The organism is Faecalibacterium sp. An122 (genome assembly GCF_002160895.1).
Lineage (GTDB): Bacteria > Bacillota > Clostridia > Oscillospirales > Ruminococcaceae > Faecalibacterium.
In genome coordinates this window covers 113405-171075 of sequence record NZ_NFLL01000002.1, presented here as the reverse complement: position 1 = coordinate 171075, position 57671 = coordinate 113405, and the positions used below count along the sequence as shown (strand labels likewise).

Annotated in this window: 42 protein-coding genes and 1 tRNA gene (2 of these 43 running past the window's edge); 9 read left to right on the top strand and 34 right to left on the bottom strand. The window is 63.4% G+C overall.

Annotated elements, in window-relative coordinates; all coding sequences use genetic code 11:
* Together tpiA and B5E67_RS02715 are read right to left on the bottom strand one after the other, a co-directional pair.
* Positions 1-297 carry the 5' portion of a triose-phosphate isomerase gene (tpiA, locus tag B5E67_RS02720; RefSeq protein ID WP_087245425.1) on the bottom strand. It extends 474 nt beyond the left edge of the window, so only the first 297 of its 771 coding nucleotides appear in the window; the start codon lies at positions 295-297; its stop codon lies beyond the left edge, outside the window.
* A 114-nt stretch (positions 298-411) separates the two neighbouring features.
* Positions 412-1620, bottom strand: coding sequence for a phosphoglycerate kinase (locus tag B5E67_RS02715; protein WP_087245423.1), 1209 nt, complete (start codon positions 1618-1620; stop codon positions 412-414).
* 411 nt (positions 1621-2031) lie between these two features.
* On the opposite strand from B5E67_RS02715, the gene B5E67_RS02710 reads away from it, so the two are divergent.
* Complete coding sequence (locus B5E67_RS02710; RefSeq protein ID WP_087382608.1) at positions 2032-2943, top strand: sugar phosphate nucleotidyltransferase; 912 nt, start codon at positions 2032-2034, stop codon at positions 2941-2943.
* A gap of 78 nt (positions 2944-3021) precedes the next feature.
* Here the strand turns inward: B5E67_RS02710 and B5E67_RS02705 are convergent, their stop codons facing one another.
* From B5E67_RS02705 to B5E67_RS02690, 4 genes are all read right to left on the bottom strand, one after another.
* Entirely contained in the window at positions 3022-4653 is a 1632-nt protein-coding gene (locus tag B5E67_RS02705; RefSeq protein WP_143405372.1) for a hypothetical protein, read from the bottom strand.
* A 229-nt stretch (positions 4654-4882) separates the two neighbouring features.
* Positions 4883-5914 carry a type I glyceraldehyde-3-phosphate dehydrogenase gene (gene gap / locus B5E67_RS02700; RefSeq protein ID WP_087245417.1) on the bottom strand — a complete coding sequence of 344 codons (1032 nt, stop codon included), beginning with the start codon at positions 5912-5914 and terminating at the stop codon, positions 4883-4885.
* A gap of 173 nt (positions 5915-6087) precedes the next feature.
* Positions 6088-6852 carry a hypothetical protein gene (locus B5E67_RS02695; RefSeq protein WP_087245415.1) on the bottom strand — a complete coding sequence of 255 codons (765 nt, stop codon included), beginning with the start codon at positions 6850-6852 and terminating at the stop codon, positions 6088-6090.
* A 6-nt stretch (positions 6853-6858) separates the two neighbouring features.
* Positions 6859-8223 (bottom strand): citrate synthase, encoded by a 1365-nt coding sequence (locus B5E67_RS02690; RefSeq protein ID WP_087382601.1) that lies wholly within the window; start codon positions 8221-8223, stop codon positions 6859-6861.
* A gap of 308 nt (positions 8224-8531) precedes the next feature.
* Here B5E67_RS02690 and B5E67_RS02685 point away from each other — a divergent pair, with 308 nt between their 5' ends.
* Positions 8532-9563, top strand: a complete 1032-nt coding sequence (locus B5E67_RS02685) for a SpoIID/LytB domain-containing protein (protein WP_087382599.1) — start codon at positions 8532-8534, stop codon at positions 9561-9563.
* A gap of 83 nt (positions 9564-9646) precedes the next feature.
* Here B5E67_RS02685 and B5E67_RS02680 read toward each other — a convergent pair whose 3' ends face one another.
* The 6 genes from B5E67_RS02680 to B5E67_RS02655 form a co-directional block, all read right to left on the bottom strand.
* Positions 9647-10690: a hypothetical protein gene (locus tag B5E67_RS02680; RefSeq protein ID WP_143405371.1), complete on the bottom strand. Its 1044-nt coding sequence runs from the start codon at positions 10688-10690 to the stop codon at positions 9647-9649.
* 186 nt (positions 10691-10876) lie between these two features.
* Positions 10877-11533 (bottom strand): nuclease-related domain-containing protein, encoded by a 657-nt coding sequence (locus B5E67_RS02675; RefSeq protein WP_087382593.1) that lies wholly within the window; start codon positions 11531-11533, stop codon positions 10877-10879.
* 77 nt (positions 11534-11610) lie between these two features.
* Positions 11611-11688 (bottom strand) — tRNA-Pro (locus B5E67_RS02670).
* 79 nt (positions 11689-11767) lie between these two features.
* Entirely contained in the window at positions 11768-14647 is a 2880-nt protein-coding gene (gene uvrA / locus B5E67_RS02665; protein WP_087382590.1) for an excinuclease ABC subunit UvrA, read from the bottom strand.
* The gene (gene uvrB, locus B5E67_RS02660) at positions 14634-16691 is read right to left on the bottom strand and encodes an excinuclease ABC subunit UvrB (protein WP_087382587.1); all 2058 of its coding nucleotides are present in this window, start codon (positions 16689-16691) and stop codon (positions 14634-14636) included. The genes uvrA and uvrB overlap by 14 nt, the downstream gene beginning before the upstream one ends.
* Positions 16692-16863: 172 nt before the next feature.
* On the bottom strand, positions 16864-17673 hold the full coding sequence (locus tag B5E67_RS02655) for a JAB domain-containing protein (protein ID WP_087382584.1): 810 nt from the start codon (positions 17671-17673) through the stop codon (positions 16864-16866).
* A gap of 164 nt (positions 17674-17837) precedes the next feature.
* On the opposite strand from B5E67_RS02655, the gene B5E67_RS02650 reads away from it, so the two are divergent.
* Both B5E67_RS02650 and B5E67_RS02645 read left to right on the top strand, forming a co-directional pair.
* Positions 17838-18833 carry an RluA family pseudouridine synthase gene (locus tag B5E67_RS02650; RefSeq protein ID WP_087382581.1) on the top strand — a complete coding sequence of 332 codons (996 nt, stop codon included), beginning with the start codon at positions 17838-17840 and terminating at the stop codon, positions 18831-18833.
* Positions 18834-18862: 29 nt separating this feature from the next.
* Positions 18863-20407 carry a YifB family Mg chelatase-like AAA ATPase gene (locus B5E67_RS02645; RefSeq protein WP_087382578.1) on the top strand — a complete coding sequence of 515 codons (1545 nt, stop codon included), beginning with the start codon at positions 18863-18865 and terminating at the stop codon, positions 20405-20407.
* Between the two features lie 72 nt (positions 20408-20479).
* Here the strand turns inward: B5E67_RS02645 and B5E67_RS02640 are convergent, their stop codons facing one another.
* The 4 genes from B5E67_RS02640 to B5E67_RS02625 all read right to left on the bottom strand — a co-directional run bounded on the left by B5E67_RS02640 (position 20480) and on the right by B5E67_RS02625 (position 25879).
* Entirely contained in the window at positions 20480-20902 is a 423-nt protein-coding gene (locus B5E67_RS02640; RefSeq protein ID WP_087245395.1) for a hypothetical protein, read from the bottom strand.
* 41 nt (positions 20903-20943) lie between these two features.
* The gene (locus B5E67_RS02635) at positions 20944-22245 is read right to left on the bottom strand and encodes a diaminopimelate decarboxylase (protein WP_087382887.1); all 1302 of its coding nucleotides are present in this window, start codon (positions 22243-22245) and stop codon (positions 20944-20946) included.
* A gap of 55 nt (positions 22246-22300) precedes the next feature.
* Positions 22301-24202 carry a nucleoside-diphosphate sugar epimerase/dehydratase gene (locus tag B5E67_RS02630; protein ID WP_242956733.1) on the bottom strand — a complete coding sequence of 634 codons (1902 nt, stop codon included), beginning with the start codon at positions 24200-24202 and terminating at the stop codon, positions 22301-22303.
* 108 nt (positions 24203-24310) lie between these two features.
* Positions 24311-25879 carry a polysaccharide biosynthesis C-terminal domain-containing protein gene (locus tag B5E67_RS02625; protein WP_087382575.1) on the bottom strand — a complete coding sequence of 523 codons (1569 nt, stop codon included), beginning with the start codon at positions 25877-25879 and terminating at the stop codon, positions 24311-24313.
* 530 nt (positions 25880-26409) lie between these two features.
* Between B5E67_RS02625 and B5E67_RS02620 the strand changes: the two genes are divergently transcribed.
* Together B5E67_RS02620 and gdhA are read left to right on the top strand one after the other, a co-directional pair.
* On the top strand, positions 26410-27237 hold the full coding sequence (locus tag B5E67_RS02620) for an Mrp/NBP35 family ATP-binding protein (RefSeq protein ID WP_087245391.1): 828 nt from the start codon (positions 26410-26412) through the stop codon (positions 27235-27237).
* Between the two features lie 380 nt (positions 27238-27617).
* Positions 27618-28970, top strand: a complete 1353-nt coding sequence (gdhA, locus tag B5E67_RS02615) for an NADP-specific glutamate dehydrogenase (RefSeq protein ID WP_087382572.1) — start codon at positions 27618-27620, stop codon at positions 28968-28970.
* 443 nt (positions 28971-29413) lie between these two features.
* Here gdhA and B5E67_RS02610 read toward each other — a convergent pair whose 3' ends face one another.
* Positions 29414-30832, bottom strand: a complete 1419-nt coding sequence (locus tag B5E67_RS02610; protein WP_087382569.1) for an AAA family ATPase — start codon at positions 30830-30832, stop codon at positions 29414-29416.
* A 504-nt stretch (positions 30833-31336) separates the two neighbouring features.
* On the opposite strand from B5E67_RS02610, the gene gltB reads away from it, so the two are divergent.
* Positions 31337-35866 carry a glutamate synthase large subunit gene (gene gltB, locus B5E67_RS02605; RefSeq protein ID WP_087382881.1) on the top strand — a complete coding sequence of 1510 codons (4530 nt, stop codon included), beginning with the start codon at positions 31337-31339 and terminating at the stop codon, positions 35864-35866.
* Between the two features lie 15 nt (positions 35867-35881).
* A complete protein-coding gene (locus B5E67_RS02600) occupies positions 35882-37366 on the top strand; it encodes a glutamate synthase subunit beta (protein WP_087382566.1) in 1485 nt (494 codons plus the stop codon).
* A 763-nt stretch (positions 37367-38129) separates the two neighbouring features.
* Here B5E67_RS02600 and B5E67_RS02595 read toward each other — a convergent pair.
* The 3 genes from B5E67_RS02595 to B5E67_RS02585 form a co-directional block, all read right to left on the bottom strand.
* Complete coding sequence (locus B5E67_RS02595; RefSeq protein WP_087382563.1) at positions 38130-39818, bottom strand: PASTA domain-containing protein; 1689 nt, start codon at positions 39816-39818, stop codon at positions 38130-38132.
* A gap of 401 nt (positions 39819-40219) precedes the next feature.
* A complete protein-coding gene (locus tag B5E67_RS02590) occupies positions 40220-40957 on the bottom strand; it encodes a YebC/PmpR family DNA-binding transcriptional regulator (RefSeq protein WP_087245379.1) in 738 nt (245 codons plus the stop codon).
* A 168-nt stretch (positions 40958-41125) separates the two neighbouring features.
* Positions 41126-42589 (bottom strand): RsmF rRNA methyltransferase first C-terminal domain-containing protein, encoded by a 1464-nt coding sequence (locus tag B5E67_RS02585; protein ID WP_087382560.1) that lies wholly within the window; start codon positions 42587-42589, stop codon positions 41126-41128.
* Positions 42590-42725: 136 nt separating this feature from the next.
* Here B5E67_RS02585 and B5E67_RS02580 point away from each other — a divergent pair, with 136 nt between their 5' ends.
* A complete protein-coding gene (locus B5E67_RS02580; protein ID WP_087382558.1) occupies positions 42726-42917 on the top strand; it encodes a hypothetical protein in 192 nt (63 codons plus the stop codon).
* Between the two features lie 161 nt (positions 42918-43078).
* Here B5E67_RS02580 and B5E67_RS02575 read toward each other — a convergent pair whose 3' ends face one another.
* The 14 genes from B5E67_RS02575 to B5E67_RS02505 form a co-directional block, all read right to left on the bottom strand.
* On the bottom strand, positions 43079-43495 hold the full coding sequence (locus B5E67_RS02575; RefSeq protein ID WP_087382554.1) for a ribonuclease III domain-containing protein: 417 nt from the start codon (positions 43493-43495) through the stop codon (positions 43079-43081).
* Positions 43496-43510: 15 nt separating this feature from the next.
* Positions 43511-44794, bottom strand: a complete 1284-nt coding sequence (gene obgE / locus B5E67_RS02570) for a GTPase ObgE (protein WP_087382551.1) — start codon at positions 44792-44794, stop codon at positions 43511-43513.
* Positions 44795-44964: 170 nt separating this feature from the next.
* The gene (gene rpmA / locus B5E67_RS02565) at positions 44965-45216 is read right to left on the bottom strand and encodes a 50S ribosomal protein L27 (protein WP_087245369.1); all 252 of its coding nucleotides are present in this window, start codon (positions 45214-45216) and stop codon (positions 44965-44967) included.
* Between the two features lie 14 nt (positions 45217-45230).
* The gene (gene rplU / locus B5E67_RS02560; protein WP_164488780.1) at positions 45231-45542 is read right to left on the bottom strand and encodes a 50S ribosomal protein L21; all 312 of its coding nucleotides are present in this window, start codon (positions 45540-45542) and stop codon (positions 45231-45233) included.
* Positions 45543-45818: 276 nt separating this feature from the next.
* Positions 45819-47228: a glycoside hydrolase family 1 protein gene (locus B5E67_RS02550; protein WP_087382545.1), complete on the bottom strand. Its 1410-nt coding sequence runs from the start codon at positions 47226-47228 to the stop codon at positions 45819-45821.
* 27 nt (positions 47229-47255) lie between these two features.
* Positions 47256-48653 (bottom strand): PTS transporter subunit EIIC, encoded by a 1398-nt coding sequence (locus tag B5E67_RS02545; protein WP_087382878.1) that lies wholly within the window; start codon positions 48651-48653, stop codon positions 47256-47258.
* 303 nt (positions 48654-48956) lie between these two features.
* Positions 48957-49784 carry a PRD domain-containing protein gene (locus B5E67_RS02540; protein ID WP_087245363.1) on the bottom strand — a complete coding sequence of 276 codons (828 nt, stop codon included), beginning with the start codon at positions 49782-49784 and terminating at the stop codon, positions 48957-48959.
* Positions 49785-50029: 245 nt separating this feature from the next.
* Complete coding sequence (lgt, locus tag B5E67_RS02535; RefSeq protein ID WP_087382543.1) at positions 50030-51130, bottom strand: prolipoprotein diacylglyceryl transferase; 1101 nt, start codon at positions 51128-51130, stop codon at positions 50030-50032.
* 22 nt (positions 51131-51152) lie between these two features.
* A complete protein-coding gene (locus B5E67_RS02530; protein WP_087382541.1) occupies positions 51153-52454 on the bottom strand; it encodes a pitrilysin family protein in 1302 nt (433 codons plus the stop codon).
* A complete protein-coding gene (locus B5E67_RS02525; protein WP_087382538.1) occupies positions 52447-53727 on the bottom strand; it encodes a pitrilysin family protein in 1281 nt (426 codons plus the stop codon). Before B5E67_RS02525 ends, B5E67_RS02530 begins: the two co-directional genes overlap by 8 nt.
* Positions 53728-53789: 62 nt before the next feature.
* Positions 53790-54623: a M15 family metallopeptidase gene (locus tag B5E67_RS02520; protein WP_087382537.1), complete on the bottom strand. Its 834-nt coding sequence runs from the start codon at positions 54621-54623 to the stop codon at positions 53790-53792.
* A gap of 307 nt (positions 54624-54930) precedes the next feature.
* Positions 54931-56130: an aspartate kinase gene (locus B5E67_RS02515; protein ID WP_087382534.1), complete on the bottom strand. Its 1200-nt coding sequence runs from the start codon at positions 56128-56130 to the stop codon at positions 54931-54933.
* 83 nt (positions 56131-56213) lie between these two features.
* Positions 56214-57119, bottom strand: a complete 906-nt coding sequence (gene thrB, locus B5E67_RS02510) for a homoserine kinase (protein WP_087245351.1) — start codon at positions 57117-57119, stop codon at positions 56214-56216.
* A gap of 18 nt (positions 57120-57137) precedes the next feature.
* Positions 57138-57671: the final stretch of a homoserine dehydrogenase gene (locus tag B5E67_RS02505; RefSeq protein WP_087366504.1), read on the bottom strand. 702 nt of this gene lie beyond the right edge of the window; only the last 534 of its 1236 coding nucleotides appear in the window; the start codon falls outside the window, past its right edge; it ends in the stop codon at positions 57138-57140.

Below are 57671 nucleotides of genomic sequence, written 5' to 3'. Positions count from 1 at the left end.
GCTGTGGCCCACGATAACGTACTCCACGCCCAGGTCCACCAGCATGTCGGCGCTGATCTCGCCGGTGAAGGCGCCCGACTTCTCAAAGTGGACGTTCTCGGCGCCCACGTGGATGTTGGTGCCCTTGGTCTTGGCCACGGCGGTCACCAGGTCGGTGAAGGGGGTGCAGATGACCACCTCGCAGGTGGCATCCTTGACGGCGGGGATCAGCTCGTCGATCAGCTGAGCAGCCTCGGTGGCGGTCTTGTTCATCTTCCAGTTGCCGGCGATGATAGCCTTGCGCTTTGCCTTATCCATAATCGTATTCTCCTTGTCTTTCCCAGGGTCGGCCTCCAAAAGCCGCCCAAAAATAAAAGGGCGCGGCGGCGTGTCGCCGCCGCACCCATCACATCTTTGTGAAAAGCGACTGCCTTATGCGTTCTGAATGACCGCGATGCCGGGCAGATCCTTGCCCTCCAGGTACTCCAGGGAGGCGCCGCCGCCGGTGGAGATGTGGGTCATCTTGTCGCCCAGGCCCATCTGCTGGACGGCTGCTGCGCTGTCGCCGCCGCCGATGACGGTGGTAGCCTCGCTCTCAGCCATAGCCTTGGCCACAGCCAGGGTGCCGGCTGCCAGGGTGGGGTTCTCGAACACGCCCATGGGGCCGTTCCAGACGACGGTCTTGGAGGACTTGACGGCGTCGGCGAAGAGCTTCATGGTCTCGGGGCCGATGTCGCAGCCTTCCATGTCGGAGGGCATGTTGGTGACCGGGAAGACAGCGGTCTCAACCGGTGCGTCGATGGGATCGGGGAAAGCCTTGACACAGACGGTGTCGATGGGCAGCAGCAGCTTGACGCCCTTGGCCTTGGCCTTCTCCATCATCTCCTTGCAGTAGTCGATCTTGGAGTCATCGCACAGGCTCTGGCCGATCTCGTAGCCCTGAGCCTTGATGAAGGTGTAAGCCATGCCGCCGCCGATGATCAGGGTATCCACCTTCTCCAGCAGGTTGGAGATGACGTTCAGCTTGTCGGCCACCTTGGCGCCGCCCAGAATGGCGGTGAAGGGACGGACAGGATCGTTCACGGCGTTGCCCAGGTAGCGGATCTCCTTCTCCATCAGGTAGCCAACAGCGGTATCCTTGATGTAGTCGGTGACGCCGGCGGTGGAGCAGTGTGCGCGATGGCAGCTGCCGAAGGCGTCGTCCACGTAAGCGTCAGCCAGGCTGGCCAGCTCCTCCGAGAAGGCGGCCACGTTCTTGGTCTCCTCCTTGCGGAAGCGGGTGTTCTGCAGCAGGACCACGTCGCCGTTGTTCATGGCAGCGACAGCGGCCTTGGCGTTCTCGCCCACGACGTTGTCGTCGTCAGCGAAGACAACTTCCTTGCCCAGCTTGGCGCTCAGAGCCTTGGCGACGGGGGCCAGGCTGAACTTGGCCTCGGGGCCGTTCTTGGGTTTGCCCAGGTGGCTGCACAGGATCACCTTTGCGCCATCGTTCACCAGCTTCTGGATGGTGGGCATGGCCGCATTGATGCGGTTCTCATTGGTGATGACGCCGTCCTTCATGGGGACGTTGAAGTCGCAGCGGACAAGAACCTTCTTGCCGCAGTAATTCTGATCGTCGATGGTCTTCTTACCTAAACCCATTGTTCTAAACTCCTCTCAAATCCTTTTATTTGCCTGAAGTGAGTTTTGTCATCGTCGGGTCTCCCCGTGGATAGTTCTATTATATACAATTCAGCGGCCCAAAGCAAGCAGTTCTTTGATAATTCATTGGCAAACATGCTCCAATGGAGCAAAAAAATGCATTCTGGGTGCTTTTGGGAAAAACAGACTTGTCAAGAACGGAGCTCCGGGTCTATAATAGGCTCAAGCAGCCGGCTCCACATCCAGCGTGTCGGACGAACGACACACGCACCGCAAAACCGCGCGCTCAGCCTTACGGCCCTACCTCCTGCCGGGAATGTCCTGTCGGTGGCCGGCCTGTATGTGGATGCTGACCGGGCCGGCGGCGAAACCGAATATTGACAGGCTGGCATACAAAGGAGGAACACTTGTATGGATAAACCCGTTCTGGTCGTACTGGCTGCCGGTATGGGCAGCCGCTACGGCGGCATGAAGCAGCTGGACCCGGTTGGTCCTTCCGGGCAGCTGATCATCGACTATTCGATTTTTGACGCCCGCCGGGCCGGCTTTGAGAAGGTCATCTTCATCATCCGGCAGGAATTCGAGGCGGATTTCCGCAAGGCCATCGGGGACCGTCTGTCCCGCCTGATGGAGGCGGAGTACGCCTATCAGTCCCTGGACGACCTGCCCGCCCCCTACACCGCCCCCGAGGGCCGCACCAAGCCCTTCGGCACCGGCCAGGCGGTGCTCAGCGCCCGGAATCTGATTCACGGACCCTTCGCCGTCATCAACTCGGACGACTACTACGGCCCCGAGGCCTTCCGCGTGATGTATGAGTACCTGTCCACCCACGCCGACACCCAGCAGTACCAGTACTGCATGGTGGGCTACCAGGTCAAGAACACCGTCACCGAGAACGGCAGCGTCTCCCGCGGCGTCTGCGTCGTGGGCAGCGATGGGATGCTGGAGAGCGTCACCGAGCGGACCAAGATCGTCCAGGACAAGGACGGCGTCATCCGCTACGCCGACGGGGACAGCTGGGTGGATCTGCCCGGCGACACCCTGGTGAGCATGGGCATCTGGGGCCTGACCGCCAGCTTCATGCAGGAGGCACAGGACCGGTTCTCCGGCTTCCTGGCCGAGAGCCTGCCCAAGGATCCCATGAAGTGCGAGTACTTCCTGCCCACCATCATCTCCGATCTGATCGGTGAGGGCAAGGCCCAGGTTCGGATGCTCCACAGCACCGACAAGTGGTACGGCGTCACCTATCGGGAGGATAAGCCCGGGGTCATGGCCGCTCTGGCCCGTCTGACCGAGGAGGGCCTCTACCCCGTTCAGTTCTAACCTTTTCACTCCATAAAAAATACCGCGCATCCCTCACCGTCCGGCGGCGGGAGATGCGCGGTTTTCTTTTTGTCTTGTTCAGCCCTGGCGGGAGGCCAGAATTTCCTCACAGCTGAGGCCGTATTTGCGGGCGATGTCCTTGGCGTAGCTGAGGCCGTCGGGGGTGGCGCGGATCACCCGATAGCTGCGGGTGCCGTCGGCGATGTTCTCCATCTGGGCCACCAGGTTGTCAATGCAGCCGGTGCGGCCGGGGGTAGCGTTGAAGCGGTCCACCTCCTGGGTCAGCTCGTGGATATGGGTCACATAGACCCCGCCGCAGCCCATCACCGCAATGGCCGACAGCACTTCCCCGGCGATATAACCGCCCTCCAGCAGGCTGGTGGAGCTGAAGCTCTCGTCCATCAGCAGCAGGTCCTCCCCCGTCAGCAGGTGGAGAATCTGGCTCATCCGGGCGCACTCGCTCTCCAGGCGGCCCTTGCCGTAGTTGTCCTCGTCCGAGGTGGGAAAGTGGGTGAAGATACACCGGACCGGGCTCATGACCGCCTCTTTGGCGGGGACCAGCAGGCCCAGCTGAAAGAGGGCCTGGGCCATCCCCACCGAGTAGCAGAAAATGGATTTGCCGCCGTGGTTGGGGCCGGTGACCAGGTAAAAGCGGCCTTTAGCGTCATAGCCAAAGTCATTGGCCACCACCGTCCCCTTGTCCTCGCTGCGGAGAACCAGCATGGGGTTGTAGACGTCTTTCAGGTGGAGGGCTTTTTCCTCCATGGGGCGGATAGTGGGGCGGCAGAGGGCGCAGCCCTGGCTTTTCAGTTCCAGCAAAAAGCTGACCGCCGCCGACAGGAACCGGAAATCATCCAGCAGCCCGATGAAAAAGGCGGTTTCGTCCCGGAAATACTGGTCGATGACCGGCTCCCAGCTGCGGATGGTGCGGGCAAAAGCGGTGTCCAGCGCCCGGCAGACCGCCTGGTCCAGGGCGTGTTTCTCCTCCTCCCGGGCGGTCTTGGCCAGGTTGGCAAAACCCGAGATACAGACCATGGGGTCCTTTTTATCCCGGCCCAGCAGCTTGTCCAGGACGCTGCCCTGACGGTATTTGTCGGTGTTCAAAGCCAGCAGGCCCACGTCGGTGACCCGCAGGGTGCCGTCCAGGTTGATGCCCAGGGCGATGCTCTTGATATGGCCGATCTGGTATTCGGTCTGTTCCAGCTGGCGGGTCAGGGCCTGGTAGGAATCGCTGGTGCGCCGTTTTTCCACCTCCTGCCGCAGGGCGCTAAAGCCCGCGCTCCGGATGGGGGCCGACGCCAGGCGGCTGTGGAACAGTTCCACCAGTTCTAGGTAAATCTCCAGGTACCGCACCGAGGCCAGGCTGCTCTCCACAGAGGAAGAGGAACTGTTCAGGACTTTGCGCATCTCGGCGGCGTCCCGCAGCATGGGCAGGGCGTCCCGGATCAAATCCCGCAGGTCCTGGCTGGCCACCAGGTCCGCCACCACGTCCAGCCGCCAGGCCAGGACGTCGGTGTCGGTGGTGTAAAACTGTTCCAGGCGCAGGTCGGGCAGGCCCCGCCAGCTCTCCCGCCGCACCGAGACCATCTGGTCAATCTGGAGGGTGTGGAAAAAGCTGGAATCGGGCAGCGCGGCCCCTCTGGCTGGCTTATGCGGCGGATACAACAGGCGGAAACTCTCCCGCCCGGCGACCTGCGGTCCCTCTGGCATACAATCGCCCCTTCCCTGGAAATGTGGAGATAATCTTATTAAACTCTTTTAACCAACAAATGTCCAGCCTGCGGGGAAAATAAAGTGCGGGGCGGCCCGGACGGATTGGCCGGATGGAGCCTGCGATTTTCCCCGGCGCCCGCCTAAAACAGCGGCACGGCAAGCAAAAAGGGGCCGCCAGCCCGAAAGCTGGCGGCCCCTGATAAGCCCTTTGGAGTACCCTCAGTACTTAGCAGTTCTCAGCGAAGTACTTGATGGTGCGGACCATCTGAGAGGTGTAGGAGTTCTCGTTGTCGTACCAAGACACGACCTGAACCTGATAGGTGTCGTCGTCGATCTTAGCGACCATGGTCTGGGTAGCGTCGAACAGAGAGCCGTAACGCATGCCGATGACGTCGGAAGAAACGATCTGGTCCTCGTTGTAGCCGAAGGACTCAGAAGCAGCAGCCTTCATAGCGGCGTTGATGGCTTCCTTGGTGACGTCCTTGCCCTTGACAACAGCCACCAGGATGGTGGTGGAGCCGGTGGGAACGGGCACACGCTGAGCAGAGCCGATCAGCTTGCCGTTCAGCTCGGGGATGACCAGGCCGATGGCCTTGGCAGCGCCGGTGCTGTTGGGAACGATGTTCTGAGCGCCAGCACGTGCACGGCGCAGATCGCCCTTGCGCTGGGGGCCGTCCAGGATCATCTGGTCGCCGGTGTAAGCATGAACGGTGGTCATGATGCCGGAGACAACGGGGAAGGCCTTGTTCAGGGTGTCGGCCATGGGAGCCAGGCAGTTGGTGGTGCAGGAAGCAGCGGAGATGACCTTGTCCTCAGCGGTCAGGGTCTTCTCGTTGACGGAGTAGACGATGGTCTTCAGGTCGTTGCCGGCGGGAGCAGAGATGACGACCTTCTTAGCGCCAGCCTCGATGTGAGCCATGCTCTTATCCTTGCTGGTGTAGAAGCCGGTGCACTCCAGAACGACATCGACGTTCAGCTCGCCCCAGGGGCAATCCTTAGCGTCCTTAATGGCGTAGATCTTGATCTCCTTGCCATCGACAACGATGGAGTCCTCGGTGGAAGAAACGGTGTGCTTGTTCTCGCCGATCTTGCCGCAGAAGGAGCCCTGAGCGGTGTCGTACTTCAGCAGGTGAGCCAGCATCTTGGGGCTGGTCAGATCGTTGATAGCGACAACCTCGTAACCCTCAGCGTCGAACATCTGACGGAAAGCCAGGCGGCCAATGCGGCCAAAACCATTGATAGCAACTCTTACAGCCATTTTATATACCTCCTAAAATTTTTACCCTTTGAAATAGGATAAATCTCACGGTGTCTTTATTATAGACCAAAAACGCCAAACCTTCAAGTGCCCGACAAAGAAATAACAAGCGGTTTTTCGTTTTTATAGATTTTATATCATTTCACTCAAACGTTTTTAGTACTTTTGGCAAATCAGCCCGCCGCGTGGGAGCCTTTGCTGTGGGGGGACGGCGCGGCGCACAGCACCGCGCAGACGCCGCCCAAAAGGCCGATGGCGGCCAGAGCCCAGTCCCCCGGGCCGGCGGTCCACAGGACGCACCGGGGCAGCTGCCAGCACAGGCACAGGCAGAAAGCCAGCAGCCCATAGCCCCCCAGCGCCCGGCCGTCGGCCGCATCGGGCAGGCAGAGCGCCCGCAGCAAAGCCGCCAGGAACAGCAGGGCGGCCAGCTGCTGCCAGACCGCCGAGGTGGGGACGGTGCGGTGCCAGCTGGAGCCGTTGGTCATAAAGCTCAGGAGAATCTCCCACACAAAGAGCAGGCTTCCCGCCACGCCGAACCAGGCCGGAGGCGGATTTTTGCGGGGCGCGGCCAGCCAGCCCACCCCCAGATACCCCAGCCAGGCCCCGCAGGCCAGAGCCAGGACGCTTTCCACTGCCGCGGCCACACCGGCGGCTCCCAGCAGGCCGGCGATCCCCTGCCACAGGCAGAGGACAGCCCCCGCCAGAGCGGGCAGGGCAGCCAGAGGCTGGCGGCGGTTCAGGGGCGCCGGGCTGCCGCCGGCAAGCCGTCCCACCAGAAGGGCGGCCGCCGCGAACACGGCCAGCACCAGATACCGCTGCCACACGGCCCCCGCGGTCACCAGGCCGGTCTCAGGGTCGGTCCAGAGGGCAAGGTCCGCCCAGCGGATGCCGCAGAACACCGCCCCCGCGGCCAGGTATGCCATTACCTTTGCTTTCATCTTCGGTTAACGCTCCTCGAGGGGCTTATAGCGCTGACGCACCCCCAGATATTTATAGGCCGGACGGATGATCCGGTTGGCAAAGACCACTTCTTCGATGCGGTGTGCGCACCAGCCCGGCAGACGGGCGATGGCGAACAGCGGGGTGTACAGGTCCTCCGAGATGCCCAGCATCTGGTAGATCAGGCCGCTGAACAGGTCCACGTTGGCGCAGACCGGCTTGGAGCTGCCCTTCTCCTCGGCGAAGATGGCCGGGGCCAGGCGCTCGATGCTGCACAGCATATTGTACTCGGCCTCAAAGCCCTTCTCGTAGGCCAGGTGGCGGGCGCGCTCCTTCAGGATCACCTCACGGGGATCGCTGATGGTGTAGACGGCGTGGCCCATGCCGTAGATCAGGCCGCTGCCGTCGCCGGCCTGCTTGCGCAGGATGCGGCGCAGGTACTCGCGGACCTCATCGTCATCGTCGTAGTTTTCCACGTGGGCCAGGATATCTTTCAGCTGGCGGTTGACGGCCAGGTTGGCGCCGCCGTGCTTGGGGCCCTTCAGGGCGCCGATGCCCGCCGCAATGGCCGAATAGGTGTCCGACCCGGAGGAGGACACCACGCGGGTGGCAAAGGTGGAGCAGTTGCCGCCGCCGTGGTCGGCATGGAGCAGCAGACAGGTGTCCAGCAGCTTGGCTTCCTCGTGGGTGAACTTCTGGTCCGGGCGGTAGGTGCTGAGGATATGCTCCGCCGTGCAGTGGCCCGGCTGGGGCAGGTGGAAGAACATGCTCTGCTTATCGTAGAAGCGGCGCTTCATCTGGTAGGCGTTCACCATCATGGTGGGCATGCCGCCGATGAGGGCGATGCTCTGGTGCAGCAGGTTCTCCAGGCTCAGGTCCTCGGGGTTCTCGTCGTAGGAGTACATGCCCAGGACACACCGCTGCATTTTGTTCATGATGTTGGGCGAGGGAGCGTTCATGGTGTCCATGAAGCCCTCCGGCAGGTCGCGGTGTTCGGCCAGAATGTCGCGGAAGTTCTCCAGCTGCTTTTTGGTGGGCAGGCTGCCGAACAGCAGAAGCCAGATGACCTCCTCAAACACAAAGTGGTCGTTGCGGTAGGCTTCCTCCACGATCTCGTTGATGTTGACGCCGCGGTAAATCAGCCGACCAGGAATCGGGATGATGTGCCCTTCCTGATCCTTTTTGTAGCCCACAACGTCACAGACGTTGGTCAGGCCTGCCAGAACACCGGTGCCATCCGGGTTGCGCAGGCCGCGCTTGACGCCCAGCCGCTCGCTGGTCTCGGGGTCGATGTAGTTATTGGCCAGATACTCCTCACAGAGGGTTTTCATGGCCTCGTGCTCTTTGGTTCCCGAATTTGTATTCATCATGACGAATCCCCTTCCCTTCTCCATACGGCCGCAGAGAGCACCCGCGGCCGGTATCGTTTGTTTTGCCTCTCTGGTGTGCAAAGATCCCCTTTCCACTAAAATGCGATGGATGTGCTTATGATATCGCTTTTGTTAAATAAATTCAAGTCAAAACTGTCCAAACCCGGCCCGAAATACGAAATATTTTAAGAATATTCGGATTTTATTCACATTTCGTCGCTGGGGCACGCACACATCCAGGCGCGTTTCGGCCTTTCCCGCGAGGGTTCAGTGGTATCCTGTACCCCAGAAAGGAGGCTTGTTCCGGCTTGAAAAAAGCGATTATCCTATTATGGGCCCTGCTGCTGGCGCTGGGCACGGCGCTGCCCCTGGCCAGCTATCTGGTGATGGAGCAGCTGCTGGGGGCTTCCGCCCCCGGGCTGGCGGACAGCGGGGCGGCCCCGGCGCCCCAGTCCCAGGAGCCGGGAGGCCTGGCGGGCCTGGCCGGCACCGGCACGGAGGGCGACAACACCACCGTCCTGCTGCAGGACGAGAACAGCGGCCAGACCCTCACCCTGTCCATGCGGGACTATCTCATTGGGGCGGTGGCGTCCGAAATGCCGGTCAGCTGGCCGGACGAGGCCCTCAAGGCCCAGGCGGTAGCCTGCCACAGTTACATTCTCTACTGCCGGGACCACTGCGACGATCCCGCCGGCCCCTGGCTGGCGGTGGACCCGGCCCGGCGTCAGGGCTGCCTGACCGACACGGTGCTGCGGAGCTACTGGGGCACCGCCTACGAGGCCAACTACGCCCGGCTGTCCGCCCTCATCGACCAGGTGGCGGGGCAGGTGCTGTACTACGACGGGGCCCCGGCAGGGGCCAGCTACTTCGCCATTTCCAACGGCATGACCGAGGCCAGTGAAAACGTCTGGGACACCGCCCTTCCCTATCTGACCGCGGTGGACAGCAGCACCGACCTGACCGCCCAGGACTATGAGGTGACGGTGACCCTGTCAGTCGAACAGGTCAGCGGGGCGCTGGGGTCGGCCCTGGGGATTTCCACCGCCGGCATCGACCCTTCGGCCTGGTTCGGCACCCCCAGCTACACCCCCTCGGGCTATGTGGACAGCCTGCCGGTCTGCGGCCAGACGGTGAAGGGCACCGCCCTGCGGTCGGCGCTGGGGCTGCGGAGCGCCTGTTTCACCATCCAGGCCCAGGGGGATGCATTTTCCATCACCACCCGGGGCTACGGCCATGGGGTGGGCCTGAGCCAATGGGGCGCCAAGGCCCTGGCCGAGCAGGGCAAGAGCTGGATCGAGATTCTGGCCCACTACTTTCCCGGCACCACCCTTGATCCTTAGACTTAGGATTCCCCTTTTTCAGGAACAAAACGGCCCCGGCGTTTCAAGACAGCGCCGGGGCCATGTCTTATTTCAGGAAAAACTCAGAACAGAGAGCCAAAAAGTCCGAACAGATCTTCCAGGCCCATCAGGCTGCCGCTGGAACTGTCGGCGGCGGGCTGTGCGGCGGGCTCCTCCTGGAGCATGGAGCCGTCAGGGTCCTGAACGGACCAATAGGACCCGCTGCTGGCGGCGGCATCCGACACCGTGAAGCTGCTGGTGAAGCAGAGGCTTGCGCCGGTGGTGTCCTCGGCAATCACCAGATAGGTGTAATTGCCGGCGGGCAGGATGCCGAAGGGAATCTGGCTGTCCACTTCCCGCACCGACCAGCTGCTCTCGGCGCCGGTCAGGTTGGCGGAGGCACTCAGGACGGTGTTGCCGGCGGCGTCCTCCACCAGGACGGCCACCTCCGCCAGGGTGCTGCCTGCGGTGGCGGTGACGGTGCCGTTCAGGCTCAGGCCCGAACCGGCGTGGACATTGATGGGATATGTAACCCCCACCAGCTGCAGTTCCCCGGTCTGGGGCGCGGCTGCGGCGGCGTTCTGGTCCTCGGCGATGTACCAGTAGCAGGAGGCATCCGCCAGGGAGACCATGGCCTCCGAGAGGGGCACCCGGCCGGCCGAGATATTGCCGGCGGGGTCGGAGCAATAAAACACCCCGTTGGTGTAGTCGGTCAGCAGAACCGCGTGGGGCTCGGTCCGGTCATACAGGACGATTCCCTCGGGGTGTGCGGCCAGCAGATTGATGAGGGTCTGGGTTTTGACGGTGTTGTCCGAGGGAAGGGTGGCATAAAGCACCTTCATGGACTTGTATGTAAAGCTGTGGGCCAGGCCATTGGACCAGGCAGCCGGACGAACCGAGTTCTCGGTCACATCCACCCAGTCGGACAGGCCGTCCAGGTAGGCCCGGCGGCGCAGCATCATGGCCGCCGCCGTCAGGGTGCAGGTTCCGCTCCGGCTTTGTTTCATGTAAAAGCCTGCGTCTACGTTCAGGTCGGCTGCCCATGCACCCGGCATACAGGTGACCAGCAGCACGACGGTCAACATCAGCGCCGCAATCCGGCGGCGCCATCTGCACTGTGTTTCCAAGTTTGCCTCATCCCTTCCGGTGAACTTTCTGTGATTAGTTTAACGCAGCTGTTACCGATTTGTAAATAGTTTGAGGACAAACTTTCACCGGATTTTCTCATTTGTCGAACGGCGTCGCGCAATTTTTATGCACCTTGTCCAAAATATAGGTCTTTTTCTCCACGCCGCGGAAAAGAGGCGTACTTTTTACCGCCCGCGGCGGGCCCGCTCCTTCTCTTTCACCTGGCGGATATGGGCCTGTTTCTGGAACCAGGACACCTGGGTATAGGGCTCCAGACGCCGGTACAGGTCCTCCACCTCCCGCCAGGACAGGGGTTTGCCGCGGCCCAGCTTCCGCAGGACCCGGGGCAGCTCCTCCACCCGGCAGACGGCGGTGTCGTCCCGGTCCCACCGGACATCCGCCAGGCGGCACCGGCCCGAAAACACAATCACCGACCACAGGGGCACCTCCGGCCCCACCAGGCGGGACAAGGCCCGCATATGCCCTGCATTCTGCCAGATGGGGTTGTACAGGCTGTGCTTTTCGGTCTTGACCCGGCCCAGCCAGCCCCGGCCCGCATACACGGCGGCGGTCCACTGGGGCCGGTCCTCGTCGCCGTAGATCCGGCCGGTGTAGTTTTTGCTCTCGATGACGTAAATCCCTTTCCGGGTCAGGTAGATCATATCCACCTCGGTGGTGGCGTTCTCCCCCGCCGGCAGGTACAGATTGCGCAGGCACAGGCCCTTGACCCGGAACCAGCCTTTTTCGGCCAGGCGGGCCGCCACCTGATTTTCTCCTCTCTCCCCTTTCTCCCGGGCAGGGTCCGGCCCCAGCAAAGCCCGGAGACAAGCAAACCATTTCATAGACGTTGGTGAATCCCTTTCTGTGTGGAAAATAAAAAAATCCGGGCTGCATCTCCTGCGAGATACAGCCCGGAGTCTGGTCCGAGTGGCGAGAATCGAACTCACGGCCTCTTGAACCCCATTCAAGCGCGCTACCAAAACTGCGCTACACCCGGATATCGGCCCCCGATCCTACCAGAGCGGGGCGACATGGGCTATTATACTCACTTTGGGGCCGCTTGTCAACCCATTTTTTTATTTTTTCTGTTCTTTTTCGGCCTTCTCCTGGGCGCGGGCCAAAAGATCACGTTCCAGCAGCGGTTTCAGGTACTGGCCGGTAAAGCTGCCCGGCACCTCGGCCACCTGTTCGGGGGTACCGACGGCCACAATCTCGCCGCCGGCGCTGCCTCCCTCGGGGCCTAGGTCAATGATATAGTCGGCGCACTTGATGAGATCCAGGTTGTGCTCGATGACAATCACCGTGTTGCCGGCGTCCACCAGTTTCTGCAGCACCTCGATGAGGCGGTGCACGTCCGCAATATGCAGGCCGGTGGTGGGCTCGTCCAGGATATACACCGTCTTGCCGGTGGAACGGCGGGCCAGCTCATTGGCCAGCTTGACCCGCTGGGCCTCGCCGCCCGACAGGGTGGTGGCGCTCTGACCCAGAGTCACATAGCCCAGGCCCACATCCAGCAGGGTCTGGAGCTTGCGGGCGATCTTGGGCTGATTGGCGAAAAAGACACAGGCCTCCTCCACCGTCATGTTCAGCACTTCGGCGATGGTTTTCTCCTTATATTTGACCTCCAGGGTCTCCCGGTTGTAGCGGGCGCCCTTGCAGACCTCACAGGGGACATAGACGTCGGGCAGGAAGTGCATCTCGATCTGAAGGATGCCGTTGCCCTCGCAGGCCTCGCAGCGGCCGCCCTTGACGTTGAAGCTGAACCGTCCCGGCCCATAGCCCCGCATCTTGGCGTCCTGGGTCTGAGCAAAGACGTTGCGGATGTCGTTGAACACCCCGGTATAGGTGGCGGGGTTGGAACGGGGGGTGCGGCCGATGGGCTGCTGATCGATGCCGATGACCTTATCCACATATTCCAGGCCGATGATGCCGTCGTTTTTGCCGGGACGGCTGCGGGCGCCGTTCAATTCCCCGGCCAGAGTCTTGTACAGAATCTCATTCACCAGACTGGACTTGCCCGAGCCGGAAATGCCGGTGACGCAGGTGAAGGTCCCCAGGGGGAAGTCCACCGTCAGGTTGTGGAGGTTGTTCTCCCGGGCGCCGGTGACCCGCAGACAGTGGCCGTTGCCGGGGCGGCGGGTCTCGGGAACCGCAATCCGCTTGCGGCCGGACAGGTATTCTCCGGTGATGCTGCGCTTGGCCTTGCAGATATCCTTTACCTTGCCGGCGGCCACGATTTCGCCGCCGTGGACGCCCGCGCCGGGGCCCACGTCCACGATATAATCCGCCGCCCGGATGGTGTCCTCGTCGTGTTCCACCACAATGACGGTGTTGCCCAGGTCCCGCAGGTGCTTGAGGGTATCGATCAGTTTGTCGTTGTCCCGCTGGTGCAGGCCGATGCTGGGCTCATCCAGGACGTACAGCACCCCCGACAGGGCGCTGCCGATCTGGGTGGTGAGGCGGATGCGCTGGCTCTCGCCGCCCGACAGGGTGCCCGCCGAGCGGGCCAGAGTCAGATAGTCCAGGCCCACGCTCTGGAGGAATTCCAGGCGGGTGCGGATCTCCTTCATGATCTGATCGCCGATCTGGCGCTGTTTTTCGGTGAGGTTGCCCTCGTTGGCCCGGATAAAGGCCAGCTCGTCCCGGATGGACATCTCACAGAACTGGCTGATGTTCAAATCCCCCACCGTCACCGCCAGAACCACCGGCTTGAGCCGCTGGCCATGGCAGGCGGGGCACTCCACACTCGACATCACCCCGGCGATCTCTTCCTTGATCCACTCGCTGTTGGTCTCCCGGAAGCGGCGCTCCAGGTTTTCCACAATGCCCTCGAATTCGGCGTAATACTGGCCGCTGCCAAACTCATTGGTGCGGTGGAGCTCCAGTTTTTCCCCATTGGTGCCGTAAAGCAGGGCGTTGAGGGCGGGGCGGCTGAAATCTTTGATGGGGGTATCCAGGTCGAAGCCGTACTTTTTGCCCAGGGCAATGTAGTACATTTCACTGACCGAGCCCTCGGCGTAATACCAGCCGCTGGCCTTGATGGCTCCCTCGCGGATGGACAGGCTGCGGTTGGGGATGATGCGGTCCTCGTCCACCTTCATAAAGATGCCCAGGCCGGTGCACTTTTCACAGGCGCCCTGGGGATTGTTGAAGGAGAACAGCCGGGGGGCCAGCTCGCTGATGGAGATGCCGTGTTCGGGGCAGGCGAAGTTCTGGCTGAAGGTCATGGTCTCGCCGCCGATGACTTCCACCTCGGCCACGCCGCCGGTGAGGCCCAGCGCTGTCTCCAGGCTGTCGGCCAGGCGGCTGCGGACGCCTTTGCGGATGACCAGGCGGTCCACCACGATTTCCACCGTGTGCTTGATGTTTTTCTCCAGGGTGATCTCCTCGTCCAGGTCGTAGAGACTGCCGTCCACCTTCACGCGGGTGTAGCCGCTGCGGCGGGCTGCGTCCAGCTCTTTCTGCTGGGTGCCCTTGCGCTGGCGGACCACCGGCGCCAGAACCTGGAACTTGGTGCCCTCCTCCAGTTTGAGGACGGCGTCCACCATTTCATCCACCGTCTGCTGGCTGATGACCCGCCCGCACACCGGGCAGTGGGGCACGCCGATGCGGGCGTACAGCAAACGGAGGTAGTCGTAAATCTCGGTGACGGTGCCCACCGTGGACCGGGGGTTGTGGCTGGTGGTCTTCTGGTCGATGGAGATGGCCGGCGACAGGCCGGTGATCTCGTCCACGTCCGGCTTGTCCATCCGGCCCAGGAACATCCGGGCATAGCTGGACAGGCTCTCCACATAGCGGCGCTGGCCGTCGGCGTAGATGGTGTCGAAAGCCAGGCTGGACTTGCCCGACCCCGACAGGCCGGTCATGACAATGAATTTCTCCCGGGGCAGGGTGAGGCTGACGTTTTTCAGGTTGTGTTCCCGGGCCCCTTTGATGACAATTTTATCGTTTGCCAAAGTATTTTCTTCCTTTTCTCTGTGTCTGTGCGTGGTTCTGGCGGCGCTCGTTCTCGGCGTCCGAGTCGGTGGTGGGGTTTTCGCCCCGGCGCAGCCGGTCGATCTGATCCCGCAGGAAGGCCGCATGCTCAAAGTTCAGCAGCTTGGCGGCCTCCTTCATCTCCCGGGTCAGGCGGTCGATGGCAGCCTCCCGCTCTTTGGCCCCCATCCGGCGGGTGTTGGCCTTGGCGTTTTCGGCCTTGTCGCTGATCTCGATGGTATCCCGAATCTCCTTGACGATGGTCTTGGGGACGATGCCGTGGGCCTCGTTGTAGGCCATCTGGATGGCCCGGCGGCGCTCGGTCTCGGTGATGGCACGCTCCATGCTGTCGGTGACGGTGTCGGCGTACATGATAACCAGGCCCTCGGCGTTGCGGGCCGCCCGGCCGATGGTCTGGATCAGGCTGGTTTCACTGCGCAGGAAGCCCTCTTTGTCGGCGTCCAGGATGGCCACCAGGCTCACCTCGGGCAGGTCCAGGCCCTCCCGCAGCAGGTTGATGCCCACAATCACGTCGATGGCGCCCAGGCGCAGATCCTTGATCAGTTCCATCCGCTCAAAGGTATCCACCTCGTGGTGCATATACTTGACCTTGACCCCCTGGTCGGTGAGGTAATCGGTCAGGTCCTCGGCCATCTTTTTGGTCAGGGTGGTAACCAGAATCCGCTCGCCCTTGGCGGTGCGGGCTTTGATCTCGCCCAGCAGATCCACCACCTGGCCCTCCACCGGGCGGACCGAAATCAGCGGGTCCAGCAGGCCGGTGGGCCGGATCACCTGCTGGGCCACCTGGGTGCTGTGCTCCTTTTCATAGGGGCCGGGGGTGGCCGACACAAAGATGATCTGGTTCAGCTTGGACTCCACCTCCTCAAACTTGAGGGGGCGGTTGTCAAAGGCGGAGGGCAGCCGGAAGCCGTACTCCACCAGGGTCTTTTTGCGGGCGTAGTCGCCGCCATACATGGCCCGCACCTGGGGCAGGGTGACGTGGCTCTCGTCCACAAACAGGAGGAAATCCTCCGGGAAATAATCCAGCAAGGTGGTGGGCATGCTGCCGGGAGCCCGGCCCGACAATACCGCCGAATAGTTCTCGATGCCCTTGCACACACCCACCTCGTTGAGCATCTCGATGTCGTAGTTGGTGCGCTGGGCGATGCGCTGGGCCTCGATGAGCTTGCCCTCGGCGGTGAACTGTTTGACCTGGGCGTCGCACTCGGCCCGGATTTTTTCGATGGCGGCGGCCTTTTTCTCGGCGCTGACAATGTAGTGGCTGGCCGGGAAGATGGCCACATGCTTGACGATGTTCTGTTTGGCTCCGGTGAGGGGGTTGAACTCGGTGATGCGGTCGATCTCATCCCCGAAAAACTCCACCTTGATGGCCATTTCGCTCATATAGGCCAGGTAGATGTCCACCGTATCTCCCCGCACCCGGAACTTGTTGCGGACGAAATTCACGTCGTTGCGCTCGTACTGCAGGTTCACCAGGCGGCGGCACAGGTCGTCCCGGCTCATTTCCATGCCGGGGCGCAGGCTGATGACCATGCTGCGGTAGTCGATGGGGTCGCCCAAGGAGTAAATGCAGGACACCGACGCCACAATGATGACATCCCGCCGCTCAGACAAAGCCGCCGTGGCCGAATGGCGCAGGCGGTCGATTTCGTCGTTGATGGCGCTGTCCTTTTCAATATAGGTGTCGGTGCTGGGGATATAGGCCTCGGGCTGGTAGTAGTCGTAGTAGGAGACAAAGTACTCCACCGCGTTTTCGGGGAAAAACGCCCGGAACTCGGTGCACAGCTGGGCGGCCAGGGTCTTGTTGTGGGCCAGCACCAGGGTGGGCCGGTTGCACCGGGCGATGACATTGGCCATGGTAAAGGTCTTGCCGCTGCCGGTGACGCCCAGCAGGGTCTGGCAGCGGTCTCCCCGCTCCACCCCCGCCGTCAGCTGTTCGATGGCCTCGGGCTGGTCGCCGGTGGGCTGATAGGGCGACACCAGTTTGAATTGATTTTCTGCCATAGACGGCCTCCTCCCCGCCGGGATTCCGGCGCAGGCTTCACAATCAATAGTTGTATCTCTCGCAAAGATTATACCACGTTTGATTTATTCTGTACAGTCCATCCCACAAATCTTTTTCCCGCCTTTTTCTCTCAGTCTGGCCCGGCGTCCCGCCGGTATGCATCCGGGGCCTTCACCCGCCGGCGGGGTCGGGCTCGCCGGAAGCGGCGGCTTCCTCGGGGTCGGGCGTTTCTGCGGCATCCGGCTCCCGCAGCATGGCCATGCGGGGCTGGTCCACCGTCACAAGGTCCAGGCCGCACCGCTGGCGGAGGGAGGCGTATTCGGTATCGGTGACGATGATATGATCCAGCAGCTCGATGCCCACCACGGCCATTCCCTTGGCCAGGCTGGCGGTGGCCTCCAGGTCCTGGCGGGAGGGCAGAACGCTGCCGCCGGGGTGGTTATGGCAGAGGACGGCGCTCTCGGCCCGGGCCCGCAATGCCTGACGAACCGCCTCCTGGATGGGAAGGGCCACCCGGTCTTCCCCGCCCTGCTTGATCCAGGCGGTGGAGGTGATCCGGTGCTGGCGGCTCAGACAAATCAGCAAAACCCGCTCCTTCTGGATGCCCTGGTAGCGGGCCATGGCGTAGGCGCCCAGCTGTTCGGTGGTCCGCAGGCGGCGGCCGTCCTTCACCCGGCTGTGCTGATAGCAGGCCGCCACCTGGGGCAGCAGATGCAGCAGACGGGCCGACGCCGGCCCGATTCCCTTCACGGCGCACAACTCCTTTTCATCGGCCTCCAGCACCCCGGCAAAGTCCCCGAAGGTCTCCAGCAGGTCATGGGCGATGGCGTTGGTGTCCTTCTGGGCGTTGGTGAAGTAGAGCAGATACTCCAGCATTTCGTGTTCCGCCAGGCTCTCCAGGCCATACTTCTCCACACGCTGATGCATCCGCTGGCGGTGCCCGGCGTGTATGCTCTTGTTGGGTTCCTTTTTCTGCGCCATGACGCCCCCTCCTCTCTCCGGCCGGCTGCCGGCGCGGTCTGGTCTTTTTATTTAAAGGATACTTTTCTTTGGGCCAAAAGACAAGACCCCGGGGGCAAATTTTCCCCACGAATTGACTTGCACCCCGAAATCGTTTATCATGGGTACAAAGTGAGGAATCTGCCATGAAACAATTTACCGCAACCCCCAACGACGAAGGAGTACGCCTGTCCCGCTTTGTGCAGAGCGTGACCCAGGGCCTGCCCACCAGCCTGCTGTACAAGAGCTTCCGCAACAAGCGGATCAAGGTCAACGGCAAAAAGGCCGCCCCCGACGCCCGTCTGGCCGCCGGGGACCTGATTGAACTGTACATCAACGACGAGTTTTTCCCGCCCGAGGCCGCTCCGGCCCGGGCATCCAAGCCGGCCAAACCCGCCCGGCCCCATCAGCCCAAAGTCCAGGTGATTTACGAGGACGAGAACATCGCCGTCCTGTACAAGCCCGCCCATCTGCTGTGCCACAGCGACCGCACCGGCGACGCCAATCTGGTGGACGCCTTCACCCAGTATCTCACCGACAAAGGGGAATACACCCCCGGCGGGGAAAACCGGTTTGCGCCGGCCCTGTGCAACCGGCTGGACCGGGGCACCGAGGGCCTGGTGATTGCGGCCAAAAACTACGCCTCTCTGCGGGACATGAACGAAATCATCCGCACCGACCGGCTGAAAAAGGAATACTACACCATCACGGTGGGCATCCCGCCCCGGGGCCGGTTCACCGCCTGGTGGGAACACGACGAAAAGACCAACAAGGTCAGCATCCACGCCCATTCCGACCAGGCGGGCCGCCGCAAGCAGATCATCACCGATGTGGACGTGCTGCGGACGGCGGGGCCCTATGCCCTGTGCAAGATCGGGCTGATTACCGGGCGGACCCATCAAATCCGGGCCCATCTGGCCTATCTGGGCCGGCCGGTGCTGGGCGACATCAAGTACGGCAACCGCAAGGCCAACGAGCGGGCCGGGGCCAAAACCCAGGCCCTGTGTGCGGTGCGGGTGAGTTTTCTGGACATTCCCGAGGAAAACACCCTGCACTATCTCACCGGCAAGGTCATCAAGCTGAAAGATCCTCAGATCATCCGCCAGTTTGACGCCCTGGACAAGTCCAAACCGGTCGGCTGACCGGTTCACGCGGGAGGAGGGACCCATCCATGTACGCTGTATTGCAGAGTTTCGGCCTGAACGGGCTGCAGGGTTTCGGCGTGGCCGTGGAGGCCGACGTGTCGGGCGGCGTCGACGCCTTTTCCATCGTGGGCCTGCCCGACTCCGCGGTGCGGGAGAGCGCCGACCGGGTGCGGGCGGCGGTCCACAACCTCCATTACCGGTGGCCTTCCGGGCGAGTGACGGTGAATCTGGCCCCCGCCGACGTCCGAAAGACCGGTCCTGTCTACGACCTACCCCTGCTGCTGGCGGTGCTGGCCGCCGCCGGGCAGATTGACCCGCCCCAAGCGGACACTGCCTTTCTGGGGGAGGTGGCCCTGGACGGCGCACTGCGCCCGGTGACCGGGGTGCTGCCCATGGCGCTGGCCGCCGCCGAACGGGGTGTGAAAGCCCTGTACCTGCCGGCCGACAACGCCGCCGAGGCCGCCGAAGCCTGCGGGGACAGCGGAATGCAGGTCTACCCTGCCCGCACCGTCCACGAAGTGGTCCACGCCCTGGACGGGCGCATCCCTCTGGAGCCGGTGCAGCCCATTCCTTTTGACCCCGACGCCGGGTGGTCGGCCTACCCCGACTTTGCCGACGTGCTGGGCCAGTCGGTGGCGCGGCGGGCCATGGTGGTGGCGGCCGCCGGCGGACACAACGTCCTGTTGATCGGGCCGCCCGGCACCGGCAAGTCCATGCTGGCCAAGCGTCTGCCCGGCATTTTGCCTCCCATGACCCGGGAGGAATCGGTGGAGACCGCCAAAATCTATTCGGTGGCGGGGCTGATGCCCCGGGGCGGCGGGCTTGTGACCGCACGGCCCTTCCGCAGTCCCCATCACTCGGCCAGCCCCGTCTCCCTGGCGGGAGGCGGCAGCCAGTTCCGCCCGGGGGAGTGCAGCCTGGCAAACGCGGGGGTTCTCTTTTTGGACGAATTGCCTGAATTTTCCCGGGAAAGTCTGGAGGTGCTGCGCCAGCCCCTGGAGGACGGACAGATCACCATCAGCCGGGCCGCCGGCAGCGCCACCTATCCCAGCCGGTTCCAGCTGGTGGCCGCCATGAACCCCTGCAAGTGCGGCTACTACGGCCATCCCACCCGGCCCTGTACCTGCACCCCCACCGCCATCCGCCAATACCGCAGCCGCATCTCGGGACCCCTGCTGGACCGCATCGACCTGTGCGTCGAGATGGACCCCATCGCGTTCAGCGAGCTCCACGGCGCGGCTCAGGGCGAGAGCAGCGCCCAGCTGCGGCGTCAGGTGCTGGCCGCCCGGGAGATCCAGACCCGGCGTTTTGCCCAGCTGGGCTACCGCGGCACCCACTGCAACGCCCAGTTGTCTGCCGGGCAGGTGCGGCGGGTCTGCCGCCTGTCCCCCGCCGCCCAGCAGGTGCTGCAGGCGGCCTATGACCGTCTGGGCCTGTCGGCCCGGGCCCACGACCGCCTTTTGCGGGTGGCCCGCACCATTGCCGATCTGGCCGGCACCGACGACATCCAGCAGGACGCCCTGTTGGAAGCCCTCCAGTACCGGATGCAGGACCGCACCCAGGTGCGATGAACACAATACAAACAAAAAGACCCGGCCGGGTACCTCCCTGGCCGGGTTTTTCTATGATACGATGTGTGGGGTTTACCGGGCGCTGTCCGAATCCTCCGGGCTGTCCGGGTTCTGGTCGGCCTGCTGGGCCTCCTGCTGGCGGCGCAGGGCGCGAATCCGCTTTTTCTCGCTCTGGGTGTGACGCCAGGGCCAGAAGTGTCCCTCCTTCTCCTTGCACCAGCGGCCCAGGGGGTAGAAGGCAAAGGCCAGGCCAAAGACGTACAGCAGCACGTACAGCAGGCCATCCAGCCAGCCCAGGGCGTCCATCGCCCCGATGACGCAGATGATGAACCCCGCTTTCATGAAGAACAGGCCGTTCTGGCGGGCATACTCGGCAAAGTTTTCGGGCTTGACGCTTTGGCGGCCCTGATCGCCCCAGACCCGGGGATTTTTCATGACGGTGTAGCCGTAGTACAGCAGCATCATGCCGCAGGTGAGCTGAAAACCAAAAAACATCGCTTTTTCCTCATCTCAGGCCGGGCCGTGGACCGGCGGCCTTACTTTTCCTCGAAGTCACCCGGGAACATCTGCTTGAAGAAGGGGGTAAAGTCCAGGGTGGCAAAGTAATCGTGGGGGGTCTCGGCCCGGCGGATCAGCCGGTGAGAACCATCCTCACACAGCAGCACCTCGGCGCTGCGGAGTTTGCCGTTGTAGTTGTAGCCCATGGCCGAGCCGTGAGCGCCGGTGTCGTGAATATACACCAGGTCTCCGATGTCGATCTTGGGCAGGGCGCGGTCGATGGCGAACTTGTCGTTGTTCTCGCACAGGCCGCCCACCACGTCGTAGACGTGGTCACAGGGGGCGTCCTCCTTGCCCAGCACCGTGATATGATGGTAGGCGCCGTACATAGCGGGGCGCATCAGGTTGGCCGCGCAGGCGTCCAGACCGATGTACTCCTTATAAATGTGCTTCTCATGGATGGCGGTGGTCACCAGAGCGCCGTAGGGTCCGGTCATGAACCGGCCCAGCTCGGTGAAGATGGACACATCCCCCATGCCGGCGGGCACCAGGATTTCCTCGAACTTCTTGCGGACGCCCTCGCCGATGGCCATGATATCGTTTTCGCGCTGGTCGGGGCGGTAGGGGATGCCCACGCCGCCCGACAGGTTGATATAGCCGATATGGACCCCCGCTGCCTGGGACACCCGCACCGCCAGCTGGAACAGAATGCCGGCCAGCTCGGGGTAATAGTCATCCGACAGGGTGTTGGAGGCCAGGAAGGCATGAATGCCGAAGTTCTTGGCGCCCTTGGCTTTCAGCTGCTTGAAGCTCTCCACCATCTGGGCCTCGGTCATGCCGTACTTGGCGTCGCCGGGCTTGTCCATCACCTGGAAGCCCTCTTTGCTCTGGCCCAGGCTGAAGGTTCCGCCCGGGTTGTACCGGCAGAACACCGTCTCGGGCACACCGGCCACCCGCTCCAGGAAGCCCACCATGGTGGCGTCGTCCAGGTTGATATAGGCGCCCAGGTCATAGGCCTTCTTCATGTCCTCGCTGGGGGTCTGGTTGGAGGAGAACATGATCTCGCTGCCCTCAAAGCCCACCGCCTCGCTGAGCATCAGCTCGGTGAGGGAGGAGCAGTCCACGCCGCAGCCTTCCTCCCGCAGAATCTCCAGGATGGAGGGGTTGGGCAGGGCCTTGACCGCAAAGTATTCCTTGAAGCCCTTGTTCCAGCTGAAAGCCTGGTTGATCCGGCGGGCATTTTCCCGGATGCCCTTCTCATCGTAAATATGGAAGGGGGTGGGCACATCGGGCAGAATGTTCTGGATCTGTGCCTCGGTGACAAACGGTTTCTTTTCCATCATAACATCGACTTCCCTCTCATGGTATTTGGATGGGGCCGCGGCCGGCCCGGGGTTACTTTTTCAGGCTGTCCCGCACCGGGGTAAAGGTGGGGATCATCTTCTGCAGCTGCTCCACCACGCCCTCGTCGTTGTGCTCGGCGGCGTGGAACAGATCCTGCAGCTGCTGATAGAACACATCCAGCTGGATATTCCGGGCCGGGGCCACGAAAATCTTGTTGTGCTCGGTGCGGCGCATCTTGTCCTGCTCCTCGTCCATCATCAGCTCCTCATAGAGCTTTTCGCCGGGGCGCAGGCCCACAATCTTGATCTCCATATTGACCCCCGGCTCATAGCCGTAAAAGCGGATCATCTGGCGGGCCAGATCGATGATCTTCACCGGCTCGCCCATATCCAGCACGTAGATGCTGCCGCTCTCGGCCAGGGCCCCCGCCTGCAGCACCAGCTGGGCCGCCTCGGGGATGGTCATGAAGTAGCGCTCAATGTTGGCGTCGGTCAGGGTCACCGGGCCGCCCTGCTTGATCTGGGACTCAAACAGCGGGATGACGCTGCCGTGGCTGCCCAGCACGTTGCCGAACCGCACCGCCATGCACTTCATCTCGGTGTGCTGGGCAAAGGTCTGGATCAGCATTTCGCACAGGCGCTTGGTGCAGCCCATGACGCTGGTGGGGTTGACCGCCTTGTCGGTGGACAGCTGCACCAGCCGCTCCACCCCGTGCTCGCTGGCGCTGGTCAGGAGGTTTTTGGTGCCCATGACGTTGTTTTTCACCGCCTCGGCGGGGCTGACCTCCATCAGGGGCACATGCTTATGGGCCGCCGCATGGAACACCACCTGGGGGTGGTAGGTCTCGAACACTTCGTCCAGCCGGTGCTTGTCCCGGATGGAGCCCACCAGCACCTCAATGGGGGCATTGCGGCCATATTTGCGCTGCAGCTCCATCTGGAGCTCGTAGGCGCAGTTCTCGTAAATGTCGAAGATCAGCAGTTTGGCGGGGCCAAACCGCATCACCTGGCGGCACAGCTCGCTGCCGATGCTGCCGCCGCCGCCCGTCACCAGCACCACCTTGTCCTTCAGGTAGCCGCTGATCTTCTCGGTGTCCAGGGTGACCTCGTCCCGGGAGAGGAAGTCGGCGGTATTCAGCTCACGGAAGGCGTTCTGGGGCATGCTGCCCGCACCCACCGACTGGGGATCGCTGAGCATCTGGACCTTGCAGTGGGTGGAGGTGCACAGGTCGATGACATGGTTGAGCCGGCTGCCCCGCAGGGTGGGGATGGCGATGATGATGCCATAGATATTATAGCGGGTGCACAGCTCGGGGATATCCTCCAGGGTGCCCTTGACCGGCACGCCATGGATGGTCTGATCGAGCTTTTCGGGGGCGTCGTCCGCCACCACCACCGGACGTCCATAGGTCTTGTTGGACTTGCAGACGTTGATGGCCCAGGCGCCGGCCTCTCCGGCGCCCACGATCAGAACGGGGCGGTTGGGGTCGTTCGCCGGCACACCCCGCAGGGCAGCGCCCAGGGGGTGGTCCAGGAACAGCCGCCACGCCATCCGGATGCCGCCCACAAACAGCAGGATGAACACCGCTGCGATGCAGTTGGCCGAGTTGAACAGCACGCCGTGGACAAACAGCCGGTTGACAAAGTACACGGCCACCGTGGGCGCCGCCACCATGAAGGCCAGGCGGATCAGGTCCCGCTCGCCGGCGTACTTCCACAGAATGGTGTACAGGCCGCCCGCCAGGAAGGACAGCATATACAGCGCCGCGATCCAGGGCAGGTTCCGATAGAGCAGGGCCAGGTTATGGGGCCACCAGACGTCCACCTCGGGGGCGCCGTCGGCCCGCAGCAGCAGGCCCAGATAAAAGCTGAAGCATACGATCACAAGGTCGATCAAAAACAGCAGTCCCCGCCGCAGCATGATCCCGCCCTTGCGTTTGGTTTCCTTTTTCAAAGACACGTCCTCATCTTCTCCCGGCGGCGCACCGCCGTTGATTTCGGCCCGCGCAGGGCCAGACAGCCGCTGTCTCCGCGCAGATACACATCCTATATTATACTCCGTTCACAGGCCGGTGTCCAGAACTTTTGGTTTTTGGCGGCGGCTTTCCCAGATGGCCCGCACCTCCTCCGAAAGCCCCAGAGGCCAGCCCGCCCCCAGACACACTGCCGTCATGACCGCAGCGCCGGCGCACACCGCCGCCAGCTGGGTCACCCGGCCCCCGGCCAGCCAGGCCGTCAGGCCCTGGCGCACCCCCCAGCCTGCCAGACCAGCCAGGCCCGCCGCAAAGGCCGGGCCCGCCAGCCAGCCCAGCCAGTCGGGCCGGATGGAAGCTGCTTTCACCAGGTGGAGGGTATTGGACACGCAGGTGAACAGGCTGGACAGCAGGATGACAAACAGAAAGCCCTTCATCCCCCACCGGGGCAGCAGCACCATCACCCCCGCAATCCGCAGAATGGAGTCCCACACGCTGTAGCGGAACACAGCTTTTTGTTCCCCGATCCCCTTCATGGCCCCGTCCACCATGCTTTCCAGGTACAGCAGAGGCATGGCGGGGGCCAGGATTTCCAGATAGCCCCCGGCCTCGGCGCTGCCGTAGAGGGCCTCGGTCAGAGGGCGGCCCCACACCCAGAACACCGCCCCCACCAACGCCGACACATACATGGTGAGGCGCAGCATCCGCCGCAGAAGCGCTTCCAGGCGCACCCGGTCGGCCCGGATATGGGCCCGGGTGATCTCGGGCATCAGCAGCACCCCCAGGCTGCCCAGCAGGCCAAAGGGAAAGTTCATCAGGGGCAGGGCCATTCCTTTCAGACAGCCGTACTGGGTCACCGCCACGCTCCGCTGTCCGCCCAAATAGGCGGTCAGGCAGGCGGGGGCCAGCATGTTTTCGGCGGTATGGAGGGCGCTGGACAGGCACCGTCCCCCCTGCACCGGCCACAAAATCTCCCAGATCCGCCGTCCGGCGTGGAGCGGGGCCCGGCTGCGGTCATGGCCAAAGGCCGCCGTCCCTTCCCGCCGGGCAAAGAGGGCCATCAGGCCCGCCGACACCATTTCGCCACCGGCGGTGGCCGCCATCACCCAGGCGCAGCGGACTCCCACGTCCTGGCCCTGGGTCAGTTCCAGAGCCGCCACCATCACCCCCATCCGGAACAGCTGTTCGGCGGCCTGGCTGGCCACGTTGGGTCCCACCTGCTGCCGCGCCACAAAAAAGCCCCGCAGCACCGCCGCCACCGCCATAAAGGGCATCCCGAAGGCCCCTGCCCGCAGGGCGGCCGCCGTCCGGGCGTCGCCCAGCCACCACCGGGCCGCCGGCTCCGCCAGAATCCACTGGGCGCCCATGGCGGCCCCGCCCAGAGCCGCCGCCATACCGCACAGCCGCAGCAGCATTCCCTTGGCCCGGGCCGGGGAACCGGTCAGTTCCTCGGCCATCAGGCGGGTGGAGGCCACCGACACCCCCGAGGTTGCCAGCGTGACAAACAGGGAGTACACCGCCAGCACCAGCTGATACAGGCCCATCCCCTCGCCCCCCAGGACGTTTGCCAGGTAAATCCGCAGGCCCATGCCCGCCAGCCGCAGCCCTACGTCCGACACGGTGAGCAGGGCGGCATTTTTCAGATAGCTCTGCCGCACAGCGACCCCCTCCCTTCCTGACAGGATATGCGGCCTGGATCTACGCTATCCCTACTTTTCTGGAAGAAAAGTAGGCAAAAGACTTTCACCCGGTACCGCTGACTGCTGTAGGCTTCATAAGGCCCTGCCGGCGATCAGGTTTTCACCTCTTTAGAAGGCTCCCGGCCTGCGGCCCGGTGAGTCCGGGGTTTTGTCCAGTCTGTTTTCCTATAAAATATAGTTTTCCTGTTTGGGCTGGGCAGGGGGTATTGTGTTTTATGGGTTTTCAGGGCGTACCGGGTGAGAAAAGCAGGCTATGCGAAACTTTGCATCGTACCGCGCCGCAGGCGCAAACGCCGGGGGCGAGCGGGGGCGTAACGGCCCCGCGGAACCTTCGGAGACCCGGAAAGTGTATGGTACACAGTGAATCCTTGTACTTGGCGGCGTTTTGTGCTATCATAGGTAGGCAAGCCAAACGGGGGCCCGCGCCCCTGGCATTATTATGATCAAACAGGAGGTACGCCCGCTTTCACCGGCGGGCGCAGGAGAGAATGAGCGAAGAATGCACCCATGATTGTTCCAGCTGTGGGGCAGACTGCCCGTCCCGGCAGCAGGCCCCCCAGCATGAAGCACCCAACCCCCACAGCAGCGTCAAAAAGGTGATCGGCGTGGTGTCCGGCAAGGGCGGCGTCGGCAAGAGCATGACCAGCGCCCTGCTGGCCTGCGCCATGCGCCGCCGCGGCTATCACTGCGGCATCCTGGACGCCGACATCACCGGCCCGTCCATTCCCAAGCTGTTCGGCATCCATGGCCGCGCCATGGCCGACAACCAGGGCTGCTGGCCCATCCAGAGCCGGATGGGCATTGATGTCATGAGCATCAACCTGCTGGTGGAAAACGAAGAGGACCCCGTGGTCTGGCGCGGCCCCGTCATCGCCGGCGCCGTCAAGCAGTTCTGGACCGATGTGGTCTGGAAGGACGTGGACTTCCTCTTTGTGGATATGCCTCCGGGAACCGGCGACGTTCCCCTGACCGTGTTCCAGAGCCTGCCGGTGGACGGCATCGTGGTGGTGGCCAGCCCCCAGGAACTGGTCAGCATGATTGTGGCCAAGGCCGTCAACATGGCCCAGAAGATGAATGTCCCCATCCTGGGCATCATCGAGAACATGAGCTATCTGGTCTGCCCCGACTGCGGCAAGCACATCTCCCTGTTCGGCGAGAGCCACGTGGAGCAGATTGCCGCCAAGTACGGCCTGAAGGTCCTGGCCAAGATGCCCATTGACCCCTCTCTGGCCGCTCTGGCCGACGAGGGCCGGGTGGAGGCCTACGGCGGAGAGTATCTGGAGGGCGCTGCCGACGCCGTCCAGGCCCTGCTGTAACCCTGTTTTTTCGCTCTGCCCCCGCTGCGGGGCAGGGCGCTGTGTTTCCGGCTTGGTCCGGGCTGTGGGTGCGCTGCGCCCGGCCCGGACGTTTTTGTTTGCCCCCATTCGCTTTACGATCGGAAGCAAAGCTTGCTTTTTCGGTTTTATTTTTGGTTTTCTGAAGCGGTTTGAGGTTTTATTCTGTTTTTTTAAATTTTATCACCCCGCTTCTATTGAAAATTTTTCCTGAATGCTTTATAATAATAAAGCACCCCGCTGCAAAGAGGGAACCGGCTTCCCCCGCATCTTCCGCCGGTTGGAGCGGCCGGGGTCTGGCATCTGGTATAGAGCGGCCCGCGGCCCTGCCGCCGGCCTCAGTAGGGAAAGGAGTTTCTGTTATGCTGACAAACGAATACCTCAAGCGTGTTTACGAGGGTCTTGCCCAGCGCAACGCCCACGAGCCTGAGTTCCTGCAGGCTGTGGCCGAGGTGCTGGAGAGCATCCAGCCCCTGGTGGAAAAGCACCCCGAATATGAGAAGGCCGGCCTCATTGAGCGGCTGGTGGAGCCCGAGCGGATCATCACCTTCCGTGTGCCCTGGGTGGACGACCAGGGCAAGGTCCAGGTCAACCGCGGCTACCGCGTCCAGTTCAACAGCGCCATCGGCCCCTACAAGGGCGGCCTGCGGTTCCATCCGTCGGTCAACCAGAGCATCCTGAAATTCCTGGGCTTTGAGCAGATCTTCAAGAACAGCCTCACCACCCTGCCCATGGGCGGCGGCAAGGGCGGCTCCGACTTTGATCCCAAGGGCAAGAGCGACATGGAAGTCATGCGCTTCTGCCAGAGCTTCATGACCGAGCTGTACCGCCACATCGGCCAGTTTGTGGACTGCCCCGCCGGCGACATCGGCGTGGGCGGCCGCGAGGTGGGCTACATGTTCGGCCAGTACAAGCGTCTGACCAACAGCTTCCAGGGCGGCATGCTCACCGGCAAGGGCCTGACCTTCGGCGGCTCCCTGGTCCGCACCGAGGCCACCGGCTACGGCCTGTGCTACTTCACCGCCGAGGCCCTCAAGTGCATGCGCAACGACAGCTTCGAGGGCAAGACGGTGGTCATCTCCGGCTCGGGCAACGTGGCCATCTATGCCTGCGAGAAGGCCACCCAGCTGGGCGGCAAGGTGGTCACCATGAGCGACTCCAACGGCTATGTCTATGACCCCAACGGCATCGATCTGGATTACGTCAAGGATCTGAAGGAGGTCCGCCGCGGCCGCATCAAGGAGTACGCCGAGACCCATCCCGGCGCCACCTATGTGGCCGACTGCACCCGCATCTGGGAGACCCCCTGCGACATCGCCCTGCCCTGCGCCACCCAGAACGAGATCAACAAGGCTTCGGCTGAGATCCTGGTGAAGAACGGCTGCACCGTGGTGTGCGAGGGCGCCAACATGCCCAGCACTCCCGAGGCCATCGAGGTCTATCTGGCCAACGGCGTCCTGTACGGACCCGCCAAGGCCACCAACGCCGGCGGCGTGGCTACTTCCGGCCTGGAGATGAGCCAGAACAGCGAGCGCCTGAGCTGGAGCTTCGAGGAAGTGGACGCCAAGCTGAAGGGCATCATGGAGGGCATCTTCCACGCCAGCTACGACGCTTCCGTCGAGGTGGGCGCCGAGGGCAACCTGATGGTGGGCGCCAACTGCGCCGGCTTCCTGAAGGTCGCCACCGCCATGCTGGCCCAGGGCATCACCTACTAATCCCCGCTTTTTCGAGAAAAAGCTTGGCAGCGGCGGCGACCGCATCCGGTGGATGAAACAGGGAGCCGCCGCTGGCGCAGCGCTCCAATTTTTACAAGGGCATTCATGCCCGCAGAGAAAATTGGCTAAGCGCAAGAGGACTTCACTGTGTACCATACACTTTCCGGGTCTCCGAAGGTTCCGCGGGGCCGTTACGCCCCCGCTCGCCCCCGGCGTTTGCGCCTGCGGCGCGGTACAATGCAAAGTTTCGCGTAGCCTGATTACCTCGTCCGGTACGCCTTGAAAGCCTATAAAATACCTCAACCCCTGCCCATCCTTTGGGCGGGGGTTTTCTGTTGGTGTCGGCTCACTCACGGGCCCCGCAATCGGAGCGGCGAGTGGTGGTTCACTGCGTCTTTTGCTGCCGCAGGACGAGAGTGGGACGAGGCCCGTTCACAATTTGTTCATGTGCCACTCTCACCACTCTCACCACTCTCACCACTCTCACCACTCTCACCACTCTCACCACTCCCACCACTCTCACCACTCTCACCACTCCCACCGGCGGATGGGCCAAAGACGGCCTCCTCCTCCGACAGACGGCGGAAGATATGCACCCGAGAGCCGCTGCTGTACCGGCTGGTATGTTGGATGCAGTCCCGTTCCAGCAGCAGGGGGAACAGTGCTTCCAGCTGGCGGCCTGCCGCCTGGGGCGTATCGGCGGGACACCGGCCGTACAGGGCCGCACATCCCTTCATCAGGCCCACGGCCGTGGCCTGCCACCGGTGGTCGGGGGCCTGGTCCACCCCGCGCCGTATGGTCTGCACCCATAGGTTTTCCTCATAGGCTGCGGCCAGGCGCTGGGTTTCCAGGTCGGCGGCATCCCCCATCACCTCCCACCGGAACCGCTCCTTATTGAACCGGATGGCCAGGTGCTGCTCTTCCACGTCCCGGCCGGTCAGGTGAAAGGCGGTCTCGGCGTCCTGGCGGCTGGCCCGGGCCAGCACGATATTGGTGTCCGCCGCGCCCGACAGGCCGTTGGTGCCGGCGATCCGGTTAAAGGGATCGGAGGTATCCTCCATCTTTCGCAGATGGTGCACCAGCACCAGACACAGCCCCAGCCGGTCGGCCAGCTCTTTCAGCGCGCCGGCGTCCCTGTAGTCCGCCGCATAGGCCCCGCCGGCGGTGCGGTCGGCGTTGGTGCGCACCTTCTGCAGGGTGTCGATCACCACCAGCCTGCAGTCGGGATGCCGCTGGGCAAACAGTTCGATGTTGGCCAGCAGCCCCTCCCCGATGCCGGGGGAGCTGGTCTGGTAATAGAACCCCGGCGGGCAGGGCTGGCCTGCCAGCAGCTTGCACAGACGGTCCTGCAGCCGCCGGGGGCTGTCCTCCAGAGCCAGATACAGACAGCTGGACCGGCTGCACCGGCGTCCCAGCAGCTGGCCGCCCCGGGCGGTCTGGACGCATAGGTCCAGCATCAGCCAGCTCTTGCCGTACTTGGGGGGCGATGCCAATATGGTGAGCCCCTGGGGCAGCAGGCCCTCCACCACATAGTGGATGGCGGGCAGGGTCCGGGCGGTGAGCACCGCCGCCGATTCCCACAGCCCGCCCGACAGCGCCTGTTCCAGAAAGCCCTCCTTGTCGGCCTTGTAGGCCTCCCAGGCGTTGGCCCGGGCCTCCTGGAACCGTTCCAGGGCCAGCCCCCACCCCGGCAGCGGGCTGGAATCCATAGGGTTGGTGGCCCGCAGCTGCAGCGCATGGGTGCGGTCGGCACGGGTGCCCTGGTCGGGACAGTCCCAGCACAGGGCAAAAGCCCGGCTGCTCAGCACCTCGGCCCGGGTCAGCTTCATCAGCTCCTCCAGAAAGCGGTCCTCCTCCATCATGCGTCCTCACCTGCCTTTCGGCTCCGGGCGGGCGCGGTATGGGCGTGATTCATCTATCATCTCTCCTTTCGTTTGACCGGGGATGCTCTCCCCTTTCCGCATCCAGTCTACACCCCGCCCCCTCCGGCGGCCAGTGTGTCCTTTGGGCCGCGGTTTTCTGGCGCTTTTCCCACAGGATGCTGCGTCCCCCGGTGGGAGTGGTGAAAGTGGTGAGAGTGGTGAGAGTGGTGGGAGTGACACATGAACAAATTGTGAACGGGCCGCCGGTTCCATCCGTCTCTCTTGTGGTTTTCGCAGAAAATCCGCGGGCGGGGTGGTGTGTTGTTTGTTGCATCCGTCACTTGAAACTATTTCAATACGCTGTATAATAGATCCAGGGAAACAAAGGTGTTTCCGGCGGGCACGCTATGCCTGTCGGAAACGCCTTTTTTGTTTTTCCCGCCGGCCGGGGATGGTGCCCCGGCGGCCTGCCATTTCAGATACGATAGAAGGATGGGAAAGGAAATGGATCATTTGACCGAACGCACAGCGCCTGCCGGCCTGTATGACCCCCGGTTCGAGCACGATGCCTGCGGCATCGGGGCCGTGGTGGACATCCATGGCCGCAAAACCCACCAGACCGTCAGCGACGCGCTGACCATCGTGGAACACCTGGAGCACCGCGCCGGCAAGGACGCCGAGGGCAAAACCGGCGACGGCGTGGGCATTCTGCTCCAGATCAGCCACCGCTTTTTCTCCAAGGTCGCCGACCGGCTCAACATCGACATCGGCGGCGAGCGGGAATACGGTGTAGGTATGTTTTTCTTCCCCCAGGACGAACACCTGCGGGCCCGGGCCATGAAACTGTTCGAGGTGGTGGCCCGGAAGGAAGGGCTGGAGTTCCTGGCCTGGCGCGGGGTGCCGGTGGCCCCCGACGCCGTGGGCCAGAAGGCCCGGGACTGCATGCCCTCCATCTGGCAGTGCTTCATTAAGAAGCCGGCCAAGGTCAGCAAGGGCATCGACTTTGACCGCCGGCTGTATGTACTGCGGCGGGTGTTTGAGCAGGCTTCCAGCGGCACCTATGTGGCCAGCCTGTCCAGCCGCACCATCGTGTACAAGGGGATGTTCCTGGTCCACCAGCTGCGGCAGTTCTACCTGGATTTGCAGGACGAGGACTATGAATCCGCCATCGGCATGGTCCACAGCCGCTTTTCCACCAACACCACCCCCAGCTGGATGCGGGCCCACCCCAACCGGTTCATCCTCCACAACGGCGAGATCAACACCATCAAGGGCAACACCGACGCCATGCTGGCCCGGGAGGAGTCCATCTCCTCCCCCATCCTGCAGGAGGACATGAACAAGATTCTCCCCATCGTCAACACCGCCGGCTCCGACTCGGCCATGCTGGACAACACCCTGGAATTCCTGGTGATGAACGGGATGGACCTGCCCCTGGCGGTGATGATCACCATTCCCGAGCCCTGGGAGAACAACCAGAACATCAGCCCCAAAAAGCGGGCGTTTTATCAGTATTACGCCACCATGCTGGAGCCCTGGGACGGCCCGGCGGCCATCCTGTTCTCGGACGGCGACGTGGTGGGCGCGGTGCTGGACCGCAACGGCCTGCGGCCCAGCCGCTACACCATCACCCGGGACGGCCGGGTGATTTTGTCCTCGGAGGTGGGGGTGCTGGACTGCCCGCCCGAGAACGTCCTGGTAAAAGACCGGCTGCGCCCCGGCAAGATGCTGCTGGTGGACACGGTCAAGGGCGAAGTGGTGGACGACGAGCAGCTGAAAGAAGCCTATGCCGCCCGGGAGCCCTACGGCGAGTGGATTGACCGGTGCCTGGTGCAGCTGAGCAGCCTCAAGATTCCCAACCGGAAGGTTCCGTCTTACACCGCGGAGCAGCTCACCCGGCTGGAAAAGGCTTTCGGTTACAGCTACGAGCAGATTCACGAGCTGCTTCTGCCCATGGCCCGCCAGGGCGCGGAGCCCAGCGGCGCCATGGGGGCCGACACCCCCCTGGCGGTGCTCAGCAGCCGTCACCCGCCCCTGTTCAGCTATTTCAAGCAGATGTTCGCCCAGGTCACCAACCCGCCCATCGACGCCATCCGGGAAAAGGTGGTCACCTCCACCAGCGTCTATATCGGGGCCCACGGCAACCTGCTGGAGGACCGGCCCGAAAACTGCAAGGTGCTCAAGGTCCACAACCCCATTCTCAGCGAGACCGACCTGCTGAAAATCCAGGCCATGAACGTGCCGGGGTTCAAGGTGGCCACCGTCTCCATCAACTACTACAAGAACACCAGCCTGGAAAAAGCCATCGACCGGGTGTTCCTGGAGGTGGACCGGGCCTATAAGGACGGGGCCAACATCATCATCCTGTCCGACCGGGACATCGACGAATACCATGTGGCCATTCCCAGCCTGCTGGCGGTGTCGGCGGTGAGCCAGTACCTGGTCCGCACCAAAAAGAGCACCGCCCTGGCCCTGATTCTGGAGAGCGCCGAGCCCCGGGAAGTCCATCACTTTGCGGCCCTGCTGGGTTACGGCGCCTGCGCCGTCAACCCCTATCTGGCCCATGAGGCCATCGGCCAGCTGATCGGGGACGGCCTGCTGAACAAGGATTTTTATGCCGCGGTGCAGGACTACGACAACGCCGTCCTGAACGGCATCGTCAAGATTGCCTCCAAGATGGGTATTTCCACCATCCAGAGCTACCAGGGCAGCCAGATTTTCGAGTCGGTGGGCATCTCCAAAGAGGTCATCGACAAGTATTTCACCGGCACCGTCAGCCGTGTGGGGGGCATCGGGCTGGAGGAGATCCAGGCCGACGTGGAGGCCCGGCATTCCGCCGCCTTCGACCCCCTGGGGCTGGACATCAATATGCAGCTGGCCTCCAGCGGCGACCACAAGTACCGCGCCGGGGGCGAAGATCACCTGTTCACCCCCCAGACCATTCACCTGTTCCGGAAGGCCTGCTTTGAGAACGATTACGATGCCTTCAAGCAGTTCACCCGGGCGGTGGACCAGATGGGCGACAACGGCGTCCACCTGCGCAGCCTGCTGGAGTTCGCCTATCCCCAGGAGGGAGGCATCCCTCTGGAAGAGGTGGAGCCGGTGTCCTCCATCCTCAAGCGGTTCAAGGGTGCGGCCATGAGCTACGGCGCCCTCAGCAGCGAGGCCCACGAGACCATTGCCCTGGCCTTCAACCAGATCGGGGCCCGCAGCAACACCGGCGAGGGCGGCGAGCCCCCCGAGCGGTACCACAGCCCCAGCAACTCCAAGATCAAGCAGGTGGCCTCGGCCCGGTTCGGCGTCACCAGTCAGTACCTGGTGTCGGCGGAGGAAATCCAGATCAAGCTGGCCCAGGGCGCCAAGCCCGGCGAGGGCGGCCAGCTTCCCGGCAGCAAGGTCTACCCCTGGATTGCCCGCACCCGTCACAGCACCACCGGCGTGGGGCTGATCTCTCCCCCGCCCCACCACGATATCTATTCCATTGAGGACCTGGCCCAGCTGATTTACGACCTGAAGAACGCCAACCGGGACGCTCGGATCAACGTGAAACTGGTCAGTGAGGCGGGCGTGGGCACCATCGCCGCCGGCGTGGCCAAGGGCGGAGCCCAGGTGATTCTGGTGTCGGGCTACGACGGCGGCACCGGCGCAGCCCCCCGCACCTCCATCCAGAATGCGGGCCTGCCCTGGGAGCTGGGCATCGCCGAGACCCATCAGACCCTGATCCTCAACGGCCTGCGGACCCGGGTGCGGATCGAGAGCGACTCCAAGCTGCTGAGCGGCCGGGATGTGGCCATCAGCTGCATGCTGGGCGCAGAGGAATTCGGCTTCGGCACCAGCCTGCTGATGGCCGAGGGCTGCGTCATGATGCGGGTGTGCAACCTGGACACCTGCCCCATGGGCATCTGCACCCAGAACCCCGAGCTGCGCAAGAACTTCATGGGCAAGCCGGAGTATATCATCCATTACCTGACCTTTGTGGCCTCCGAGCTGCAGGAGTATATGGCGAAGCTGGGTGTGCGCACCATCGACGAGCTGGTGGGCCGCACCGACCTGCTGCGGGTGAAACCCGCCGCCGGCCGGGCCGCCAAGCTGAACCTGGAGTCCATCCTCCACAACCCCGCCATTGACAACCTGAACGTGCACTATCAGCCCGCCGACGCCTACGACTTCCATCTGGAACAGACCCTGGACATGCGGGTGCTGATGAAGAAGTTCCGCCTGAACAGCAAGAATCCCCAGACGGTGGATGTAGCGGTGTCCAACACCGACCGGGCTTTCGGCGCCATCTTTGGCAGCGAAATCACCCGGAAATACGGCAACGCCCTGCCCGACGATACCTTTACGGTGCGGTGCACCGGGGCCGGCGGCCAGAGCTTCGGCGCCTTCATTCCCAAGGGCCTGACCCTGCGCCTCACCGGCGACTGCAACGACTATCTGGGCAAAGGCCTGTCGGGCGGCAAGATCATCGTCCGGCCCCCCGAGGGGATGGCGTCCCGTCCCGAGGACAACATCATCACCGGCAACGTGGCCCTGTACGGCGCCACCAGCGGCACAGCGTTTTTGTCGGGCGTGGCCGGCGAGCGGTTCTGCGTCCGCAATTCGGGAGCCACGGCGGTGGTGGAAGGCGTGGGCGACCACGGCTGCGAGTATATGACCGGCGGCACGGTGGTGGTCCTGGGCCCCACCGGCAAGAACTTTGCGGCCGGCATGACCGGCGGCATCGCCTACGTTCTGGATGAAAACTGGGACTTCTACCAGCGGGTCAACAAGGAGACGGTCAGCCTGGAGCCGGTGGAGCACAAGCACGACGTGGCCGCCCTGAAAGAGCTGATCCGGGCCCATGTGGAGGCCACCGGCAGCCCCCGGGGCCAGGAAATCCTGGATCAGTTCAGCGACTACCTGCCCAAGTTCAAGAAGGTCCTGCCCTACGATTACGACCGGATGCTTCGGATCATCGCCTCCATGGAGGAGCGCGGCCTGGACGGCGAGCAGGCCCAGATCGAAGCCTTCTACGCCCAGCAGAAAGTCAAGTGAGGGAGGGAACCTATCATGGGCAAAACCACAGGATTTATGGAGTTTGAGCGCAAAGTCAGCGCCGACGCCGAGCCCCTGGCGCGGCTGGAGCATTACAATGAGTTTCACGCTTTCCTCTCCCGGGAGGAGCAGCAGACCCAGGCGGGCCGCTGCATGGACTGCGGGGTCCCCTTCTGCCAGGCGGGGCTGATGATCGGCCCGGCGGCGTCGGGATGTCCCCTGCACAACCTGATTCCCGAGTGGAACGAGCTGGTGTGGCAGGGCAAATGGGAGCTGGCGCTGCGGCGGCTTCTGGCCACCAACCGGTTCCCTGAGTTCACCAGCCGGGTCTGCCCGGCCCTGTGTGAAGCGGCCTGCACCTGCGGCAGCGTCACCGGCAGTCCGGTGACGGTGCGGGAGAACGAGCACGCCATCATTGAGACGGGCTACGCCAAGGGCTGGATGAAGCCCGCCCCGCCTCCGGCCCGCACCGGCAAGAGCGTGGCGGTGATCGGCAGCGGCCCGGCGGGCCTGGCGGTAGCGGAATACCTGAACCGGCGGGGCCACAGCGTCACCGTCTACGAGCGGGAGGACCGGCCCGGCGGCCTGCTGATGTACGGCATCCCCAACATGAAGCTGGAGAAAGAGGTCATTGAGCGGCGCATCCGGATCATGCAGGCGGAGGGGATCGAGTTCCTCACCGGGATGGATGTGGGCCATACGGTGGACGCTGCCGAGGTGGCGGCCCACTACGACGCAGTGGTGCTCTGCTGCGGGGCCAAGCGGCCCCGGGACCTGAACGTTCCGGGCCGGGAGGCACAAGGGGTCTGCTTTGCGGTGGATTACCTGACCAGCGTCACCCGGAGTCTGCTGGACTCGGACCTGTCGGACGGCAAAGCCATTTCGGCGGCGGGGAAAAACGTTCTGGTGATTGGCGGCGGCGACACCGGCAACGACTGCCAGGGCACCGCCCTGCGCCAGGGCTGCACCGACCTGCTGGCCCTGGAGATGATGCCGGAGCCCCCCGCCCAGCGCACCGCATCCAATCCCTGGCCCGAATGGCCCCGGGTGAAGAAGACGGATTACGGTCAGGTGGAGAGTCTGGCCCGGCTGGGCAAAGATCCCCGGGCCTACCAGACCACGGTTCAGGAGTTCCTGACCGACGAGGAAGGCAAGCTGTGCGGGGCGGTCATTGCCCGGCTGCGGCCCGAGCGGGACCCGGAGACGGGACGCACGTCGATGGTGCCCACCGGGGAGACCTTTACCTACGAGTGTCAGCTGGCGCTGATTGCGGCGGGTTTTGTGGGCTGCGAGCCCTATGCAGCCGAGGCTTTCGGGGTGAATCTGAACGCCCGGGGCTGTGCCGACGCACCCGATTACCGGACCAGCGCGGACAAAATCTTTGCCTGCGGCGATATGCGCCGGGGCCAGAGTCTGGTGGTCTGGGCCCTGCGTGAAGGCCGCGACTGCGCCGCCCAGGTGGACCAGTACCTCATGGGCTACACCAACCTACTTTTCTGAAGAAAAGTAGGCAAAAGACTTTTCACTGTGTACCATCAAGCTGGCGGGTCTCCGAAGGTTCCGCGGAACCTCTACGCTCCGGCTCGCTCGTTGCGTTTGCGCCTGTGGCGCGGTGCGATGTAAACGGACTCAAAACCTGATTTTACAGGTCAAGGATTGTCAGCCGCTTTAGAAAGCTCCCGGTCTGCGGCCCAGTGAGTCCAAGGTTTCGGATAGCCCGCTTTCTTCACCCGGTACGCCCTGAAAAAACTATAACAAAACCCCCGCTTCTCAAAAAGAGGCGGGGGTTTTCTGTTGGAACCTTCAACGAGGCAAGTGATATGTTTTCCTCTTGTGCTTAGCCAATTTTCCCGGCGGGCGGCGGTGCGCCCTTGTGAAAATTGGAGCACTGCGCCAGCCTCGCCTCCCTGTTTCATCCACCGGATGCGGTCGGCTCGGCTGCCCGCCAAAGCGGGCGCTCTCAGCAATCGGAGCGGCGGGCAAAAGCCGTTAAGAAAAACACCCGTGCCGCCGTTTGAGGCTCTCTAAGTTTAAACGGGCCAGGCATGACAGTGTTTTTTAGGCTTTTGAACGCCGCGACTTCCTCATTTGGGTCCAGGGTTTAGACCCTGGTCGTTAGGGTGGGTAGGGAGTCCAGAGGGCCTAGGGAGGGGGAGTCGAAACCCCCTCCCTGGCCCTCTGGCCCCAGCGGAGCGGACAAAGACGAAAAAGAAAAAAGTGTTAAAGGTGGGGCGGCGGATGCTTGCAAAACCGGAGTACTGCCTCAGTCGGTATCCACGCCGCTGGTGTCGATATCCTCCTCGGTCAGGGTGCCGCCCGCATCCGGGACGGTATCGGGTGTGGTGGTGATCTGGACATCCCGATCGGCGGCAATATACACCACAATGGTGCTGCCCGCCTCCACCATGGTGCCCGGCTCCACGCTGCAGGCTACCACGCAGCCCGACGCATAAGACCCATCGTTCACCACCATGAAGCAGCTGGGCACCAGGCCCCGGCTTTCCAGCTCCCGGATGGCTCCCTCCTGGGTGAAACCGATGGTATTGGGCATTTCCACCATCTGGGGGCCCTTGCTGATGACCAGGCGGATGGTGGAGTTTTCCCCTTCGGTGATGGCGGTGCCGGGGGCGGGGTCCTGGGTCAGGACGGTGCCCGCCGGGGCGCTGTCGCTGTATTCTTCGGTGACGTAGAACAGATAGATGCCGGTGTATTCCCGGTTGTTCTGAATCTGGGAATAGCTCATCCCCACAAAGTTGGGGACATAGTTCACCGTCACGACGCTGGGTGCGCTGGTGGACTCGGAGGGGGCAGTCTGGTCGGCGGGAGGCTGGCTGCGGCCCAGCAGGCTCCACAGCGTCAGCAGGGTCAGCACCGCCAGCAGAACCAAAATGCCGGTCAGGATGGCCGTCAGGGTCAGGGCGGGCTTCTGCTTTTTCTCCCGCGCCTTGCGGCGTCCGGCCGCATGGACGGTGCGGGCTTCCTCCTCCGCCGCCGACGGCGAGGACAGGGCCCGGCTCAGCTGGGGCACCGTCTGAATCCGGCGGGCCGGGTCCAGCTGCAGGCCCAGGGCCAGTGCTTCCGATACATAAGGCGGCACCGCCGGGTTGACGGTGCGGGCTTTGGGGTTGGAGTCGGTGACCATCCGCTGGGCGGCCGGCACCGGGCTCTGGCCGCACACCATCCGGTACAGCACCGCCGACAGGCTGTACACGTCGGTGTAGCGGCCCTCAAACTCCACAGCCGAATACTGTTCCGGGGCCGAATATCCCTCGTACAGCTGGCCATGCAGGCCGCTGCCTGCCGTCCGCAGGCCGATGGTGGCGTAGCCGGTCAGCCGGGCCCGGCCATTGTCCAGCACCCGGATGTTCTCGGGGCAGATGCCCCGGTGAACCAGCCCCACCTGATGCATGGCCGCCACCCCGTTGAACACCGGCTGCAGCATGGCGCAGGCCTCCTCGGGGGTGATGGTGCGGCGCTGCTTGTCCAGCCACTGGTCCAGCGGCACGCCGCCGGGGTTTTCCAGGACGGCATAGACGGTGTTGTTGGCCTCCACCACATCCAGCACCGCCTCCAGGCCGGTGGCCGGGGTGATCCGCTGGATGGACCGGTACAGGTCAGCGAAATCCATTCGGGTGGTCTTGAGCAGCACCTCGCTGCCGGGCTTGGCCCGCAGCTGACAGTCGCTGCCCCGCTCCGCCGACAGGGTGATGGGCAGGTATTCCTTGATGGTCACCCGAAACCGGCCCCGGTTTTCCACGCCGCGGTAGAGGATGCCTTCGCCGTCGATGCTCAGCATCTCCCCCACCGTGTACCGGCCCGCCAGCAGCGTGCCCACCGGCAGGGCCCCCGCCGGATTCCGCCCGGCAAAGCTCCGCCGGCAATGGGGACAGCTGGCGGCCCCCTCGGTCAGTTCGGCCCGGCAGTACGGGCAAAGGATCTTCTGCGGTTCCATCTGCGCTCCCCCTCTCCGGTGGTTTGTGTTGATTTATCAACCTGTAGAAAAAGTCCAGACCGGACGACAAGTGCGTACGGTCTGGACACATACAGGGAAATTGCCCGCAGAGAGTGTGCGAGCCCATCAGGGCGAGTGCGCGGTTCTGCGGGCAATTTTGTCCCCTGGGCAGCGGCGGCAACTGCATCCAGTGGATGAATCAGGGAGCCGCCGCTGGCGCAGCGCTCCGTTTTTGCAAGCGCCGCCACGGCGTGCTGCAAAAATCGGCTAAGCGCAAGAGGGATATACCAGGGGGAAGGAATTTCTGACCTGCGCAGGCAGGCAGAAATGGGTTCCCCCTGGAGCGTGTCACAGACACGCTTCATCCGGGCCAAAACCACGGCCCGGCTTGTGTGTGCGGATTATTCCGGCAGGTCCTCTTCGTTCTCCAGGCTGTGCCAGACGTTCTGGACGTCGTCGTCCTCCTCCAGAGCATCCAGCAGCTTGCCCATCAGCTTGAGCTGATCGGGGTCGGTCAGCCGGGTGGTGGTCATGGGCACCATGGCCAGGTCGGCCGAGATGAACTCATAGCCCTTGGCCTCCAGTGCGTTGCACACGGCCGAGAAGCTGTCGGGATCGGTGGTGATCTCGGCGGCGTCCTCGCCTGCGTCGAAGTCCTCGGCGCCGGCATCCAGAGCGTCCATCATGGCCTCGTCGGCGTCCTTGTCCTCCAGCGAGATGTCAATGACGCCCTTCTGGGTGAACAGGAAGCCCACACAGCCCAGTGTGCCCAGATTGCCGCCGTTTTTATCAAAATAGTGGCGCAGGTCGGCAGCGGTACGGTTGCGGTTGTCGGTCAGGGTTTCCACCATGACGGCCACGCCGCCGGGGCCGTAGCCCTCGTAGTTGATGGCTTCGTACTCGGTCTTGTCGCCGCCCTCGGCCTTCTTGATGATGCGCTGGATGTTATCGTTGGGAACATTCATCCGCTTGGCCTTGCTGATCAGGTCGGCCAGCTTGCCGTTCGAGGCGGGGTCAGGGCCGCCGTTGCGGACCGCGACGCTGATCTCGCGGCCGATCTTGGTAAAGACTTTGGCGCGGGCGCCGTCGGTCTTTTCCTTCTTGCGCTTGATGTTGTTCCATTTGCTGTGTCCTGACATGGGATTGAGCCTCCTAGCTGTATCTTTCACGTGCCGCCCCGATGCCAGCCGACCCGGCGCGGCGTGTCCTTTCCCTCTGGTGAAGTCCTGAAGGTATCTTTCATCAGACTTTCTTATCAATTTTAGCACAAACTGGTTCTTTCTTCAAGCGCCAGTTTGGCCGCCGCCTCAGCCCAGCAGCCGCAGGGCCTTGGGATAGTGGTTTTTCACCCGTCCCCCCGACACCTTGCCGCCGCCCAGGGGGCAGCCGTCCACCGTCACGCAGCACCAGCCGTCTTGGGCCGATGCGGCCTCGATCTCCTGCCCCAGCAGATAGGCCCGGCAGCGGGGATCGCTGCGGGTCAGGGCCTCTGTATTGACGCACTCTTTGCCGAAGGCGGTGAACAGGTGATGTCCCGGCACAAACCGTCCCTTCTGGACGGTGCCGGCCAGCACCCCCGCCCGCAGGATATGCAGGCCCAGGGCCGGGCAGACCGGGGGCAGCAGCACCGATTCTCCCAGCACCACGGCGGGCTTGTCCGCCAGGGCGGGGAAAAACCGGGCGGCAAAATCCTTCCACGCCGCCAGCATCTGCCCCGCCGGGACGGGTTCCGGCTTTCCGCCCCGGGCAGGGCGGTTTTTGGATTTGGGGCCGGAGGATTTGCGGTCGGGCTGGGGCTTTTGGAGCCGGGCCATCCACACCGCCTCCTCGGCGGCCCGCTGGGCGGGATCGGTGGTTCCCGCCTTCACCAGACGGGCCATAAAATGCCCCTCTCCCCCCTGGCAGGGCCAGATCCGGCGGACCAGGCTCACATCCAGCGGCAGGCCGCCGGTGCGGTTTTCCTCCCCCGGGCTGCCGAAGGGCGCAAAAGCCCGTTCCATCACGTCGGCCAGGGCAAATTCCGGGTGCCGGGCCAGAAAGGCCGCCACCTGGCCCTCGTCCTCCTCGGGGGCAAAGGTGCAGGTGGAGTAGACGATTTCGCCGCCGGGGGCCAGAGCCGCCGCGGCGCTGTCCAGAATGGAGGAGCCCAGGGCGGCGCACTGGGCCACCAGGGCCTCCGAATGCTGGGCCAGGGCGGCGGGCTCCTTGCGGAACATGCCCTCGCCCGAGCAGGGGGCATCCACCAGAATCCGGTCGAAGAACTCGGGCAGGGCCGCCACGATCCGCTCGGGGCTCTCGTTCAGAACCACTGCGTTGGCCACGCCCATACGCTCCAGGTTGCTCTTGAGGATTTCGGCCCGGGCGGCCACGTATTCGTTGGCGATCAGCATGCCTTCCCCCGCCAGGGCAGCGGCCAGCTGGCTGGTTTTGCCTCCCGGCGCGGCGCACAGATCCAGCACCCGCATCCCCGGCCGGACCCCCAGCAGGGGGGCCGCCGACGAGGCTGAGGGCTCCTGGGAATAGAATACGCCCGCATGGTGCCAGGGGTGCCGCCCCGGCTTGAAGTCCTCTTCCTGCACCAGGAATCCCGCCCCGCAGAAGGGGGAGGGCGTCACGGCAAAGCCGGCCCCGGCTGCAAAATCCGCCGGGGACATCCGCAGCGGCGAGACGGTAACCCCCCGGGCGGCCTGGGCCGCCGGCGGGGCATACAGCTCCTCATAGCGGGAACCCAGCAAAGCCCGCTCCCGCTGTTCAAAGTATTCGGTCGGCAAGAAAATCTCCCCCTTGTGCCCTTGCGGCAGATGTATAAAGCCGTCGCAAACGGCCAAACTATGACCAGCGGGGGCAGCCGTCCCCGCAGGAAATGCGACCACAACCTGACCACAATCCGAAAGGAGCAATCAAATCATGGAAAATCGCAGCAACAATGTCAAGCAGTCCGGCGCCCAGTCCAGCACCCACAGCAACCGTGCGTCCAACAGCCGCACCCCCAGCTCCACCAACGAGCACAAGCACCCCAACCAGTACACCAAGGGCGCTGACGACGAGGGCGCACAGAACACCAAGTCCACCAAGACCAGCAGCAAGAACTGCCGCTGATTCCCCGGCTTTGGTCCGGGAGCGTAACCCGTTTCCGGGCGCATCTTCCCTTCCCTGACCTTTCACACACCTGAAAAGCCCGCTGCCTCCCCTTCACGGATTCCCGTGCGGGAAGCAGCGGGCTTTTTCCGTCGGGATGGCGGGCCCTCTGGGGGTCAGGGTCAGCTGCCGGGCGCGGCGGGGTCATACCCCGCCCACAGCGCCTCGAACAGCTCGCCGATGCGGGCGGTGTTCCCCTGGAGGTACAGCCAGCCCAGCAAACACTCAAAGCCGGTGGAGGCCCGGTATTCCTGGGGTGTGGCGTGCTTGGAGACGGCGGCGCGGCTGGCGTTGCGGCCCCGCTTGAACATCTCCAGCTCCTCCGGGGTGAACAGAGGTTCCAGCAGCTGCTCCTCCCGGAACTGGGCCCGGGCGGATACATATTTGATCTTTTCGGCGTTCAGGCGGCCGGGAGCCAGCCGGTGATATTCCACCAGCCGCCGGCGCACCAACAGTTCCAGCACGCTGTCCCCCACAAAGGCCAGGGCCAGGGGGCTGATCTCACGCAGGTCGATCTTTTCCGCGGGTGTCTTGTCCATGGCGCTGCCCTCCGGTTAGAAGATATAGTCGAACTGATAATCGCCGATGAGGATGGTGTCGTTTTCCTCCACGCCCTTGTCCACCAGGGCGTCCAGGATGCCGCTCTCCCCCAGCTGCCGCTGGAAGAACTGCAGGCTCTCGTAGTCGTCCACGTTGCTGCCGGCCAGAATCCGCTCCAGCCAGGGAGCGTCGATGGACCAGCGGTGCGCTTCCAGCCGGGTGATGGTAAAGCTGCGGTCATCGGGCTTGACCTCCGGCTTTTTGTACTCGGCCGCAAAGACCGGCACCGGCGGGATATCCTTCAGACGGTTGTACACCAGGCCGGGCAGGGCCTTGACCCCCTGCATGGTGGCTGCCGAGATGGGCACAAAGGTCAGACCCTTGGCCTCCACATACTGGCGGAAGGCCTCGATCTGTTCCTCGGTGGCCAGGTCGCACTTGTTGCCCACCACGATCTGGGGCCGCTGGGCCAGGGCCGGGCTGAACCGCTCCAGCTCCTGGTTGATCTTCTCAAAGTCGTCCATGGGGTCCCGGCACTCGCTGCCCGAGACGTCCACCACATGGAGCAGCAGACGGCACCGCTCCACATGGCGCAGGAAATCGTGGCCCAGGCCCACGCCCTCGCTGGCGCCCTCGATCAGGCCGGGGATGTCGGCGCAGACAAAGCTGGCGCCCTCACCCACCGACACCACGCCCAGCGTGGGCACCAGGGTGGTAAAGTGGTAGTTGGCGATCTTGGGCCGGGCGGCGCTGATGGTGGAAATCAGGGTGGACTTGCCCACGTTGGGGAAGCCGATCAGGCCCACGTCGGCGATCAGCTTCAGCTCCAGGGTGACCTGGATGTCCTCGCCGGGCATGCCGGGCTTGGCGAACTTGGGCACCTGGCGGGTGGGGGTGGCGAAATGGGCGTTGCCATAGCCGCCCCGGCCGCCCTTGGCCACCACCGCGGGATCGTGGGTGGACAGGTCGGCAATGACCAGGCCGCTGGCGGTGTCCTTGATGACAGTGCCCATGGGCACCTTGATGATGAGGTCGGGGGCGTTGGCGCCGTGGCAGTTGCTGCCCCGGCCCGGGCCGCCCTCCTGGGCGGTGTACTTGCGCTTATAGCGGAAATCCATCAGGGTGGTCAGGTGATCGTCCACCACAAAGATGATGTCGCCGCCGCGGCCGCCGTCGCCGCCGTCGGGGCCGCCCGCCGCCACGAACTTTTCCCGGTGGAAGCTGACCGCCCCGTCGCCGCCCTTGCCCGCGTGGAGCCAGATGGTGGCGATATCAATGAAATTTGTCTGTGCTGCCATGTGTTTCTCCTTTATTCTGCCGCAGGTGAGCGGGCCGGCGCCCGGGCTGCGGGGATTCTGCTCTCAGCATTCCCCTGCATCCGGGGCGTCATCCAAACTCTCTTACACATAAAAGAGCCGGGCCAAACGGTCCGGCTCTTCGATCTGCAGTTTGTCAGGTCCTTGGGAAGTTACTGCTTGACGCTGCACTTCTTGCCGGACTTGCCCACGCGCTCAAAACGGACGGTGCCGTCCACCAGAGCGAACAGGGTGTCATCGCTGCCCTTGCCAACGTTCTCACCCGGCTGAATGTGGGTGCCGCGCTGCCGGACCAGGATGTTGCCAGCCAGAACCTTCTGCCCATCGGCACGCTTCACGCCCAGACGCTGGGCCATGGAGTCGCGGCCGTTCTTGGTGCTGCCTACGCCTTTCTTGTGTGCCATTGTATACTTCCTCCTTAGCCGTTGATCGCAGTGATCTCAACCTTGGTGTAGGGCTGACGATGGCCCATGCGGCGAGCACTGTGCTTCTTGGGACGATAGGTGATGATGTTCAGCTTTTTGCCCTTGCCATTCTTGATGACCTTGGCAGTGACCGAAGCACCCTCCACGACGGGAGCGCCCACCTTCACCGAGCCTTCCTCGCCCACAGCGAGGACCTGATCGAACTTCACTTCGGAGTCAGCCTCAACGTCCAGCTTTTCAATGTAGACGATGTCGCCCTGCTCCACGCGGTACTGCTTACCGCCGGTAACAATGATTGCGTACATGTGTTTCATCCTTTTCTGTGTACTCGCTGGCTGTCAAGGCAGGCCCGCATCCGGGCCATTTTGGGCGCCCACGCCAAGCGGCTGATACAGTATACCAGAAAATCGGGGGCATTGCAAGGGGTTTTTCGGATTTTCCGGCGAATCTTTTCGCCTTGCAGCGTGGTTTCGGCGGGGAGCCGTCCCGGCCGGCCGCCGGGGCCGGGGTTTTCCAGCCAAAAATGGCCGCCCTGCGGAATCTCCACCCGGGCGGCCGTCTTCAGAGTGTCATGCAGGGGCTCAGACTTTCAGGCTCTCGCCATTGGTGGCGATGACTTCCTTGTACCAGTCAAAGCTCTTTTTACGCCAGCGGGCCAGGGTGCCGGTGCCGTCGCTGTTCAGGTCCACGTAGATCATGCCATAGCGCTTTTTGATCTCGGCGGTGGAGCAGGAAATCAGGTCGATGCAGCCCCAGGCAGTATAGCCCATCACGTCCACCCCGTCGTGCAGCGCCTCGCTGACCTGGACCAGGTGGTCGTTCATATACTTGATGCGGTAGTCGTCCTCCACCGTGAAGCCGCCCTTGCCGTCCGGCACCAGGGTGTCGTTGGCGCCCAGGCCGTTCTCGGCGATGAACAGGGGCTTCTGGTAGCGGGCGTAGAGCCGGTTCAGGGTGTAGCGCAGGCCCTGGGGATCGATCTGCCAGCCCCACTCGCTGACCTTGGAGTAGGGGTTGCGCTTGAGGTTGGTGGTCATGTTGCTGCCGGTGGGCTCGCCCTTGGTGGGGTCGGCCGAAGCGCAGTTGCTGGAGTAGTAGCTGAAGGAGACAAAGTCCACCGTGTGGGTCAGGGCCTCCCGGTCGGCGTCGGTGATCTCCAGCTGAACCCCCTTCTCCTCAAACAGCCGCTTGGCAAAATAGGGGTAGGCGCCCCGGGCCTGGACGTCGGCAAACAGGTAATTTTCGTCGTCCAGACGCATCACCTCGATGATGTCGTCGGGGTTGGGGGACAGCGGATAGATGGTCACCGCCAGAATCATGCAGCCCACTTTGTAGTTGGGGTCGATCCGGTGGGCCAGCTCCACCGCCCGGGCACTGGCCACCAGCTCGTGGTGGATGGCCTGGTACAGGTCCTGGTTGCTCAGCTGGGCCTTGGGGGTCAGGATGGCCCCGCTCATGAAGGGCTGATGCAGGATGGAGTTGATCTCATTGAAGGTGACCCAGTACTTCACCTTCCCCTTGTACCGCTCAAACAGCACCTGGCAGTATTTCAGGTACAGGTCGATCATGATGCGGTTGCTCCAGCCGTTGTACTTTTTGGCCAGGGCCAGAGGGGTCTCGTAGTGGGAGATGGTGATGAGGGGCTCGATGCCGTACTTGAGGCACTCGTCGATGACCGCGTCGTAGAACTTCAGGCCGGCCTCGTTGGGCACAGCCTCCTCCCCGGTGGGGAAGATGCGGCTCCAGGCGATGGAGAACCGGTAGACCTTGAACCCCATCTCGGCGAACATGGCGATGTCCTCTTTGTAGCGGTGGTAGTAGTCGATGCCCTTCAGCTTGAGGTTGTCGGGGGTGGGGCCGTCGGTGATGACCTTGAACCCCTTGGGCAGGACGTCCTGGATGGACAGGCCCTTGCCGTCCTCGTCATAGGCGCCCTCGCACTGGTTGGCGGCGGTGGCGCCGCCCCACAGGAAATTTTCCGGGAAATACATAGGCTGCAAGCTCCTTCTTTTAGAGAATCAGGCGTTTTCCTGGCCTTCCACGGGGTCCTTGTACAGGATGAAGGACACCACGAAGCCCACCACAAAGGCGATGGCTGCGCCGGCGCAGGCAAAGTAGAAGTTGCTCATGGGTGCATCCAGGCCGATGTAGCTGGGCAGGGTCAACAGGCCCGGAGAACCGCCGGAGTAGTTCTTGGTGTTCATCAGGCCCATGAAGAAGCCGCCCACACCGCCGCCCACCATGGCGGCGATCATGTTGGTGCGGATCTTCATGGTGACGCCGTACAGCACCGGCTCGGTGATGCCGCAGACGGCGGTGATGCCGGTGGAGGAGGTCAGCTCCTTCAGCTCCATGTTCTTGGTCTTAAAGGAGACAGCCAGAGCAGCGGCGCCCTGAGCGATGTTGGAGGCCAGCTGGCCCGGGTAGATGATGGTGTCGAAGCCGATGGTCATACGGTTGTTGATGCCAATGGGGGTCAGAGCGTGGTGGGTGCCGGTCATGACCAGGAAGGGCAGCAGCGCGCCGTTGATGGTGGGAGCCAGCCAGGGAGCGATGGCGCTCAGGCCGTTGATGGCGGAGGCCAGGATGTTGGAGATCACGTAGCCGATGGGGCCCAGGACGCACAGGGTGGCGATGCCCACCACCAGCATGGTGATCAGCGGTGCGGTGAAGAAGCGGACCGCCTTGGGTGCAAACTTGTTGGCCAGAGGCTCCACCTTGGACATCAGCAGCACGCCCAGCAGGATGGGAATGACCGAGGAGGAGTAGGTGGCGTTGTAGATGGGCAGGCCAAAGACGGTGATGGCGTCACCGGTCTCTTTGGAGGCGGTGACCATGCTGACAAAGTTGGGGTGGATGAGGATGCCGCCCAGCATCATGGCCAGGTAGGGGTTGCAGCCCAGCTTTTTGGCGGCCGAGTTGGCCAGCAGGATGGGCAGGAAGTAGAAGGTGGCGTCGGCCATGAAGTTGATGACCTGGTAGGTGCTGGAGGCGCTGTCCACCAGCTTGAAGGCCACCAGGATGGCCAGAACGGCCTTCAGCATGCCGGCGGCGGTCAGCGGGGGCAGGATGGGGGTGAAGATGCCGGTGATGGTGTCGATCAGGCGGCTGACGAAGGAGCCCTCCTGCTTGGCGGGAGCGGCAGAGCCGCCCTCCAGATTGTGGAGCTGGGCCGCCACTTTCTCATACACCTGGGTGACCTCGGCGCCGATGATGACCTGATACTGGCCGTTGGCCGAGGTGACGCCCACCACGCCCGGGGTGCTGCGGATGGCCTCGGTGTCGGCCTTGCTCTCGTCCTTCAGATTGAAGCGCAGGCGGGTGATGCAGTGGGTGACGTTGGCGATGTTGGCCTCACCGCCCACCAGGGCGATGATCTTTTTGGCCAGCTCGTCGTAGTTTCCTTTTTTAGCCATGTACAATTCCTCCTGAGAGTCTGGTTGTACCGTGATGCTCAGGCGGCTGCGGCCCAGTTCTGCCGCCGCCACGCCGGGCACCCCGCGTACCGATGCGAGATCCACCATGCTGCGGTCCTTGACGGTGATATACAGCTTGTCTCCGCTGGCCTGCCAACGGCCCACGTTGGCCTGGCCGCCGATGTACGGGTATACCTGCTGCAAAAACTGCTCCTGATTCACGGTTGATCTCTCCTTTTTATCTGCACCGGGCCACGCGCGCCATAGACCGGTCCATTCTGATTGCGGGACAGGCAGGGCCTGTCAGTCCCCTTTCTGCTGCACGCGGTAGATGTGCAGCATCAGGTACAAAAGTTCTTCGTCGTTGCACTGCCAGCTCCAGGCGGAGGCGAAATACTCCACCACCGCTTTGGCGCAGACATAAATCTGGGGGTATTCCCGCCGCATCTGGCCCAGCAGGCCCACGGCCTGGTCCTCCACCTGGCGGCCGCTCATCAGCCGCTGGATCAGGTAGCGCAGGTGCATGGCGAACCGGGAATACTGAAAGCTGTCCTTGTCCAGCCGGATGTGCAGCTCCTTCTCAATGATGGCGTCCACGTCCTCGGTGATCTTGAGGGCCAGCATGGTGGAATGGATATCCCCCGACTCGTTCTCGGCGTTGATGAGGTGGAGGGCCACGCTCACCGCCTCACAGTCGGGCAGGCGGGTGCCGGTATAGGCTTCCATGATGTCCAGGGCCCTGCGGCCCAGGGCGGCCTCTTTGGGGTACAGGTGCCGCACGTCGTAGGACAGCGGCGTGGACAGGACGGTGCCGCTGCGCAGCCGCTCCTGTGCAAAGTTCAGATGGTCCGCCAGTGTGAAGGGCAAATTGGGGTTCAGCTCGCACTCCAGCTCCATCTCGGCCAGCTCGGCAATGTCGGCGCTGGCCTCCAGCACCGCGTCCGGGATGCCGGCCGCCATCTGGACATAGCGGGGGTCCATATCGTAAAAAGTACGCTGTATCTTGGAATAATCGGTCAGTTCGTAGGGCATGTCGGCAAAGCCGATCCCCTTGCCCAGCACCACCACTTCGGTGCCGCTGCCATCCAGCCCCAGCGCTGCGTTGTTGTTGATCTTTTTGATGATGCGCACGTCGGAACCACTTTCCTCCCCGGCCGGCCCGGTCACGCGGGCACCGCTCAAACCAATAAAAAAATCCCCTGAAGCGACTACAACATACACCTACCCCCTCTAAGGGGCAGATGTACAAGTAGCGCCTCCGGGGAGTAACGCCTTGATTTCTTCCTTATTCTATCACAATCGCATTTTCCCGTCCATCGGCACAAAGCACAAAAAACCGGACTGCTTTTTGTGAGAGAGCACCATCCGCCGGGGCCTTACTGGCCGTCGGCGCCGGTGTCCGCGTCGGTATGGGCGTCGGGCTGGGGCTCGCCCTTCAGGCGGGCTTCCAGCATTTCCTTCAGCTGGTCATTGTAGGTCTTGGTGCGGTCGGCAAACTCTGCACGGGACAGGCCGGCATAAGCCTCCTCCACCGGCAGGACCACGTCCTTGACGGCGACGCCCTCCTTTTTGGCCACCTGGGCCTGCAGTTTGCGGTTGTCCGCCGTGATGGCCAGATGCACCATGAGGGTCTGATCCTTGCACTTGCGGCGGAGGATCACCTCGGCGATGATGCCGCCCACCACAGCGATGGCCGCCACCAGCTGGGACGCACGCAGGCCCATGGAGGGCACCAGCAGCAGGCTGTCAGTCCGCAGGCCCTCGATCCAGAACCGGCCCAGGCCGTACCAGATGGCATACAGCAGGGCGATATCGCCGTTGAAACGGCGTTTTTTCATGTGGAACCGCAGCGCCACAAAGCCCACCAGGCACCAGATGCTCTCATACAGGAAGGTGGGGTGCACCGGCATGGTGGGGTCGATGGTGACGCCGGCGGGCACCGTCACGGTGCTGCCCCGCAGATAGGCCTCGGTGGCGGCGCTGTACATGCCCCAGGGCAGGGTGGTGTTGCAGCCGAAAGCCTCCTGGTTGAAGAAGTTGCCCCAGCGGCCCAGGCACTGGCCGATGAGGAAGCCCATGCCGGTCAGGTCAAACATGGGCAGCACCGGCACCTTGCGCCATTTGCAGGCCAGGCCGCCAAAGACCACCGCCCCGATGATGCCGCCATAGATGGCCAGACCGCCGTCTCGGAGGGACAGGATCTCCCGGATGGATTGGTACTTGAAGGGGGCCATGGCCACATAGTAGGCACGGGCGGACAGGATGCCCAGCACCACGCCCACCACCAGGACGTCCACCATGGAATCGCCGTCGATGCCGAACTCGGTGCAGTGGCGCATAGCAAAGATCATAGCCAGCACAAGGCCCACAGCGATGACCACGCCGTACCAGTAGATGTTCACGCCCCCAATGGTGAAGGCGACCCGGCTGATCTCAAAGCTGAGGCCCAGCCCGGGAAAGGTCACAAGATTTGTCATAATTACGTACCTCCTTGGGGTTTCAGTCGGTCTCGTCGGAATCGGGGGCGGCGGAGCCGTCGGGCAGAATCCGCACCCGGGCCATCCGGCCGGGCTGCAAAATCCGCTGCAAAGCGGCGTCGGCGTCCTCGGGGGTGAGGCCGGCCAGCATCTCGATCTGCTGGGCCACCGTCTGGCCCATGAGGGCAAAGTCTGCCATCTGGCTGGCGGAATCCTCCACATTTTCCAGGTTTTCCACCAGCTGGCCGTACTTTTCGTTTTTGCACAGGGTAAAGATCTCCCGGTCCACCCCTTCGGCGCGAATCCGCTCGATCTCCTCCAGCAGCAGCTGTTCCACCGTGTCGGGGGTGTCGCTCTCGCCGGTGAACAGGATGCAGCAGCAGCCGTCCACCCGCAGCACCTCGCCCCCAAAGCCGGGGTTCACCAGACCCTCATCGTAGAGGCGGCGGTACAGCCGGGACATTCCCCCGCTGACGCAGCAGAGGATCAAATCGTACAAAGCCTCGGTGCGGCCGTCGCCGGGGGCCAGAGGCTCCTCCTTGAAGCCGATGCCGAAGCAGGGCTTGGCCACCGCCATTTTCAGGGTCTTTTCGGCGCAGGGCAGGGTCATGGGCTCGGGGTCAAACAGGCGCCGGGCCGCCGGAGCGGCGGCGGGCTTGTCCAGCCCGGCCCGGGCACAGGCGTCCAGCACCCGCTGGGCGGTGATGTTGCCCGCCGCGGCCAGCACCAGGTTGGAGGGGGCATAGAAGGCCCGGCAGCAGTCGTAGAGCATGGCGGGGGTAATCCGGGCGATGCTCTCGCAGCTGCCCGCAATGTCGCTGCGGATGGGGTGGGTATAGTACAGGCACTGGCACAGCTCGGTAATCAGACGCCAGTCGGGGCTGTCCTCATACATCTTGATCTCCTGGGCGATGATTCCCTGCTCCTTGGCCACCGTCTCGTCGGTGAAATAGGGATGGGTCACCATGTTCAGCAGGACGTCCAGGCTCTCGTCCACCGCGTTGGTGGCGGTGAAATAGTAGCAGGTGCGGTCAAAGCTGGTGAAAGCGTTGGCGTTGGCGCCGGTGCGGGCGAACTGGGCGAAAGCATCCCCTTCCTGGTCCTCAAACATCTTGTGTTCCAGGTAGTGGGCCACGCCGGCGGGGAGGGTCAGTTCCTCCTCCCCCAGCCGGAAATGAAGGTCAATGGAGCCGAACCGCGCCGCCACGATGGCGTGGGCGGCGGCGTAGCCGGGCATGGGCCGCACCAGAACGGTGAGGCCCGAGGGCAGGACGTACCGTTCATTCCCGGCACAGTCCAGAATGGCGCGCAGATGCTCAGACATAGGGCCCCTCCTTTTTGGTCAAGAGATAGCTGACCGACAGGCTGAACCGCCGCAGCACCGCCCGGACCTGGTCCACGGTGACGGCGGCCAGGTCGGCCCGGGCCTGGGCGGGGGTGGTAATGGCCCCGCCCCGGATGATTTCCATGCCGTACCAGCTCTCCAGGCTGCTGAGGGAGTCCTCCACCCCTTCCAGCCCGTCGATGAGGCCCCGGCGGCAGTCCTCCAGCTCCTGGTCGGTGATGGGGCCGGTGCACAGGTCGGCCAGCTCGTTCAGGATGGCCTCCTCGGCCCGGGCGGCGTCCCCCGGCTCGATGCCGCTGGACACCGTCATGCTGCCGGTGAAGCTCTGGAAGGAGGAGGCGCAGTAATAGCACAGGTGATCCCGCTCCCGGACATTCAGGAACAGGCGGCTGGTGACGCTGCCGCCGTAGAGAGCCATGGCCAGGCGGCAGGCCGCCAGGTCGGCCAGGTCCATGGGCTGGCCCAGGGTGAAGGCCATGCACAGCTTGGCCTGGACCATATCAAAGTATTCGGTCTTGTGGACGGTGGTCTGGCGGGGCATGGCCAGGAAGGGGGCCATGGGCTGGGGACGGCGGGAAATCTTGTCCAGCTCAGCCCGGAAAGCTGCCTCGATGCGGGCGGTCTCGTCGGGGGTGCAGCCCAACACCATCAATTCAATGGAGGCGGTGCGGAGCATGTCCTCATAGGCGGCGGCCAGGTCGGCCCCGGTGAGGCCGTCCACTTCTTCCAGATAGCCCTCCTGGCGGATGCCCATGGGGCTGTCCCCATAGAATTCCCGGGCGGTCTGGCGCATGCAGTACAGCCGCTTGTCGTTCAGTTCGTCCTCCAGGGACTGGCGGAGCATCTGTTTTTCGATGGCCACCGCCTCGGCGTCAAAGGCGCCGTCCGCCATGCAGGGATGGAAGGCCACCCCCAGCACCAGCTGGGTGTATTCCTGGCTCAGGTCCTCCCCGGCCAGGGCAAACCGGTTCTTGATGCCGGTGACGCTGATGCACAGGTTCCGGTTGGCCCCCATGGGGCGGCCGTCCACCGTCAGGTCCGCCCCATAGAGGCGGGCCAGCTTTTTGGTCAGGCCGGTCATGTCGGGACAGCCGGCGTAACCCCGCTCCATCACCAGCGGCAGCAGGGCGTGGGCGGTGGCGGTGTCCCGCTGGGCGGGAAAAGTAAAGTGAATGCTGATCCGGCAGCGGTTGAGTTTCTCGGCCGGATCGCAGGAGAGATGCACCCCAGGTGCAAGCTGCTTACGTTCCAATCTGTCTATCCTCCTGGCCCGTCTCCCCGGGCCGTATATGTGTCATCGCAAAAGGTGCGGGCTCAGCTGAGCTGATGCACCGCCACAAATTCCTCCAGGGACAGGCCGCTGGCGGCGATGGCGCGGGCGTTGTCCACACCCACATAGCGCCAGTGCCAGGGCTGATACACCATGCCGGTGACGGCCTGGCAGTCCTCCGGCCAGCGGAGGATGAAGCCATAGTCGGCGGCGTAGGCTTTCAGCCAGCGGAAAGCGTCGGTGTCGGCGAAGCCGGTGTCCAGGGCGGGGTAATCCGCCGAGGTGATATCTGCCGCCAGGCCGGTGCCGCTCTCATTGCAGCCGGGCCGGGGCACGATGGCCGCCGCGCGGGCGTCGGCCTCCTCCTCGCTCTTTCCTTCCTGAAGATAGGTCTGTTTGCGGGCGTCAAAGGCCTCCTGCTGGCGCTCGGGGGTCTGGTAGCCCTCGGTCAGGGTGAGCTCAATCCCCACTTCCCGAGCGGCGGCCGCCATGGCCTTCCAGGCAGCGGCGGCCTGCTGTTCCAGCTGCTGGCCGGTGGACTCGTCGGCCACCTCCAGAATGGGGGCCTCGGTCTGTTCCAGGGGAAGGTTGTTGTTCACCAGAACCAGATAGGGGTCGTCGGGGTCAAAGACATAGCCCGACAAATCGTAGGTGGGGGCGGTGAATTCCTGATGCTTGCCCAGCATGCCGCTGATCTGGGGCAGGGCCCAGAGAATCACGCCGGTCATCAGCCCCACCAGGACGGCGCAGGCCGACAAAAAAAGAATCCAGTTGCGGATCAGCCGGATGCGGCGGCGACGGCGGCGCGCCAGCCACTGTTCCCGCGTCAGGCGGGACCTGCCGGCGGTTCCTGCCGGGGGTCGTTGTTTCTGTTCCATGATTGCTCCATCGTTTGGTAGTCCGCGCTCCGGGCCGGGGGACGGGCCCCCGCAGAGCTCGGATGTTAGTATACCGCTTTTGTGTCGGTCTGTAAACGATGAAAAAAGTTAAAAAATTGTGTCACAGCGCGGCAAAAGCGGCCTGCGTCCCCAGCCCCGCCCCGCCGGGGGCCGGGCTGGGTTTCCCCTGCAAAAAAGCAAAATTTTACGGCAGACCGTGTACTTGGCCGCTGGCCAGGCGCACAATCTGCCGTAAAAGACGCTCATTTTCTGCCCCTTCGCGGGGTTTTCTGCAAAAGCGGCGGAATCAGTGGAACAGGCTGTCGTGGATAGCGCTGACAGCGCGGTCGGCCTCATCCTTGTCGATGATGCAGGAAATCTTGATCTCACTGGTGGAGATCATGTGGATGTTGATGTTACTGTTGGACAGGGCCTCGAACATGCTGGCGGCCACACCGCTGTGGCTCTGCATGCCGGCGCCCACGATGGACACCTTGGCGTAGCTGTTGTCGCAGCTGACCTCAGAGAACTTGCCGCTCTCCTTCAGAGCGCGGACCGCAATGGGGGCATCGCCCTGGGAGCAGGTGAAGATGATGTCCTTCTTGCCGCCGCGGCCGGTGGACTGCAGGATGATGTCCACGTTGACCTTCTTCTGGGCCAGCATGCCGAAGATCTTAAAGCTCATGCCGGGTTCGTCGGGGACGTTCATGATGGTGATAACGGCCACATCGGTGTCTTTTGCAACACCCTTAATCAGCATACCTTCCATTTCTTTTGCAACCTCCTTAACCACTGTGCCCGGCACCGGGTTCAGACTGGAGAGGACCTCCAGCTCGACATTGTATTTCTTGGCAAGCTCCACGCTGCGGTTGTTCAGCACCTGAGCGCCCAGGCTGGCCAGCTCCAGCATCTCGTCAAAGGTGATCTCAGGCAGCTTGCGGGCGTTGCGCACCTTGCGGGGGTCGGCGGTGTAGACGCCCTCCACATCGGTGAAGATCTGGCACCGGTCGGCGTGCAGGGCCGCTGCAATGGCCACTGCGCTGGTATCCGAGCCGCCGCGGCCCAGGGTGGTGATGTCATCCAGCTTGTTCAGACCCTGGAAGCCGGCCACAACCACCACGCGGTTGCGCTCCAGCTCCGAGGTGATCCGCTCGGTATCCATCCGCTTGATGCGGGCCTTGGTGTAGGCACGGTCGGTGCGGAAGCCTGCCTGCCAGCCGGTGAGGCTGGTGGCGTGGCAGCCGATCTCATTCAGCGCCATGGCCAGCAGGGCGATGCTGATCTGTTCGCCCGAGGCCATCAGCATATCCATCTCACGGGCGGAGGGATTATGGGTAATCTCTGCCGCCTTTGCGATCAGGTCGTCGGTGGTGTCGCCCTGGGCGGACACCACAACCACCACGTCGTTGCCTGCGTTGTGGGTGTTGGCCACAATGCGCGCCACGTTGAAAATACGCTCGCGGTCACGGACCGATGAGCCGCCGAACTTTTGTACGATCAACGCCATACTTGTCACTCTCCTCTTTTTCTTCCTCTGTCAACAGTGGGCGTTCATCCCCAAATGGTTTTGGTTCTTCCCTTTTCCCTCTGTCATTCAACTGTCGCGCCGGTGTTGTCCGCGTCCAGGCGCAGCAGTGTAAATGCTTCACATCCGTCCAGCCCTTCCAGAGCCTCCAGGCCCTGCTCCAGACCGGCGTAGAACTTCTCCGCCCCGCTGCGCTCGGCCACCGCCATGACGGTGCTGCCTGCGCCCGAGACATAAACAGCCAGAGCTCCGCACTCTTTGGCCAGGGCAAAGACCTCTTTGGACCCCGGCATCAGGGGGATGCGGTAGGGCTGGTGGAGGCGGTCGCCGGTGGCGATGGGGAGCAGATCGTGCCGCCCGTCGCAGAAGGCCGCCGGCAGCAGCGCCGCCCGGGACAGGTTATAGACCGCATCCTTGTGGGGCACCTGGGCCGGCAGAGCCGCCCGGGCCGCCTCGGTCAGCAGCTTGTAGTCGGGCACGATGGCCGCAAAGCAGAGGCTGGGGTCCACATCCCGCTTGACCGAATAGACCTGCCCATCCTCAAAGACGCTGGAGGTCAGGCCGCCCAGCAGAGCCGGGGCCACGTTGTCGGGGTGGCCCTCGATGGCGGTGGCCAGGGTCAGCAGTTCCTGGGTGTTGAGCACATCCCCCAGCATCCGGTTGGCGCCCAGCAGGCCCGCGATGATGCAGGCCGACGAGGAGCCCAGGCCCCGGGCCATGGGGATGGGGTTGGTCTGGACGATCTTGAGGGGCGGCATCTTTTTGCCCACCCGGTCAAACAGGCTCTTGGCCGAGCGATAGATCAGGTTGGACTCGTTGCGGGGGATGCGGGTGCCGTCTGCCGCCGAAATATCCAGTTTGTCGCTCTCCTCAAAGGTTGCGGTATTGTACAGGGTCACGGCCAGGCCCAGGGCGTCGAAGCCCGAGCCCACGTTGGCGCTGGTGGCCGGGACGGATACCTTAATTTTCATCTTCCGTCTCTCCCCTCTTTATTCTTCCTCGGGCAGGCGGCGGAGCACCAGCTTGACGCTGCCGCCCACGGCGCCGATCTTCCGGGCTGCTTCCTCCAGGGCGGAGGCGTCCGCCTTCTCAACCAGGTAGGCGCAGCCGTCGAAGTGTTCCGCCACCAGACGGCCCTTGCCGTAAATGGCTTCCACCACCGCCGGCGCGGCCCCCTCCACACGCACATAGTATGCCGCGGGGGCGGGGTCGGTGAGCATCCCCTCCGCCGGCTGGGCGGGCTGCCAGAAAAGGCTGTCGTGCATCTGGACCCCGTGTTTCAGGGCGTCCACCACGTCGGCCACCACCGCGCTGGCGGTAGGAAGCTTGCCGGCGCCCTTGCCGTAAAAGACCACGTCGCCCAGCATATCGCCCTTGACCTTGACGGCGTTGAACACGTCGTCCACGCCGGCCAGCTGGTTGACCTTGGGCACCAGGCAGGGCTCCACGCCGGCGGCCACACCGCCGCCGGGCAGCAGCTTCATCCAGGCGATGAGCTTGATGACGCAGCCCAGCTTGTCGGC

What these genes read in the sequence shown, in the direction of transcription:
- B5E67_RS02715 (WP_087245423.1), bottom strand. Translation starts at nt 1,620, where the DNA reads ATGGGTTTAGGTAAGAAGACCATCGACGATCAGAATTACTGCGGCAAG.
- B5E67_RS02710 (WP_087382608.1), top strand. Translation starts at nt 2,032, where the DNA reads ATGGATAAACCCGTTCTGGTCGTACTGGCTGCCGGTATGGGCAGCCGC.
- B5E67_RS02705 (WP_143405372.1), bottom strand. Translation starts at nt 4,653, where the DNA reads ATGCCAGAGGGACCGCAGGTCGCCGGGCGGGAGAGTTTCCGCCTGTTG.
- gap (WP_087245417.1), bottom strand. Translation starts at nt 5,914, where the DNA reads ATGGCTGTAAGAGTTGCTATCAATGGTTTTGGCCGCATTGGCCGCCTG.
- B5E67_RS02695 (WP_087245415.1), bottom strand. Translation starts at nt 6,852, where the DNA reads ATGAAAGCAAAGGTAATGGCATACCTGGCCGCGGGGGCGGTGTTCTGC.
- B5E67_RS02690 (WP_087382601.1), bottom strand. Translation starts at nt 8,223, where the DNA reads ATGATGAATACAAATTCGGGAACCAAAGAGCACGAGGCCATGAAAACC.
- B5E67_RS02675 (WP_087382593.1), bottom strand. Translation starts at nt 11,533, where the DNA reads ATGAAATGGTTTGCTTGTCTCCGGGCTTTGCTGGGGCCGGACCCTGCC.
- uvrB (WP_087382587.1), bottom strand. Translation starts at nt 16,691, where the DNA reads ATGGCAGAAAATCAATTCAAACTGGTGTCGCCCTATCAGCCCACCGGC.
- B5E67_RS02655 (WP_087382584.1), bottom strand. Translation starts at nt 17,673, where the DNA reads ATGGCGCAGAAAAAGGAACCCAACAAGAGCATACACGCCGGGCACCGC.
- B5E67_RS02650 (WP_087382581.1), top strand. Translation starts at nt 17,838, where the DNA reads ATGAAACAATTTACCGCAACCCCCAACGACGAAGGAGTACGCCTGTCC.
- B5E67_RS02645 (WP_087382578.1), top strand. Translation starts at nt 18,863, where the DNA reads ATGTACGCTGTATTGCAGAGTTTCGGCCTGAACGGGCTGCAGGGTTTC.
- B5E67_RS02640 (WP_087245395.1), bottom strand. Translation starts at nt 20,902, where the DNA reads ATGTTTTTTGGTTTTCAGCTCACCTGCGGCATGATGCTGCTGTACTAC.
- B5E67_RS02635 (WP_087382887.1), bottom strand. Translation starts at nt 22,245, where the DNA reads ATGGAAAAGAAACCGTTTGTCACCGAGGCACAGATCCAGAACATTCTG.
- B5E67_RS02620 (WP_087245391.1), top strand. Translation starts at nt 26,410, where the DNA reads ATGAGCGAAGAATGCACCCATGATTGTTCCAGCTGTGGGGCAGACTGC.
- gdhA (WP_087382572.1), top strand. Translation starts at nt 27,618, where the DNA reads ATGCTGACAAACGAATACCTCAAGCGTGTTTACGAGGGTCTTGCCCAG.
- B5E67_RS02610 (WP_087382569.1), bottom strand. Translation starts at nt 30,832, where the DNA reads ATGATGGAGGAGGACCGCTTTCTGGAGGAGCTGATGAAGCTGACCCGG.
- gltB (WP_087382881.1), top strand. Translation starts at nt 31,337, where the DNA reads ATGGATCATTTGACCGAACGCACAGCGCCTGCCGGCCTGTATGACCCC.
- B5E67_RS02600 (WP_087382566.1), top strand. Translation starts at nt 35,882, where the DNA reads ATGGGCAAAACCACAGGATTTATGGAGTTTGAGCGCAAAGTCAGCGCC.
- B5E67_RS02595 (WP_087382563.1), bottom strand. Translation starts at nt 39,818, where the DNA reads ATGGAACCGCAGAAGATCCTTTGCCCGTACTGCCGGGCCGAACTGACC.
- B5E67_RS02590 (WP_087245379.1), bottom strand. Translation starts at nt 40,957, where the DNA reads ATGTCAGGACACAGCAAATGGAACAACATCAAGCGCAAGAAGGAAAAG.
- B5E67_RS02580 (WP_087382558.1), top strand. Translation starts at nt 42,726, where the DNA reads ATGGAAAATCGCAGCAACAATGTCAAGCAGTCCGGCGCCCAGTCCAGC.
- B5E67_RS02575 (WP_087382554.1), bottom strand. Translation starts at nt 43,495, where the DNA reads ATGGACAAGACACCCGCGGAAAAGATCGACCTGCGTGAGATCAGCCCC.
- obgE (WP_087382551.1), bottom strand. Translation starts at nt 44,794, where the DNA reads ATGGCAGCACAGACAAATTTCATTGATATCGCCACCATCTGGCTCCAC.
- rpmA (WP_087245369.1), bottom strand. Translation starts at nt 45,216, where the DNA reads ATGGCACACAAGAAAGGCGTAGGCAGCACCAAGAACGGCCGCGACTCC.
- rplU (WP_164488780.1), bottom strand. Translation starts at nt 45,542, where the DNA reads ATGTACGCAATCATTGTTACCGGCGGTAAGCAGTACCGCGTGGAGCAG.
- B5E67_RS02550 (WP_087382545.1), bottom strand. Translation starts at nt 47,228, where the DNA reads ATGTATTTCCCGGAAAATTTCCTGTGGGGCGGCGCCACCGCCGCCAAC.
- B5E67_RS02545 (WP_087382878.1), bottom strand. Translation starts at nt 48,653, where the DNA reads ATGGCTAAAAAAGGAAACTACGACGAGCTGGCCAAAAAGATCATCGCC.
- lgt (WP_087382543.1), bottom strand. Translation starts at nt 51,130, where the DNA reads ATGACAAATCTTGTGACCTTTCCCGGGCTGGGCCTCAGCTTTGAGATC.
- B5E67_RS02530 (WP_087382541.1), bottom strand. Translation starts at nt 52,454, where the DNA reads ATGTCTGAGCATCTGCGCGCCATTCTGGACTGTGCCGGGAATGAACGG.
- B5E67_RS02520 (WP_087382537.1), bottom strand. Translation starts at nt 54,623, where the DNA reads ATGGAACAGAAACAACGACCCCCGGCAGGAACCGCCGGCAGGTCCCGC.
- B5E67_RS02515 (WP_087382534.1), bottom strand. Translation starts at nt 56,130, where the DNA reads ATGGCGTTGATCGTACAAAAGTTCGGCGGCTCATCGGTCCGTGACCGC.
- thrB (WP_087245351.1), bottom strand. Translation starts at nt 57,119, where the DNA reads ATGAAAATTAAGGTATCCGTCCCGGCCACCAGCGCCAACGTGGGCTCG.